Origin of the sequence: Thermoactinospora rubra (assembly GCF_002093975.1) — a bacterium.
Taxonomy (GTDB): domain Bacteria; phylum Actinomycetota; class Actinomycetes; order Streptosporangiales; family Streptosporangiaceae; genus Nonomuraea; species Nonomuraea rubra_A.
Map to the genome: position 1 here is coordinate 1 of NZ_MSZZ01000068.1, position 42,720 is coordinate 42,720.

Genomic DNA, 42,720 nt, shown 5'->3' on the forward strand with positions numbered 1-42,720 from the left:
CCATTCTGCATAGGTGTGACGGTTGGAATCCCCCGCCTTCAGGCGAGGGAGGATGTCAAACCCGCTCCAGGATGGTGGCGTTGGCCAGGCCGCCCGCCTCGCACATGGTCTGCAGGGCGTAGCGGGCGCCGCGCTGCCGCATGGCGTTGACGAGGGTCGTCATGATCCGCGCCCCGCTCGCGCCCAGCGGGTGGCCGATGGCGATGGCGCCGCCGTTGACGTTGACCTTGGCCGGGTCGGCGCCGGTCTCCTGCAGCCAGGCCAGCACCACGCTGGCGAAGGCCTCGTTGACCTCGAACAGGTCGATGTCCTCCAGGCGCAGCCCGGCGCGGCGCAGCACCTTCTCGGTGGCGGGGATGACACCGGTCAGCATGAGCAGGGGGTCGGAGCCGGTGACGGCGAAGCTGTGCAGGCGGGCCAGCGGGCGCAGCTCCAGCCGGGCCGCCATCTCGCTCGTGGTGATCAGCACGGCCGCCGCGCCGTCGTTGGTGGGGCTGGAGTTGCCGGCGGTGACCGACCACTCGATCTGGGGGAAGCGCTCGGCGTAGCCGGGGTCGGCGAAGGCGGGCCTGAGGGCGGCGAGGGCCTCCATCGTGGTGCCGGGCCGTACGGACTCGTCCCTGTCGTGGGAGCCGACCGGCACCAGCTCGTCGGCGAACAGCCCGGCCTCGTGCGCGGCGGCCGCCTTGGCGTGGGAGGACAGGGCGAAGGCGTCCATCTGCTCGCGGCTGATGGACCACTTGGCGGCGATGAGCTCGGCGCTGATGCCCTGCGGGACCAGGCCCTCGGGAAAGCGGGCGGCGAGGGCGGGGCCGAAGGGGTCGGCGCCGGGCGGGACGTTGGACCACATGGGGACGCGGCTCATGGACTCCACGCCGCAGGCGATCACCAGGTCGTAGGCGCCGGACATGACGCCCTGGGCGGCGAAGTGGACGGCCTGCTGGGAGGAGCCGCACTGGCGGTCCACGGTGACGGCCGGGACGGTCTCGGGGAACCCGGCGGCCAGCCACGCCAGGCGGGTGGTGTTCATGGCCTGCTCGGCGACCTGGTCGACGCAGCCGCCGATCACGTCGTCGACGGCCTGCGGGTCCACGCCGCCGCGCTCGACCAGGGCGCGCAGGGTGTGGGCGAGCAGGTCCACCGGATGGACCGGGTGGAGCGCCCCGGTGGGCTTGCCCTTGCCGGTCGGCGTGCGCACGGCTTCCACGATGACCGCGTCTCGCATCGTGACCTCCAGTCAGTTGGAAAACTGGATGTAGTCTAGCTCTGTGGGTTTGGAAATCCAACGTAGGCTGGGGCCATGGCTCGCCCCTGCTCGATCGCCGAGGCCCTGACCGTGATCGGCGAGAAGTACTCGCTGCTCGTCCTGCGCGAGGTGTTCCTGGGCGTGCGCCGCTTCGAGGCGATGGCACGCAACATCGGCGCGCCCCGCGACATCCTGGCCGCCCGGCTGAAGCGCCTGGTGGAGGCCGGCATCCTGGAGAAGGTCCCCTACAGCGAGCGGCCGCCGCGCTACGAGTACCGGCCCACGAAGGCCGGGCTGGACCTGCAGCCGGTCCTGCACATGCTGCGCCAGTGGGGCGACCGCCACCTGGTGGACCGGCCCGCGATGGTGGTCGAGCACCGGTGTGGCGCGGTCCTGGAGGCGGTCGTGACGTGCGCGCACTGCGGCGAGCCGGTCGAGGCCGGCTCGTGTACGGCCCGCGTCGAGGCCCCCGGCTGGAGCCTCGCCGGGCCGACCGCGTAGGGCCTGTCAGGGCTTGTGGAGCACCACGACGCCGTCGCGCTCGAAGACCTTCCGGTAGCCCTCGGCGAGGAGCTGCTCGACCCGCTGCGCCTGCGCCTCCAGCGAGCCGAACGGGAACTCCCAGCGCTGGGTGTCGGCCACCACCCAGGGTGCGGGGTGGTTGGAGTGCGGCATCCACAGCAGCACCGTGGCGCGGCCGGTGAGCGCGGGCCCGGCGTAGTTGACCGCCTCGACGAGGGCCCCGTCGGGCACCTTGGCGACCGCCTCGCGGGCCGCGGCGACCTTGACCGGGTCGCCCCGGTAGAACTCGCGGTCGTAGAGCTGGTCGAAGGCGAAGCGCGGGACCAGCGTGAGCGCCACGGCCAGCACGCCGGTCGCCCATGCCAGTCGCAGCGCCGGGTCGTTCTCGCGGCCCAGCCACCGCAGCAGCCGGGCCAGGCCGTCGACCCCGGCGCAGAAGAGGATCACCACGGTGAAGGCGTTGTACTGGTAGTCGGCCTGCCACCACGGCTCCCGGTCGCTCAGCATGCGCTCCAGCACGTGCGGCAGGGCCATGAGCGACAGCGGCGACAGCAGGCACAGCAGCAGCGTCGGCCACACCAGCAGGACGATCGTGTCGACCTTCGCCTCGGCGCTGAAGGGCAGCAGCAGCGTGCCGAGGGGGTCCTTGAGCATGGCCACGATCGCGCTCCCGGCGTCGGGGCCGAGGTGGTGGTAGGCCCAGAAGTCCTCCTGGCTGCCGCCCGCGGCCGGGATGAGCACCGAGCGCACCAGGACCGTGTAGGCCAGGCCGACGCCGGTCACGCCGAGCCCCCGCCAGCGGTCGCCGGTGACCAGCAGGTACAGGCCGAAGCCCGCCACCATGAGCCCCATGTCCTCCTTGACCAGGAGGAGACCCACCATCGCCGCATATGTCGGTATATATCGCCCGGCGTGGTAGCGCTCGATCATGATCGCCGTCAGCACGGGGACGAACATCACCTCGTGCGCGTCGAAGTTGACCGCCTGGGCGACCGGCCACGACAGCGCGTAGGCCACCGAGACGAGGTAGGCGGGAGCCGTACCGAGGACCCTGCGGGTGTACATCCACAGGAACGGGATCGCGGCGGCGAACAGCAGTGCCTGGGCGACGATGAGCGAGGCCGGGCCGTCGTGGATCCAGTAGAACGGCGCGAGCAGCGCGTAGATGGGGGAGAAGTGGTCGGCGACCTGGAGGTAGTCCAGCCCCCTGTTGTGCCAGACGCCGATGGAGGGGGCGTGGGGGGCGCTGAACCTGGCGTAGTTGCGCACCGCCTGGTCGACGATGACCAGGTCGAAGGTCGTGGCGCGGAACGTCGCGAGCTTGACCAGACCCAGCAGGGAGTACAGCGCCGCGGCCAGCAGGGCGGTCAGGCCGACCCAGAGGCGGTGCGGGGCGGCTCCGGTCGTCGTCACGGAGATCAAGCGTAGGCGACCGCCGCACCCGGCTGCCCCCCCGACAGCCGGTGCGGCGGTCGCCTGGTCATCAGCTGCAGGCGCTAATGATCTTGGTCTGGAAGCTCTGCACCTTGGCCATGGCGTCGTTCATGCCGCTGGGGTTCGCGGCGTCGACCTTCATGCCGTCCATGGCGCCGGCCAGGTCGTTCACCGCGGCGGCGAGCTCCCCGTCGTGCTTGGCGGCCAGGGCCCTGAGCTTGTCGGCGGCCTCCTTGCCGCTCTTCTCCATGGCCTCGGCGGCCTTCTGCGGGTCGCTCATCGAGGCGGTCAGCGAGGTGCTGTAGGCGGACATGATCTCGGTGACCTCTTTGCTGACCGCGTTGCAGTCGACGGCCTGGCCGAAGGCTCCGCACCCGGTGGTGAGGCCGGCGAGAACGAGGGCGGCGGCCGCGAGGCCGATCTTGATCTTCATTGGGGGTGAGTCCTTCTTCACGAGATTTGCGATGAAGGGACATTATTGACCATCACTTGATCCACGCTTTCACTTCACCAACATCGGCATGGCGATCCTGGGTACGACAAGGACATGGTCCAGGGTCAGACGCAACAGCCGTCGTTGAAGCGCGTCATCGGCCGCAAGGTGCTCCTGCTCTTCGTGGTCGGCGACATCCTCGGGGCGGGCATCTACGCGCTGGTCGGCAAGGTCGCGGGGCACGTCGGCGGCGCTTTGTGGCTGCCGTTCCTCGTGGCGTTCGTGCTGGCGGCGCTCACCGCCACCTCCTACGCCGAGCTCGTCGGCAAGTACCCGCACGCGGCGGGCGCGGCGCTGTACACCAACAAGGCATTCAAGATCCCGTTCGTCACGTTCCTGGTGGCGTTCACCGTGATGATGAGCGGCATCACCTCGGCGAGCGCGGCGGCCCGCGCCTTCGGCGGACGCTACCTGGCCGAGTTCGTGACGCTGCCCGTGGTGGTGGGCGCGTTCATCTTCCTGGCGCTCGTCACGATCGTGAACTTCATCGGCATCTCGGAGTCGGTGAAGGTCAACGTCGCGCTGACCCTCATCGAGGCGTTCGGCCTGCTGGTGATCGTCGCGATCGGCCTCTACGCGCTGTTCACCGGCGACGGCGAGCCGGGCAGGGCGCTGGAGTTCCATCCGGCCACCGGCGCGGTGCTCGGCGTGCTGGGCGGCACGGCCCTGGCCTTCTACGCGCTGCTGGGCTTCGAGGACTCGGTCAACCTCGCCGAGGAGGCCAAAGACCCGCAGCGCGACTTCCCGCGGGCCCTCTTCGGCGGCCTCATCGTGGCCTCCCTCATCTACATGGCCGTGGCCTTCACCGCCACCATGCTGGTCGACACCCAGACCCTCATGGCCTCCTCCGGCCCGCTGCTGGAGGTCGTCAAGGTCGCGGGCCTGGCCTTCCCGCCCAAGCTGTTCGCCGCCATAGCGCTGCTGGCCGTCGGCAACACCGCCCTGATCAACATGATCATGGCGTCCCGGCTGGTGTACGGCATGGCGCGGCAGCGCATCATCCCGCCGGTCTTCGGCGTCGTGCACCCCACCCGGGCCACGCCGTGGGTGTCCATCGTCTTCACGGTGGCCATCGCGGCCGTCCTGGTCGTCACCGCGGCCGACATCACCCCGCTGGCCGACACCACCGTGCTGCTGCTCCTGCTGGTGTTCTCCCTGGTGAACGTCTGCGTGCTGGTGCTGCGCAGGGAGCGCGTCGAGCACGACCACTACCGGGCGCCGACCTGGGCGCCCGCCCTCGGCGCGGTGGTCTGCCTGTTCCTCGCCCTGCCGGTCACCGGCCGCTCGGGGGAGGTCTACCTGCGCGCGGCCATCCTGGTGGGCATCGGCGTGGCGCTGTGGGTGGTCAACCGGCTCATCGTCGGCAAGGTGACGGAGATCGACCCGGCGAAGATCACCGATTAGGCGCGAGGCGGTGGCGTAGCAGAGACCGTGAGCGTCAGGAAGGCCGGCGTCCTCGTCGCGGGCGCGGGCATCGCCGGGCTCGCCGTGGCGCGGGCGCTGCCGGGCCGCGACGTGCGGGTCTTCGAGGAGGCTCCTGAGCCGCGCACCTCCGGAGGGTCGGTGACGCTGTGGCCGGCGGGCGTGGCCATCCTGCGCGAGCTCGGCGTGGACCCCGCGGCCTCGGGCCGCCGCCTGACCGCCATGAGCTCCTACGGCGCGCGGGGCCGCAAGCTGTTCCGCATCGACCTGCGGCGGGCCGAGCGGGCCTACGGCCACCCGTCGGTGCACGTCGCCCGCAGCGAGCTGATCGAGCAGCTCACCGACGGCCTGCGGGTCGAGTACGGCGCGGCCGTCTCGGCCGTGGAGCCGGACCGGGCGCGGCTGCGGCTGGCCGACGGCCGCGCCGTGGACGGCGACGTGCTGGTGGGCGCGGACGGCCGCCGGTCCGTGGTGCGCGACGCCGTCTGGGGCGACGACCCGGCCCGGCTCAGCGGCTGGGTGACCTGGCAGGGCTACGTCGAGGGGGCCGACGGGGAGGAGGTCACGCTGATCGTCGGCCCGGAGGGGCTGTGCGGCCTGGCGCCCGCCGGCCGGGACCGGCTGCTGTGGTGGTTCGACGTCCGCTCGGCGCCGGGCGAGCCGCTCTGGGCCGGCGACCCCGACCCGGTCGGCGCCATCAGGGAGCGCTTCGCCGGGTACGCCGGCCCGGTCCCCGGCGTCCTCGCGGCGCTGGAGGAGGCCGAGTTCTTCCCCCACTACCGGCACGCCGTCCCCGGCGTGTGGGGCAGGGGGCCGACGACGCTGGCCGGGGACGCCGCGCACAGCATGCCGCCGGCCATGGCCCAGGGCGCCAACCAGGCCCTCGAGGACGCCTGGGCGCTCGCCCGGTCGCTGGAGGACCTGCGCTCCTACGAGCGGGCGCGGGCCCGCGTCGTCCGCAGGCCCGCCAGGCTGGCCGCGACGGAGCTCACCGGCCGGCTGCGGCTGCCCGCGCCCGACGCCCTCGTCACCGGCTGCTACGTGCGGTGGCTGCGGTACGCCAGCAGCTACCTGGCGGCGGCGCGCCAGCGCTGAGAGGCGGCCTCCGGGCCCCGGGTAAGTGCGCAGGTCAGGCCGGTTCACGAAGGACTGTCTCCCCCACCGGGGGGCAGGAGGGGTAACGTGGCGCTGATGATGGCCGAGCCGTTCGTGCATCCCGCGCTCTACTACAGGGGTGAGCGGGAGTACGCGGTTGCCACGACCGCGTTCATCCGCGAGGGGCTCGAGGCGGGGGAGCCGGTCGCGGTGGCGGTCCCGCGGCCCAACCTCAAGCTGATCCAGGCCGAGCTCGGCCCCGACGCCGAGCGCGTGCGGATGCTGGACATGTGGCAGGCCGGGCGCAACCCCGGGCGCATCATCCCGGCCGTGCTGCGCGACTTCGCCGACCGCCACCCCGGCAGGCGGGTGCGCATCATCGGCGAGCCCATCTGGCCCGGCCGCACCGCCGCCGAGCTGCCGGCCTGCGGGCAGCACGAGGCGCTGATCAACCTCGCCTTCGCCGGCCGCCAGGTGACCATCCTGTGCCCCTACGACGCCGACGGGCTCGATCCGGCCGTGCTGGAGGAGTCCGAGCGCACCCATCCCGAGCTGTGGGGGCGCGAGCGGACCGCGGGCTACGCGCCGCTGACCGTCGTCGACGGCCACAACCGCCCCCTTCCCGAGCCCGAGCGGGCCGACATGCTCCGCTTCGACCGATCCAACCTGGCCGACGCCCGCGAGCTGGCCGCCGGGCGGGCCGACAGGCTGGGGTTCGAGCGGACCAGGATCGACGACATCCGCCTGGTCATCGCCGAGCTGGGGGCCAACAGCCTCGACCACGGCGGCGGCTCAGGCACGCTGCGGGTGTGGGTCGAGGAGGACCGGCTGGTGTGCGAGGTGGCCGACAGCGGGCACATCACCGACCCGCTCGCCGGACGCCGGCCCGTCGACCCCCGCAAGGCCGGCTCGCGGGGGCTGCTGATCGTCAACCTGCTCAGCGACCTGGTCAGGATCCACACCCGCGAGGGGCTGACCGTGGTGCGGACCTACTTCGACGTGCCGGTGACAGACGTGCCGGTCATGGATGCGCAGGCATCGGGGGAACCCTGACCGACCCTGAGGGGGACAGCCCTACCAGGGTCGTCGTCTTCGCAGGTCAGGCCGGATGGCCGTCCGAAGGTCGTAAGGGATTCATAAGGCAGGATCAGGGACGATCTCCGATGTCCCGAGGTCGCCGGTTGGCGACCTTTGAGGCATGAAGGGATTGCTCGCCAGTGGGTTCGCCGCCATCGGCACCGGGACAGGCGCCATGCTCACGCTCCACACCGGCGCGGGGCTGGACCCGGTGCACACCTTGATCAGCGAGTACGCCTTCCACTCCATCGGCTGGCTGCTGCCCACCTCGCTCACCCTGTTCGCCGTCGGATCGGCGCTCATCGCCGCGGCGCTGGCGCGCGGCGGCGCCGACCGCAGGGTGGTGCTGCTGGTCGCGGCGTGGGGGGCGTGCATGTTCCTGATCGGCGCCTTCCCGACCGACCGGCCCGGCGTGCCGCTGTCGCTGTCGGGCGGCATCCACCGCTACGCCGCCTTCGCCGCGTTCCTCGCCATGCCGGTCGCCGGGCTGCTGCTCGCCCGCGCCCGTACCCGCTTCGCCAGGGGCCTGAAGGTGCTCAGCCTGGCCGCCCTGGCCGCCCTGCTGCTGGTGGTCGTGCCGTACGTGGTCAGGATGGCAGGCGTGCCGCTCAGCAACGCCGACATCCCGGCGGGCGTGACCCAGCGCGTGGTCGTCGTGACCGAGCTCGGGCTGCTGGCCCTGGTCGGCCTGTCCATGCTGCGCGTTCCCCGGTCGCGGGTGGCCCGCCGTACCGCCTGGGTAGAGGCGTGACATGACGATACTGATCGCTTACGACGGGTCCGACGACGCCAAGGCCGCCATCGGCTTCGCGGGCGGCCTGGCCAAGGGGCAGCGTGCCGTGGTGCTGACCGTGGGCGAGCGGCCCGCCCCCTCCGCGATGCTGGCCCCGGCGGGCCTGATGGTGCCGGTCGACACCACGGCCCAGGACGAGGCGGTACGGCAGGCGCTGACCCGGCTCGCCGAGCAGGGCGCCGAGCTGGCCAGGCAGGCCGGGCTGGAGGCGACCGCCCGCTACGAGGACAGCGTGTCCGCCGTGTGGTCGACCATCGTGGACGTCGCCGACGAGCTGGACGCCACGCTGATCGTGACCGGGACGCGCGGCCTGGGCGGCGTCCGGTCGCTGCTGCTGGGCAGCACCTCCGACCGGGTGCTGCACCACGCCAGGCGGCCGGTGCTCGTCGTGCCCGCTCCGGAGTGAGCCCGCCCGCCCGGGCGTGTGCGAGGATGACGCGGTGACCGAGTTCCGCATCGGCGAGGCCGCCTCCCTGCTGGGCGTGAGCCCCGACACGGTGCGCAGGTGGATCGACGCCGGGCGGCTGAGCGCCGGGCGCGACGAGCACGGCCACCGCGTCATCCCGGGCAAGGACCTGGCCGCCTTCGCCAGATCCCAGGTGGACACCGAGACCGGGTGGGGCCTGTCCTCGGCGCGCAACCGCTTCCGCGGCATCGTCACCGACGTGGTCAAGGACACCGTGATGGCGCAGGTCGAGATCGCCGCCGGGCCGTTCCGCGTGGTGTCGCTCATGAGCCGGCAGGCCTGCGACGAGCTGGGCCTGGAGCCAGGTGTCGTCGCCGTGGCCGTGGTGAAGTCCACCAACGTGGTGGTCGAGCTCGCCGGGTGATCGTTCACCCGGACGTCACCCGGGTGCGGCACAGTGGCGGCTGTCCGGAGTCCGGCGGTGAGGGGGGGAGCGGTGGCGGGCACGCTGGCCAGAAGGCTGGGAACGGGCGACGCGGTCTTCGTCGGGCTGTCGGCGATGATCGGGGCGGGCGTCTTCGCGGCCTACGGCCCGGCGGCCCGGTCGGCGGGGCCGTGGCTGCTCGCCTCGCTGGCGCTGGCCGCCGTGGTCGCCTACTGCAACGCGACCTCGTCCGCGCGGCTGGCGGCCCTGTATCCGGAGTCCGGCGGCACCTACGTGTACGGCACGCGGCGGCTGGGGCACTTCTGGGGGTATCTGGCGGGGTGGGGCTTCGTCGTCGGCAAGACGGCCTCGTGCGCGGCGATGGCGCTGACGTTCGGCGCCTACGTCGCACCGGAGCTGGCGCGGCCCCTCGCGGCCGGGGCCGTCGTCGCGCTCACGGCGCTCAACCTGCTCGGCGTCCAGCGCTCCGCCCTGGCGGCCCGCGTCATGGTGGTCTTCGTGCTGGCCGTCCTGGCGACCGTCGTGGCCGCCGCCGTCCTGAACCCCGGGCTCGAACCTGGGCTCCGGTACTCCGGCGGCGAGGTGGACGCCTGGGGCGTGCTCCAGGGCGCGGGCCTGCTGTTCTTCGCCTTCGCCGGCTACGCCCGCGTGGCCACCATGGGCGAGGAGGTGCGCGACCCCGCGCGGACCATCCCCCGGGCCATCACCATCGCCCTGTTCGTCACCCTGGCCGTCTACGCCCTCGTCGGCTACAGCGCGCTGACCGTCCTGGGCCCGCACCGCCTGGGGGCCTCGCAGGTCCCCCTCGCCGACCTCGCCCGCGAGACCGGGATCGGCTGGCTGCCGCTCCTGGTCACCGCCGGGGCGGCCGTCGCCTCCCTGGGCGCGCTGCTCGCGCTGATCCTCGGCGTCTCCCGCACCGTGCTGGCCATGGCCCGCCGCCGCGACCTGCCGGCCGTCCTCGACGCCGTCCACCCCGTCCGCAAGGTCCCGCATCGCGCCGAACTGGCCGTCGCCCTGGCCGTCGTCGCCCTCGTCCTGCTCGCCGACCTGCGCGGTGCGATCGGCTTCTCCTCCTTCGGCGTCCTGCTGTACTACGCGGTGGCCAACGCCTCGGCCTTCACGCTCACCCGCGAGGAGGGCGCCCCCGCCAAGGCCGTCCCGGTGCTCGGCGTCGTCCTGTGCGTCGGCCTGGCCTTCACCCTCCCTGTCGCCTCGGTGCTGGCCGGGCTGGCCGTCTTCGCCGTGGGCGTCCTGGCGTGGCTGCTCAAGCGCTAGCATGGAGATCTCCCCGTCGATGGTCCGGGCGCACCGCCAAGCGCCCTTCGCATGAAGACTCCAGCGGAAGGAATCCGCCCCCGCGCATGAGCGGGATCAGCGTCCGCACCCGCCGAGACCTGCGTGCCCAGCGGCGCCGCCGCCCGCCCTCCTGCCTCGGCCACCTCATCGCCGCACCCCTGTGGCCCATGCACGGCGCCAACCTCGGCACGCTGCTGCGCACCTGCGACGCCGTGGGCGCGTGCCTGGCCGTACCCCGGCTGCCCTGGGTGCCGGAGGCGCTGGCCAAGGGCAACACGCTGCGGCACCGGGCCTGCGTCCACTGGGTCCGGCCGCTGCCCTGGCTCGCCGAGTGCCGCGAGCGAGGCCACCACGTCCTCGGCGTCGAGCTGGCCGAGGAGGCGGTACGGCTGGCCGGCCTGCCCATGGCGCGGCGGCCGACGGTCGTGGTGCTCGGCCACGAGGCGCACGGCATCCCGGCCGAGGCGCTCGACCTGCTCGACGCCGCCGTGGAGATCCCCATGATCGGCACCGGGGCCAGCCTCAACGTCGCCGTCGCCGGCTCGCTCGTGCTGTACAAGCTCGCCGGCTTCGCCTGAGGCGCTATCCTTGATCCCATGACGACGGCCCAGAAGACCCACCTGGTGATGATGGCCCCGTAGGGGCCCTTCGCCGTCGTCGTCGAGCACAAGAGGCCCTGCGAGCCGGGGCCTCTCCTCGTGCGCGGGGCCCCGTGGGAGGCACCCGATGTACATCACCACGACCATCCCCTACGTCAACGCGCGCCCGCACCTCGGCTTCGCCCTGGAGATCGTCCAGGCCGACGTCCTGGCCCGGCACCACCGGCGGCGCGGCGAGCCGGTGCGCTTCCAGACCGGCACCGACGACAACTCCCTCAAGAACGTCCTGGCCGCCGAGGCCGCCGGGATCGGTGTCCGCGAGCTGGTCGACCGCAACGCCCGGGCCTTCGAGGACCTGCGCGGCGTGCTCGACCTCAGCTTCGACTCCTTCATCAGGACCAGCGCCGACCCGCGCCACCGCGAGGGCGTCCACCGCCTCTGGAAGGCCACCGAGCACGACCTGTACACCAGGCACTACGAGGGCCTGTACTGCGTGGGCTGCGAGCAGTTCTACCCCGCCGGGCCCTGCCCCGACGGGCACGAGGCGCCGCTCCAGCACGTCTCGGAGCGCAACTGGTTCTTCCGGCTCTCCCGCTACCGGGACGCCCTGCTGGACCTCGTCGAGACCGGCAAGCTGCGGATCGAGCCGGCCGTGCGGCGCAACGAGGTGCTGGCCTTCCTGCGGTCCGGGATCGAGGACATCAGCATCTCGCGCAGCGCCGAACGCGCACGCGGCTGGGGCATCCCGGTACCCGGCGACCCGTCCCAGGTGATCTACGTCTGGTGGGACGCCCTGGCCAACTACGTGACCGGCCTGGAGGACTACGAGCGGTGGTGGGTGCGCGAGCCGCGCAAGACGCACCTGGTCGGCAAGGGCGTCATCCGCTTCCACGCCGTCTACTGGCCCGCGCTGCTGCTGTCGGCGGGCCTGCCGCTGCCCACCGAGATCGTCGTGCACGACTACCTGACGATCGGCGGGCGCAAGATCAGCAAGTCGGGCGGGGCGAGCGCGGATCCGGCGGCCCTGGTCGCCGCCCACGGCTCCGACGCGGTCCGCTGGTGGCTGCTGCGGGAGCCGCCGAAGGTGGGAGATGTGGACTTCACCGAGGAACGGCTGATCGCCCGGCACGACGAGGACCTGGCCAACGGCGTCGGCAACCTGGTCAACCGCGTCGTCACGCTGGTGCGCCGCCGTCTGGACGGCCTGGTCCCCGAGCCGGGGGAGACGCTGCCCGCCTGCGCGGAGGCCGGGGAGCGGGTCCACGAGGCGCTGGAGGACTTCGACTTCCGGCGCGCCACGGCGGCGGTGTGGGCGATCGTGACCGAGGCCAACGCCTTCGCCGAGCGCGCCCAGCCGTGGAAGCAGCCCGACCCCTCGGCCTCGCTCGGCACGCTCGTCGCGGCCTGCCGTACGCTCGCCGTCCAGCTCGAACCCTTCCTGCCGCGTGCGGCGGCGCGCGTGCACGCGCAGGTGGACGGGGTACGGCTGCCGCGCCCCGAGTCGCTGTTTCCGCGCCTGGGGCGTTGACTCGGCCGGTACGGCGGGCCTACCGTACGCCAAACCGACCAGCCGGTATGGAGGCCAGCATGCCGACCGTCAACACCGTCCGCGGACCCGTCGACGTCGACGCCCTGGGACAGACGCTCATGCACGAGCACGTCTTCGTCCTGGCGACCGAGCACCTGGACAACTACGGCAAGGGCGCGTGGTGGGACGAGGAGGCCCGGGTCGCCGACGCCGTCGAGAAGCTGAGGGCGCTCGCCGCCAAGGGCGTGACGACGATCGCCGACCCGACGGTCTGGGGCCTGGGCCGGTACATCCCGCGCATCCAGCGGATCAACGAGCAGGTGCCGGAGCTGAACATCATCCCGGCCACCGGCCTGTACAGCTACGACGAGGTCCCGCACCAGTACGAGCATCGCGGGCCCGGGCTGCTGGTCGACATGCCCGAGCCGATGGTCGACGACTTCGTGCGCGACCTGACCGAAGGCATCGCCGACACCGGGGTCAAGGCCGCCTTCCTCAAGTGCGTGGTCGAGCAGAAGGGCCTGACCCCGGGCGTCGAGCGGATCTGCCGCGCCGTCGCCCAGGCCCACCTGCGCACCGGCGCGCCCATCACCGTCCACACCAACTCCTTCACCCAGAGCGGCCTGCTCGCCCTGGACTTCTTCGCAAAGGAGGGCGTCGACCTCACCAAGGTCGTCGTGGGCCACGCGGGCGACTCCAACGACCTGGACTACCTCATGCGGATGGCCGACACCGGCGCGATCCTCGGCATGGACCGCTTCGGGCTCGACCTGTACAACCCCACGCCGCAGCGGGTGGCGACGATCGCGGCGCTGTGCGAGCGCGGCTACGCCGACCGGATCGTGCTGAGCCACGACGCCGCCTGCTTCATGGACTACTTCGGCGGAGCGTGGGAGGAGACCCGCCAGACGGCCGCACCCAACTGGCGCTACGATCACATACACGACGACGTGCTCCCCGCACTGCGCGCCTCGGGTGTGAGCGACGAGCAGATCGACCAGATGCTGGTGGTCACTCCGAGGCGATACTTCTCGTAGCCGTCGGGCCTGGAGGAGTCCGTGACCTCGGAACAACAGACCATGTCGATCAGCCTCGGGCTCCAGGGGCCCTGCATAGTGGCCCGCCTGTCTGGAGACTTCGACTTCGCCTCCTCCGCCGAGGTGCGCGAGCGGGTCACCAAGGCGCTCGACCTCAGCCAGCCGCCCATGCTGGTGGTCGACCTGCAGGCGGTCGAGGTCTGCGACTCCTCCGGGCTGTCGGTGCTGGTCTACCTGCACAAGGCGGTCACCGCCTCGGGCGGGCGCATGCTGCTGTCGGGGCTGCAGGGCCGGGTCAAGCACCTGTTCGAGATCACCTCGCTGGACCGCTTCTTCGACATCCGCCCCACCGCCGAGCTGGCCATCGCCGAACTCGGCGATCCCCAGGAGCATTCGCCGCCGCCTGCGGGGTAGACGCGATGCATGTCCGACGCGCTGGGCGACTACCTGAGGGAGATCGGCAGGACCCGCCTGCTGACCGCCGCCGAGGAGGTCGACCTGGCCCGGCGGATCGAGGCCGGCCTGTACGCCGACCACCTGCTGCGCCACGGACCCCACTCCGCCGAGCTGGAGCGCGTGCGCCGGGACGGCCTGGCCGCCAAGGACCGGCTGATCCGGGCCAACCTCCGGCTCGTCGTGGCCGCCGCCAAGCGCTACGCCCACCGCGGGCTGCCCCTGCTCGACGTCATCCAGGAAGGCAACCTCGGCCTCATCCGCGCCGTGGAGAAGTTCGACTACGCGCGCGGGTACAAGTTCTCCACCTACGCGATGTGGTGGATCCGCCAGGCCATCGAGCGGGGGCTGAACGACAAGAGCCGCACCGTGCGGCTGCCGGTCCACGTCGCGGAGACCGTCTCGCGGCTCACCAGGGTCGAACGCCGGCTGCTGACCGACCTGGGGCGGGAGCCGCGTGACGACGAGCTGGCCGCCGCGGTCGGCCGCAGTCCGGACGAGATCGCGTGGCTGCGCCGGCTGGCGCAGGAGACCCTCAGCCTCGACCTGCCGGTCGGGGAGCACGGGGAGAGCCGGATCGGCGACCTCATCGTCGACGACGACGGGCCGCACGTGCCGGAGCTGATGGAGCAGCAGGCGCTGGGGTCGCAGGTGCGCCGGCTGGTACGGCTGCTGCCGCCCCGGGAGGCGTACATCGTCACGGCGAGGTACGGCCTGGCGGGCGGCCCGGCGCAGACGTATCGGGAGATCGCGGACACGATGGGGCTCACGCGGGAGCGCATCCGGCAGCTGGAGAAGCAGGCTTTGAAGCGGTTGCGCGAGCGCCGGGACCTGACGGCTTGGGCGTCGTGAGCGTCACCGGCGCATGGCGCGCATGGCGGATGGCCGCTGACGCGGTCGAACGGTCACCGGCGCACGATGGACGGCCACCGATGCACGTCGCACGGTCACCAACGCCGTTGTCGGCCGTCGTCGGCCTGGCCGGTCGCCTGGACCGGCTGCCTTCGTGCCGGTGCGGTCACAGCGTGAAGGCGTCCACGCTCGTCGGAGAAGTCAGCCAGCGATGATCATCAGCCGGCGGTGATCATCAGCGCCAGGCCAATGAGAACCACCACCGGGACGAGCCAGACCACGACCTCGGCGGCGAATTCCTTGTACATCGTCTTCGGTCTCCTTCGGGTGCCACGTGGATGTCCCCGAGCAGCATACCGGCCGCCGCGTGCCGTCCCTGCCTTGGGCTACGCGATACCCCTGGTCAGAACCACGGCACACCACCCACTGTGGGACAAATCACCCACCATCGGTAGGTGAACGCCCGTCGGTGACCGTGCGGGAAGCGGGCGCCACGCCGCCGCGGCGGCCAGCGTGACGGAAGGCTCCCGCCTCAGCAGGTCGGGGACAGGGCGTGGCCGGAGCCGCAAGCCTGTGCCCCGGCTCTCCCGCCTCGGGAAGCCAGGTCCCCGAGACACGCCCAGTGCTTCTTCTCCCAGTCCTCTCCCCGGGAAGCCGGTTACCGGTTGCCGTCGCCCGTCAGCCCGGCGCGGCGGAGTGCTTCGGCCATGGCGCCCGTGGGGGCGGGGCGGTCCTGGCGGCGCTGGTCGCCGCGGCGCTGCCCGCTGCCGCGCTCACCACGCTGGGAGCGGTCGGCACGCGCGCCCCCGCGCTCGCCCTGACGCCCGTTGCCGCCGCGGTCGGAGCGGGAGCCGTTGCGCTGGTCGCCCGCGCGGGGACGGTCTCCTCCACCCTGGACGTCGTCCTCCAACCGCAACGTCAGCGAGATCCGCTTGCGCGGGATGTCGACGTCGAGCACCTTGACGCGGACGATGTCGCCCGGCTTGACGACGTCGCGGGGATCCCTGACGAAGTGGTTGGACATCGCCGAGACGTGGACGAGGCCGTCCTGGTGGACGCCGACGTCGACGAAGGCGCCGAAGGCCGCCACGTTGGTGACCACGCCCTCGAGGACCATGCCCGGCTCCAGGTCGGAGATCTTCTCGACCCCCTCCTTGAACGAGGCCGTCCGGAACGCCGGACGAGGGTCGCGCCCCGGCTTCTCGAGCTCGCGGAGGATGTCGGTGACGGTCGGCAGGCCGAACTGGTCGTCGACGAAGTCGGCCGGCTTGAGGCTGCGCAGCACCGCCGTGTTGCCGATCAGCGACTTGAGGTCGGTCTTGGCCGAGGCCAGGATGCGGCGCACCACGGGGTAGGCCTCCGGGTGGACGGCCGAGGAGTCGAGCGGGTCGTCGCCGCCCTGGATGCGCAGGAAGCCCGCGCACTGCTCGAACGCCTTGGGGCCGAGCCGGGGGACCTCCTTGAGCGCGGCGCGGGTGCGGAAGGGGCCGTGCGCCTCGCGGTGCTGGACGATGTTGTCGGCCAGCATCGCCCCGATGCCGGACACGCGGGTGAGCAGCGGCGCGGAGGCCGTGTTGACGTCGACGCCGACGGCGTTGACCGCGTCCTCGACCACCGCGTCGAGCGAGCGCGACAGCTTGGTCTCCGAGACGTCGTGCTGATACTGCCCCACGCCGATCGACTTGGGGTCGATCTTGACCAGCTCGGCCAGCGGGTCCTGCAGCCGCCGCGCGATCGACACCGCGCCGCGCAGGGAGACGTCGAGGTCGGGCAGCTCCTGCGAGGCATACGGCGAAGCGGAGTACACCGACGCGCCCGCCTCGGACACCACGACCTTGGTGAGGTGCGGCATGTGCTTGACCAGCTCCCCGGCGAGCTTGTCGGTCTCGCGGGAGGCCGTGCCGTTGCCGATGGCGACGAGCTCCACGCCGTGCCTCTGCGCCAGCGCCCCCAGCACGGCCAGCGACTGGTCCCACTGGCGCTTGGGCTCGTGGGGGTAGATCGTGGCGGTCTCCAGGACCTTGCCGGTGGCGTCGACGACCGCCACCTTCACGCCCGTGCGCAGGCCCGGGTCGAGCCCCATCGTCACGCGGGCCCCGGCGGGGGCGGCGAGCAGCAGGTCTTTGAGGTTGGCGGCGAAGACGCGGACCGCCTCGTCCTCGGCCCCCTGCCACAGCCGCATCCGCAGGTCGATCCCGAGGTGGACCAGGATGCGGGTGCGCCAGGCCCACCGCACCGTGTCGGCCAGCCAGCGGTCGGCGGGCCGCCCCCGGTCGGAGATCCCGAAGCGGGCCGCGATGCGCGTCTCGTAGACCTCGCCGTCCTCCGGCTCCAGCGTGACGGAGAGGACCTCCTCCTTCTCCCCGCGGAAGATGGCCAGGATGCGGTGCGAGGGCAGCTTGGTGAACGGCTCGGCGAAGTCGAAGTAGTCGCTGAACTTGGCGCCCGCCTCCTCCTTGCCCTCGCGGACCTTCGAGACCAGCCGCCCGTGCGCCCACATGTGCTCGCGCAGCTCGCCGATCAGGTCGGCGTCTTCGGCGAAGCGCTCGATGAGGATCGCGCGGGCGCCCTCCAGCGCCGCCGCCGCGTCGGCCAGGCCCTCCACGACGTACGGCTCGGCCGCGGCCACGGGGTCCAGGCCAGGATCGGTCAGCAGGGCGTCGGCCAGCGGCTCCAGCCCCAGCTCCCGGGCGATCTGCGCCTTGGTGCGGCGCTTGGGCTTGTAGGGCAGGTAGATGTCCTCGAGCCTGGCCTTGGTGTCGGCGGCGAGGATCTGCTCCCGCAGCTCGTCGGTGAGCTTGCCCTGGGACTCGATGGACTCCAGGATGGCGGCGCGCCGCTCGTCCAGCTCCCGCAGGTAGCGCAGGCGCTCTTCCAGCGTGCGCAGCTGCGCGTCGTCCAGGCCGCCCGTGGCCTCCTTGCGGTAGCGGGCGATGAACGGCACGGTCGCCCCGCCGTCGAGCAGGTCGACGGCCGCCGCCACCTGCCCCTCGCGCACGCCGAGCTCGTCCGCGATCCGCTGCTGGATTGAGAGCACCATTCCGCCTTTCGAAGGTCCTTCCCCAAGGTCCTGCGCGGTCAATTGTGCAGGACACGGCGGCCCCTCACGACCGGAGTCCCCAAGCCTGTGGACAACCGGCCCGGCGCTCAGCCGTCCTGCACGACCCCGCCGAGCATGACCAGCGTGCGCGGCGGATGGGTCACCACCGCCTCGGCCGCGCTCCCGGCGGGCACGACGACCAGGTCCGCCCGGTCGCCCTCGGCCAGGCCGTACCCCGGCAGCCCCAGTGCCCGGGCCCCGCCGTAGGTCGCCGCCTCCAGGGCCAGCTCGATGTCCTCGTCCCTGCGGAACGTGCTGCGGTAGGCCACATGCATCGCCCGCTCCAGCATGTCGCCGCTGCCGTACGGTCCCCACAGGTCGCGGATCCCGTCATGGCCGCAGGCGACGACCACGCCCGCCGCCCGCAGCTTCTTGATCGGCGGCACCGGGAAGCTGTAGACCGCCGCGGTCGCCACCGCCACCCCGGCCTCGGCCATGCCCTCGGCGAGGCGGTCCTGCGTGCTCGCGTCGATCTGGCCGAAGGCGTAGGCGTGGCTCACCGTCACCCGGCCGCCCAGCCCGAGCGCCTTCGTCCGCTCGATGATCAGCTCCAGCTCCCAGGCGCCCAGCGTCCCGCCGTCGTGCAGGTGGATGTCCACGGAGGCGCCGTACCGCGAGGCCAGATCGAAGACGAGGTCCAGGTGCCGCAAGGGGTCGCGGTCGACGCCCGCCGGGTCCAGGCCGCCGATCGCCGCCACCCCGCTCTTCAGCGCCTCCTCCAGCAGCTCGGCGGTCCCCGGGTTGGTCAGGATCCCGTGCTGCGGGAAGGCGACCTGCTGGACGTCCATGCCGGTCGCCTCGGCCGCCTCCATGACGGCTTCGACGCCGCGCAACCCCACGCCGGGGTCGACGTCGGTGTGGGTCCTGACGTGGGCGGTGCCGTACGACCTCATGGTCCGCAGCAGCGCCGAGACGCGCTCGACGCTGGGCACGCCGAGCTCGCCGCGCCTGGCCAGGTCGTTGGCGATGCGCCCGGCGAGGGTGTCGTCGGCGGAGTGCGGCACCCACGGCCCGCCGTACAGCGTCTTGTCGAGGTGGCAGTGCGCCTCGACCAGCCCGGGCAGGACGAGCCGCCCCTCGATGTCGACGACCCGGCCGGCGGTCAGGCCGGGGCCGATCCCGGCGATGCGGCCGTCGCGGACCAGGATGTCGGCGGGCGAGTCCAGGCCCCAGGGCCGGCCGCCGCGCAGGAGCACGTCCGTCATGGACGCACCCTAGACGGCGCCCTCCACGGCCGGAAGCCCTCCGATCGGCGCGGCGGCGTGGCCCCTGCGGCAGACCCACGAGCCGCGCTCGGCGTGCAGGCCCAGGCCGTGCTCCGGGCAGACCGGCCACGCCGTCCACAGCTCCTCGGCGACCATGTCCTGCGCCGCGTCGGCGACCTCGGTCACGGGATCCGCGCCGTGGAAGGCGAGCGTCCAGGACGCCGTGCGATCGCCGTACGCCACGCGCGGCTCCCCGTCCTCGAACGCCTTCAGCCGCAACCCGCCGGGTACGCCCGTGGCCCGCATGTCGCGTTCGACGACCTCCATGGCGGCCAGCCAGGCCCGGTAGCCGCCGGTCAGCTCCCCGCCGAGCCGCTCGACGTCCGCGGCCGACAGCTCCGCCGTCCGCCGCTCCATGGCCTCCCGTACGGCGGGGCCGTCCCACCCCAGCTCGGCGAGCGCGCACGCCAGCTCGACCACGGTCTCCGCGCTCGCCTCGCCGGCCGCCACCTCGCGGGCGAGCTCGAGGTAGGAACGCACGCCCCGTCACGCCCTCCGCGCCGCGAACAGCTCCAGATGGTGGCAGCTCGGGCAGCGGTAGGCCTCGATCTCCCACTTGGGGCGGCCCATCAGCCGCGCCCCGCCGAAGATCCCCCGCTCCAGCGCCCCCTGGACCCAGCGGGCGAAACCCCGCGACGCCTCGCCGAAGTCGCCGACGAATCCCGGCTCCAGCCCGCCCTCACCGCAGTGCGTGCACCTCATGTCCGGCATCTCGTGATCGTAGAACGGCGGTTCAGGAGGCCGCCAGCTTCAGCCCGAAGCCGATAAGCACCACGCCGGTGGCGCGCTCGATCCACCGGCGCCTGGCGAGCAGGGCCTTCATGCCGCCGACCGTCCAGGCGACCAGCGACAGCCACGCGACGCTGAGGGCGGCGTGGAGGGTGGCGTAGAGGAGGGTCAGGCGAAGACGGGGGCGCCGTCCGGGACGAACTGGGGGAGCAGGCTCAGGTAGAAGACCAGGAGCTTGGGGTTGAGGAGGTTGGTGGACAGGCCGGTCGTCACGGCGCGCCGGGCGGACCGGGGCGTGGTGGTCTCCTCTGGCGCGTCGTGCGTCCTGCGGGCCGGCCACAGGGCCTTGACGCCCATGACGACCAGCCAGGCCGCCCCGGCGACGCGCAGGACGTCGTAGGCGACGGGGGAGGCGGCCACCAGGGCGGAGACGCCCGCCGCGGTGAGTACTCCCCACACGAGCAGGCCGGCGCCGATGCCGAGGCTGGTCAGCACGGCGAGGCGCCGGTTCGCGCCGTTGACGGCCGTGCGCATGACCAGGGCGGTGTCGGGGCCGGGAGTGATCGTCAGGATGATCGCGGCGGCGAGGAAGGCGAGGATCACGATCGCCAGGCTAGCCATCGGGGTGTGGCGCGACCAACCTGTTTGTCCGGATTCGGGCAAGCCTCGCCGCCGTTCCTTCCCACCGGCCTGCACGTGAAGGCCCGTCGGGGTGCAGGAAGGTGCGGGGAGGGGTGGAGGCCGGTTGGGTGCAGGAGGAGGGCCAGAGGTAAGGTCCGTCAGACCGCAGGGAGAGGGCGGGGTGGGCACGGGGCGTAGCCGGAGGAAACGGGGCGGAATCCGGGATTCAGACCGTGTTGGTGAGGCGGGGTGATCCCTCTAGCGCGGCACGATCAAATGTGCTTGGTTTTGACGGGACATGGAACTCACAGAGGCTGACATCCCGGCACTGGCACGAGGCTGCGCCGTGCTGGGGACGGGTGGCGGAGGCGACGTGCGCACCGGGTCGCTGGCGGCCGTCAGGGCGATACGCGACCACGGCCCGGTGCCCCTGGTCGCCCTGGCCGACCTGCCCGGCGACACGCTGATCGTCCCCCTGTCCGGCATCGGCGCCCCCACGGTGAGCCACGAGATGCCCCACGGCGAGCACGAGCCCAAGCGCATCGCCGAGGAGGTCGAACGGCTCTTCGGCCGCCCGCCGGGAGCCGTCATGTCCTCCGAGATCGGCGGGTCCAACGGCGTCGCGCCGGTCGCCTGGGCCGCCCAGCTGGGCCTGCCGCTGCTCGACGCCGACGCCATGGGCCGTGCCTTCCCCGAGGTCCAGATGGTGTCCATGTACGTCGCAGGCCTGCCCGCCGACCTGGTCGTCATGGCCGACGTGGTCGGCAACGTAGTCACGATCCGCCCCGTCGACGGCCTGTGGTCCGAGCGCCTGGCCCGCGCGGCCTGCGTGGCCTCCGGGTCGAGCGCGCTCATGGCCGACTACGTGCTCACCGCCGCACGGGCCCGCGGCGTGGTCATCGAGGGCACCGTCACACGCGCCCTGTCCATCGGCCGGGCCACGCAGGACACGGCGGACCCGCTGGGCGCCCTGCGTGACACCCTCGGCGCCGTCCGCCTGATCACCGGCAAGCTCGTCGACGTCGACCGGCGCACCACCGGCGGGTTCGTCAGGGGCTCGGCCACGATCGAGGGCACCGGCGCCGACCGGGGCCGCCGCCTGGTCGTCGAGCTCCAGAACGAGAACCTCGTCGCCGTCGAGGACGGCCGGGTCAGGGCGATGGTCCCCGACCTGATCGCCGTCGTGGACACCCAGACGGCCACCGCGATCCAGACCGAGGCCCTGCGGTACGGCCAGCGCGTCGCGGTGCTCGCCTGGCCCTGCGACCCCCTGTGGCGCACCCCGCGCGGCCTGGAGGTCGCCGGTCCCCGCGCCTTCGGCTACGACCTGGAGTACCAGCCGATATGAGCGGTCTGCGCATCGGCATCGACGTCGGCGGCACCAACACCGACGCCGTGGTCCTCGACGCGGGCGACCGGCTGCTCGCCAAGGCCAAGCGGCCGACCACGCCCGAGGTGACCGGCGGCCTGCGCGCCGCGCTCGACGCCGTGCTGGCCGAGCTGGACGACAGGCGCAGGGCCGAGGTCTCCCGCGTCATGCTCGGCACGACCCACGCCACCAACGCCATCCTGGAGCGCGAGAACCTGGGCCGCGTGGCCGTCGTCCGGCTGGGCGCGCCGGCCACGACGTCGGTGCCGCCGCTGTCGGACTGGCCGGAGGACCTGCGCAAGGCCGTCAGCGCCGGTGAGGCCGTCCTGCCGGGTGGGTTCTTCGTCGACGGCCGCCCGATCACGCCGCTGGACTCCGGCGCCGTGCGCCGCTTCCTGGACGGCGTGCGGGCCGACGCCGTCGCGGTCACCGGCGTGTTCAGCCCCGCGGGCGCCGAGCAGGAGGCCGAGGTCGGCGAGCTGGTCGCGCGGGAGTACGGCCTGCCGGTCAGCCTCAGCCACGAGCTGGGCTGGCTCGGCCTGCTGGAGCGCGAGAACGCGACCGTGCTCAACGCCTGCCTGTACGGCGTGGCCGCCCGGGTGACGGCGGCCCTGACCGAGGCGCTGCGCGAGCGCGGGCTGGCGGCCCGGCCGTACCTGGCGCAGAACGACGGGACGCTGATGACGCTGGAGCACGCCGCGCGGCTGCCGGTGTCGACGATCGGGTCGGGACCGGCCAACTCCCTGCGCGGGGCCGCGTTCCTGTCCGGGGTGGCCGACGCGGTCGTGGCGGACGTGGGCGGCACGTCCACCGACCTCGGGGTGCTCGTGGGCGGGTTCCCGCGCGAGTCGTCGGCCGCGACGGAGATCGGCGGCGTGCTGACCAACTTCCGCATGCCGGACATCCTGTCCATCGCGCTCGGCGGCGGCAGCGTGGTCCGCGACGGGTCGGTGGGGCCGGACTCGGTCGGCTACCGCATCACCGAGGAGGCGCTGGTGTGCGGGGGCGGCACCATGACGCTCACCGACGCCGCCGTCCACGCGGGACGCACCGCCGGGGTGCCGCCCGCCTGGCCGGAACGCCTGGCCGGCCTGCCCCTGCGGCACGAGACCCTGCGCGCCGCCCTCGCGCTGGCCGACGAGATGGTCGAGGACGCCGTCGACCGCATGACGCTGGGCCGCGCCGACCGGCCGCTGGTGGCCGTGGGCGGCGGCGCGTTCCTGCTGCCCGACCGGATCCTCGGCGTGAGCAGGGTGGTCAGGCCCCCGCACGCCGAGGTGGCCAACGCGGTCGGCGCGGCGATCGCCCTCGCGAGCGGCCGAGTCGATACGATCTTGCCTGCGGGCGAAAGCCGGGCGAAGGCCATCGAATCGGCCAAGGAGCAGGCGGCCGCGAAAGCCGTACGCGCCGGGGCGGATCCCGCCCAGGTCGAGATCGTCGACCTGCAGGAGATCCCGCTCAGCTACCTGTCGGAGCCCGCGGTGCGGTTGCACGTCAAGGCAGCCGGGCCCCTGGCCCGGTGACAAGTGAAAGGACCCCCATGCGCTGGCTGAAGGGATTAGCCGTAGCCGGCGCCGTCGCGCTGGCCGCGTCCGCGTGCGCGGGCGGTCAGGTGCGCGGCGCCGACCGGACGGCGACGCCGGCCTCCACGACCACTCCGGGCGCGACGCAGCAGGCCACGGAGAACGCCTCCACCTTCGTCTACGCCCCCAACCTCGAGGTGGTCACCGACTGGGACCCCGCGACCTCGTACTCCAACGAGATCATGGCGATGGCCAACATCTACGAGGGGCTCACCAGGTACAACGCGCAGACGCAGAAGCCCGAGCCGCGCCTGGCCACCGAGTGGACCTCGGCCGACGACGGCAAGGAGTGGACCTTCAAGCTGCGCGAGGGCGTGAAGTTCCACACCGGCGCGACCCTCACCTCGCAGATCGCCAAGCAGGCCATCGAGCGGACCATCAAGGCGGGCGGCGGGGCCGCCTACATCTGGGGCGCGGTCGACAAGATCGAGACGCCGGACCCGCTGACGCTGAAGTTCACGCTCAAGTACGCCTCGCCGCTGGACCTGATCGCCTCCTCCGGCTACGCCGCCTACATCTACGACCCCGCCGGGGTGGACAAGGACGGCAAGAAGGACGGCGGCACCGGCCCCTACACCATCGACCAGTGGCAGAAGGGCAAGGAGACCGAGCTCACGCTCAAGGCGTTCGAGGACTACTGGGGCGGCTGGAAGCCCCAGCAGTACAAGAAGATCGCCTTCCGCGTCACCCCGGAGATCAACACGGCCTGGCAGCTGCTGCAGAGCGGCGAGGTGACGTTCGTCCCGCGGCTGAACCCGCAGCTGTTCGAGAAGGCCGCGACGACCCCGGCCGTCCAGACCTCCAAGGCGTCTTCGTTCCAGAACCTGCTCGTGCTGTTCAACACCGAGACCCTGCCCCTGGAGGTACGGCAGGCGCTGCAGTACGCGATCGACTACGACGGCCTGGTGGCGGCGCTGAAGGGCGCGGGCGTCAAGGCCAGCGGGCTGGTGCCGCAGGGCCTGCTGGGCCACGTGCCGGGCCGCGAGCCCAGGCAGGACCTGGCCAAGGCCCAGGAGCTGCTGGAGCGGGCCGGCTTCGGCCCCGACAAGCCCGAGCTGGTCCTCGACCTCACCTACGCCCAGGGCGACGAGGACCAGAAGCTGCTGGTCACCCTGCTGAGCGCGGCGCTGAAGAAGCTGAACGTGACGTTGCGCGCCAAGCCCATGCAGTGGAACGCGCAGTGGGACCAGGCCAAGGCCAAGGACCCGGCCAAGCGCCAGGACGTCTTCGTCATGTACTGGTACCCGGACTATCCGGACCCGTACTCCTGGTTCGTCAACGTCTTCAGGAGCAAGGAGACGCCGGACTTCAACCTCTCCTACCTGAAGGACGCCGAGATCGACAAGATGATCGACGCGCTCCCCGCGCTGACCGCGACCGATCCCGCCGCGGCGCAGGCCTCCTACGCCGAGCTGCAGAAGAAGATCATCGACGAGCGGGCCGCGGTGGCGGTGCCGTACGTGCAGACCTACCAGCGGGCGCTCGCCGCGGGCGTGCAGGGGTACGTCGACAACCCGGCCTACCCGAACGTGGTGTTCTTCTACGATCTGGCCCCCAGTCCCTGATGACGCGGTACCTGACCCGCCGGCTCGGCCAGGCGCTCCTGGTCGTGGCCGGCGTGGTCGCGCTCACCTTCGTGATCATGCGGCTGGTGCCCGGCGATCCGGCGGTCGCCTACGCCGGGCCCCGGGCGTCGGAGGAGCAGCTGGCCGAGGCGCGGCGGCGGTTCGGGCTGGACGAGCCGGTGTACGTCCAGCTGTGGACCTACCTGCGGGACCTGCTGTCCGGCGACTGGGGGACCAGCCTGCACACTCGCCGACCGGTGCTGGACGATCTGTACCTGGCCTTCCCGGCGTCGCTGGAGCTGGTCGGGGCCGCGCTGGCGGTGGCCGTCGTGGCAGGCGTGCCGGCGGGCGTGCTCGCCGCCCGCTACAAGACGAAATTTCCAGACTTTTCGGTCAGGGTGACGTCGATGCTGGCCGTCTCCGTCCCCGTGTTCTGGCTGGCGCTCGCCCTCCAGACCGTGCTCGCCAGCGGCCTGGGCTGGTTCCCGGTCGCGGGGGAGTACGACTCCCGCCTCGACGTCACCAGCCCGCTCACGCTGTGGACCAACATCACCGTCGTGGACGCGCTCATCACCGGCAACTGGCCCATCCTCACCAGCACGCTGCACCACCTCGTGCTGCCCGCCCTGGTCGTGGCCGCCTACCCGGCCGGGGTGATCGCCCAGCTCACGCGCGCCACGCTCATCGAGGAGGCGAGCCAGGACCACGCCCGCCTCGAACGCGCCCTCGGCTTCGGCGAGACCGCGATCCTCACGCGCTTCGCCCTGCGGCCCGCCCTCGGCCCGGTGCTGTCGCTCATCGCCCTCGTCTTCGCCTACTCGCTCGTCAACGCCTTCCTCGTCGAGGCCGTCTTCAACTGGCCGGGGCTGGGCCGCTACGCCGCCGAGTCGATCCGCTCGCTGGACACCCCCGCCATCGCGGGCGTCACGCTGCTGGTGGCCGTGGTGTACGTGCTGGCCAACCTCGTCGTCGACCTCCTGCAGGCCGTCGTGGACCCCCGGGTGAGGGCCCGATGAGCCGGCCGATCTCGCCCAGGTCCGCGCCGCCCGAGCCCGGACCGCCCGAGCAGGCGCCGCTGCGCCGTACCCTGCCCAGGGTCCCGGACCGCTTCGCCGTGGCGGGGGTCGTGCTGCTCGCGCTCATCACGCTGGCCGCCCTGCTGGCCCCCTGGCTCGCGCCGTACCCGGAGGACCACCTCGACCCCGTCAACGCCCTCCGGCCGCCGAGCGCCGAGCACTGGCTCGGCACCGACGAGGTCGGCCGCGACGTGCTCAGCAGGATCCTGTACGGCGCGCAGACGTCCCTGCTGATCGCGGCGGCCGTGCTGGGCGCCTCCTCGGTCGTGGGCGTGACGCTGGGCGTCGTCGCCGGGTACGCCGGAGGCTGGCTGCGGGACGTGATCATGCGGATCACCGACGTGTTCCTGGCCTTCCCCGCCCTGCTGCTGTCGGTGGCGCTCGCGGTGGTGCTGCATCCCAGCGTCGCCACGGTCATCGTGGCGATCGCCGTCACCTGGTGGCCCTGGTACACCCGCCTGGCGGCCTCGACGGCCGCCTCCGTCGCCACCCGCCCCTACGTCGACGCTGCCCGCTGCCTGGGGGTGCCCGCTCCGCTGATCGTCCTGCGGCACGTCCTGCCCAACTCGCTCACCCCCGTCCTGGTCCAGCTGTCGCTGGACGCGGGCGGGGTGATCCTCACCGCCGCCGCCCTGTCCTACCTCGGGCTGGGCGCCCAGGACCCGACGGCGGAATGGGGGCTGATGGTCCAGCTGGGCCAGTCCCGCTTCACCACCAACTGGTGGCTGGCCGCCTTCCCCGGCCTGGCGATCCTGCTGACCGCCTTCGCCTGCAACGTGCTGGGCGAGGGCCTGCGCAACGCGCTCGACCCCCGGAGGACGGTCCGATGATCCACGCGCGTGGCCTGGAGGTCCGGTACGGCACGCGGACCGTCGCCAGCGTTCCCGAGCTGGACGTCGGCGCCGGGGAGTGCGTGGCGATCGTGGGGGAGAGCGGGTCGGGCAAGTCCAGCACGCTCATGGCCCTGCTCGGCCTCGCCGAGGGCGCGCAGGTCTCCGGCGAGGTCTACGTCTGCGGCGTGGACGTGCTGAACGCCACCCCGCGGCGGCTGCGCGAGCTCAGGGGCGCCAAGGCCGCGCTGGTCATGCAGTCGCCCCAGGCGGCGCTGTGCCCGACCACCAGGCTCGGCACGCTGATGCTGCGGGCGCTGCGGCTGCACGGCATCGGACGGGACGAGAGCCCCGGACGCTGGCAGGCCTGGCCGAGCGCAGAACAGGCCGGGCAGCGGACCGGGCAGCGGGCCCGGCAGTGGGCCTGGCCGAGCGCCGGGCGGATGCGCCACCGCATGGCCGAGGCGATGCGGGCGGTGCTGCTGGACCCCGTGCTGCTGTCGCGCTACCCGCACGAGGTCTCCGGCGGCCAGGCCCAGCGCTTCGCCATCGCGCTGGCGATCGCGCTAGGCGCCAAGGTCATCCTGGCCGACGAGCCGACCAGCGCCCTGGACGTGACCGTGCAGGCCGAGGTGATCGGCGTGCTGCGCCGCCTGCGCGAGACGCGGGGCCTGGGCCTGCTGCTCGTCTCGCACGACCTGGCCCTGGTCTCGACGATCGCCGACCGCGTGGTGGTGATGAAAGACGGGCGGGTCGTGGACAGCGCCCCCTTCGCCGAGCTGAGCCATCCCTACAGCCGCGAGCTGCTGGAGGCCGTCCTGTGAGCGCCGGGCCGCCGATCCTCGGCGCCGAGCGGCTCACCCTGGGGTACGGCGGGGCGGCTGTGGTCCACGACGTCACCTTCGGCGTGACCGAGGGCGGGGTCGGCCTCATCGGGGAGAGCGGCTCGGGCAAGACCACCATCGCCCGCGCCCTGCTGGGGCTGCTGACCCCGCTCGGGGGCGAGGTGCGGTACGGCGGGCAGAACCTGAAATATGCAGATAAGAGGGCGTTCCGGAGGGATGTCCAGCCGGTCTTCCAGGCCGAGTCGCTCGACCCCCGGATGCGGGTCGGCCGGTCCATCGCCGAGGGGCTGCCCAGGAGCGAGCGGTCCCGCGTGCCCGAGCTGATGGAGCAGGTCGGCCTCGACCCCTCGCTGGCCCGCCGCCGGCCGCACGAGCTGTCCGGGGGCCAGCGCCAGCGCGTCGTCATCGCCCGTGCCCTGGCGGTCCGCCCCCGGCTCCTCATCCTGGACGAGCCGACCAGCGCCCTGGACGTGACCGTGCAGGCGAAGATCCTCGACCTGCTCGCGGGCCTTGCCACCGAACGGCTGCTGATCAGCCACAACCTCGCCGTCGTCGCGCGGCTGTGCCGTACCTCCCACGTGCTGTTCGCGGGGCGCGTCGTCGAGTCGGGGCCGACGCGGGAGCTGCTGGAGCGGCCCGCGCACCCCTACACCAGGGCGTTGCGCGACGCCGTGCCCAAGATCGGCGGCCGGCCGCCGGTCGCGACCGGCGTCGAGGCGCGCCCGGCCGAGACCGGCTGCCCCTACCGGCTGCGCTGCCCGCTGACCGTGCCCGAGTGCGCCGAGCGGCCTCCGCTGCGGGACCTGGAGGGACCGGGGGGACGGCAGGTCGCCTGCCACCGGGCGGAGGACCAGCTCAGTCTGTGAGCTTGCGGATGGTGTCGGCCATGTCGGCGGAGAAGCGGGCCAGCAGCTCCGACAGCTGGGCGCGGTCCTCCTCCGACCAGTTCGCCAGCGCCTCGCCGAACCAGCCGGAGGTGACCTCCCGGCACCGCCGCGTGACCTCGTAGCCCTCGGGGGTGAGGGCGATCAGCCAGGCGCGGCCGTCGGCGGGGTCCTGCACCCGGCTGACCAGGCCCCGGCGCTCCAGGGCCGCGACGTTCCTGGTCACGTGGGGACCCTCCACCTGCATCCCTTCGGCGATCGCGCCGATCCTGCGCGGCTCACCCGCCTCGAACAGGTACGTGAGGATGTGGAGGGACGGCTTGTCCAGCGGCTGCCCGACCGCCTCGGCGAGCCGCCGCGAGGCCTTGCCCCGGTCGAGCGCGCGGATGAGCAGGCGCATCGACTCCACGGTGCGCGCGAGATCGGCGTCCATGTTGATTACCTAACTTAGGTATGTATATTGTCGTCCCTGTTACTTACCTAAGTTACCTAAAGGAGTCGTGATGGCGGTATCCGCTGTCCTGCCCGAGGTTCCCCGGAAGACCCGCGGCCCCTGGCCCATGGTGGTGACGCTGGCCTTCTCGGCCTCGACCGCCGCCCTGCAGACCTCGGCCGTGCTGCCCATGCTGGGCATCCTCCAGCATGACCTGCGCGTGTCGATCCTGGCGGCCAGCTGGACGCTGACCATCAGCCTGCTGGTGGGCGCGGTGGCGACGCCCTTGCTATCCCGGTTCGGCGACATGTACGGCAGGCGCCGCGTGATCCTGGCCGCCCTGCTCCTGCTGGTCGCCGGCTCGGTGATGGGGGCGCTGGCCGGCTCCCTGGCATGGCTCATCGCGGCCCGCGTCCTGCAGGGGTTCTCGGCCGCGCTCGTGCCGCTGTCCATCGGCGTCGCCCGCGAGGTGCTGCCGCGCAACCAGCTGCCCACCGGCATCGGCGTGCTGAGCGCCACCATGGGCATCGGGTCCGGCGCCGGCATGATCCTGGCCGGGCTGGTGGGCGGCGACTTCCGCGCGGTGTTCTGGACCATCGGGGCCGTCGGGCTGATCGCCACCGTGCTGGTCGCGGTCCTGGTGGACTCCTCCGTGCCGGAGGTCAAGGGCCGTCCCGACCTCCTGGGCGCGGCGCTGCTGACCACGGCGCTGATCGCCCTGTTGCTGGCCGTCACCCAGGGCAGGGCGTGGGGGTGGACCTCGCCCGCCGTGCTGTCGCTGGTCGCGGTCGCGGCCGCGGGGCTGGCGACCTGGACGGCCGTCGAGCGCCGGGCGCCCGAGCCGCTGGTGGAGCTGCCGATGCTGACCCACCGCGGCACTGTCGGCGCGTCGATCTCCTCGGCGCTGCTGGGCTTCGCCTTCTTCGGCTTCTTCACCGGGCTGGCCTCCTACGCCCGCGCCCGTTTCGCCGCCTCCACCCTGGAGGTCGGGCTCTACCTGGTGCCCGCGACCGTGTTCATGCTCGTCCTGTCGCTGTACGCCGGGCGGCTGACGCGGCGGTTCTCGGCCTCCTCCCTGGTCGGCACGGGGTCGGCGGTGGTGGCCCTGGGCCTGGTGTGGCTCATCGTCTCCCACGACCACCCGGCGGACCTCTACGTGGCCAGCTCGCTGCTGGGCCTGGGCCTGGGGATCGGCTACGCCGCCCTGGGCACGATGGCGGTCGAGCACGTCGACCCGGCCAAGACCGCGGTGGCCGCCGGGGTGAACGCCCTGGTCCGCGTGGTGGGCGGCGCGGTCGCCGGAGCCGTGGTGGCCGCGATCCTGGCGGCCCGGCCCGACGTGGCCGGCTACGAGTGGACCTTCGCGGTCTGCGCGGTGGCGGGACTGGTGGGCGCCGTGGTGGCCTTCGCCTTCGGCCGGCTCAACCGGCGCCCCGCTACAGCGCCCGCAGGCCGCTGATGACGTCGAGCAGCACCTCAGGAGCCGGCACGGGCGGCGGCACCTCGACCTTGACCAGCTCCTTGGCGTGCAGGTCGCCGACCAGGACCCGCACCACGCCGATGGGCAGGCCCAGCTCCGCCGCCACGTCGACCAGGCGGGTGGGCTTGATGCACTTCTGCAGGATGATCAGGTGCTCCGGGCCCAGCCCGCCGGGCGGGGAGAAGCCGCCCAGGGTGGTGATGACGGCGATGAGGTCGATGGCCTCGCTCGCGGGCACGGTGCGGCCGCGGGTCAGCAGGTAGGCCGGGACGATGGGACCGGCGTCCTCGTCCAGCCAGCGCTCGTCAGTCATTGACCCCGTCCAGCTCTCGCACCTTCACCGGATCGGCCGGGGTCGGGGTGATCACGTGTTCAGCGGGGATCAACACGATCGCGGTGGTCCCTCCATATGGTGAACCGCGCAACGTCACGCGGATGTGGTGCCTGGCCGCCAGCCGCGCCACGACGAACAGGCCCAGCCGGTCGCTGTTGAGCGCGTCGAACTCCGGCATGCTGGCCAGGCGGTCGTTGAATTCGGACAACTCGGCCTCGCTCATCCCGAGCCCGCGGTCCTCCACGACCACCGCGAACCCGCGGGCGGCCTGCTCGCCGCGCACCGTGACCATGGTATGCGGCGGGGAGAACACGGTGGCGTTCTCGATGAGTTCGGCGATCAGGTGGATGACGTCGGCGACCACGGGACCCTTGAGGCTGAGGCCGGGCATCGGCTCCACGCTCACCCGCGTGTAGTCCTCGACCTCGGCCGCCGCGCCCCGCACGACGTCGATGAGCGGCACCGGCTTGCTCCAGGCGCGGCCGGGCGCCGCTCCGGACAGGATGATCAGGCCCTCGGCGTGCCTGCGCATCCTGGTCGTCAGGTGGTCCAGGCGGAACAGGTCGTCCAGCGTGCCGGGCTCGGTGGCCCGGTGCTGCATGCTCTCCAGCTGGATGCGCTGGCGGTGCAGCAGCGACTGGCTGCGCCTGGCCAGGTTGCGGAAGACCTGGCGGAACCCCTCGCGCAGCTGCGCCTGGCCGACCGCGGCCTCCACGGCGGTGCTCTGCACGGCGGCGAAGGCCCGGCCCACGTCCTCGATCTCGACGGTGCTGCTGCGCACCTCGATGTCGGGCACCTCGACCTCGGCGCCCACCTCGGCGCCGTCGCGCAGCCTGGCCACGACCTGCGGCAGCCGTTCCCTGGCCACCTCCAGCGCCGCCTGCCTGAGCTCGGCCAGCTCCCGCGACAGGCGGGCCGCCTGCCGCAGCGAGATGACGATCGAGACGATGACCAGCACCAGCGCCAGGCCGCCGAGGACCGCCGCGCGCACGATCACGGCGTCGGCCACCGGCTCGGCCTGCTCGGCGAGCATGGCGCTGGCGTCCATCTCCGCCTCGTCGAACTGCCTGACCAGCTCCTGGCTCGTGGCCGCCCAGCCCGCCGGGGTACGGCCCGCGGCGATCTGCTCCTCCATGATGCGCAGCCGCTGGTAGGCGGGGGAGGAGATGATCCCCACCTGGATGGCACGCAGCCGCGGGTCCAGGTCGCCGAGGGACATGTCGATCAGGTAGCGGCGGTTGCCCACGATCTGGGTGAAGGCCGTGCGCTCGGCCTCGGTTGTGGCCCCGGCGGCGATCGCCTGCTCCCTGGTCAGCAGCTCCTTGGCGTACCCGAGGTTGATGACCAGGCGGGACTGCTCGTAGATGGGGATGTCGTCGATCAGGGCGACCCTGCGGTGCAGGCCGAACAGGGCGTCGGCGATGGCGTCGTAGTGCTCGATGGTGGCGAACCTGTCCACCACCCGCGCGTCGACCTCGGCCCTGATGGCCTCCAGCCGCGCCAGCTGCGTGTGCACGGCCCTCACCTGCTCCTGGATGGCCGGCGAGGCGTCGGCGGAGCGCGCCGACAGCCGCAGGAAGCCCTCACGGGCCTTGTCGGTCTGCAGCCGCTGGGACAGGAAGGCGGTGACCTGCGGCTGACGGCCGCCGCGCAGCAGCCGCACCGCCGCCAGGCGCTCGCGTTGCAGCTCGTCCAGCAGCTCGTAGGCGGGCAGGCGCAGGTTCGTCCACAAGATCTTGTACTGCCGCAGCTCCAGGCTGTCGTTGGCCATCACCGCGGCGATGACGCCCCACAGGATGAGCATGGACATGATCGGGACGAGGAGCAGCCCAATGATCTTCGCGCGGATCGTTCGGCTGCGGCCCATGGCACCTCGCTCCGGGTCCGGATCCTCCCCCGGATGGCCCTGAAAACAACGCGAAGAGAATAGCAAAACGGATCTTCCGAAGTCCCTACTTTTCCGGCTTTTTCCGGGCTTCTCCGGGGATCCTGCGATAGGTTGCCGCTCACGATGAACCCCTTCGTCAAGCGCCTCGCCGCCCTCTCGATCGGGCTCGTGCTCGCGCTCGGCCCGACCGGGTGCGCCGGCGCGCCCGCCCCCGGCACGGCCACGCTCACCGCCTCGCCCAGGCCCGCCGAGTTCGTGTACGGCAGGACGCTCGAAGTGGTCACCGAATGGGATCCCGCCCGCGCCTACTCCAGCGAGGTCGTCGCCCTCCACAACATCTACGAGACGCTCACCGTCTGGAACCCCGTGGCCAGGAAGGTCGCCCCGCGCCTGGCCACCTCCTGGCACTCCTCGGCCGACGGCCGGACCTGGACGTTCACGCTGCGGCGGGGCGTGCGCTTCCACACCGGCCGCCTGATGGACGCCGCCGCGGTCAAGCAGGCCATCGAGCGGACCATCGCCTCCAAGAGCGCGCCCTCCTACATCTGGGACGCCGTGGAGACCATCCGGGCCGACAACCCCTCCACGGTCACCTTCACCCTGAAGTACGCCGCCCCGCTCGACCGCATCGCCTCCGCCACCTACGCGGCGTTCGTCTACGACCCCGCCGGGGTGGACCAGGCGGGCAGGAGGGACGGCGGCACCGGCCCCTACACCATCGAGCTGTGGCGCAAAGGGGCGGCCGACGAGCTGACGCTCAAGGCGTTCCCCGGCTACTGGGGCGGCTGGGACCGCCCCCACTACACCAAGGTCCGCTTCCACGTCAGCGCCAGCCACCGGGAACACTGGCGGCGGCTGCTGCGCGGCGAGACCACGTTCGTCTGGCGCTTCGGCAGGAGCCTGCAGGCCAGGGCCGCCGCCACCGGGGGGCTGCGCACCACCCGCAGGCCGTCGTACGCCACCCTGATGATGCTGTTCAACACCGCGAGCGGCCCGATGGCCGACGTCCGGGTGCGCAAGGCCGTCCAGCACGCCGTCGACTACGAAGGCGTCCTCAGGGCGCTGCACGAGAACGTCTCACCGGCCAGCGGGATCATCCCCGAGGGGCTGCCCGGCCACCAGCGGGGCAGGACCCCGCGCCAGGACCTCCAGCGCGCCGCCGAGCTGCTGGCCCGCGCCGGGTACGGCCCGCAGGGCAGGCCGCTGCGGCTCACCCTCACCTACGCCGCCGGCGACGCCGACCAGCGGCTGCTGGCCGAACGGCTGGCCGCCACCCTGAGCACGCTCAACGTCACGCTGGTGGCCAGGGCCATGCCGTGGCTCAAGCAGTGGGAGCGGGGCAAGCGGCGCGGCCAGGACATCTTCGTCATGTACTGGTGGCCCGACTACGCCGACGCCTACTCCTACTTCGCCTCGATGTTCCGCAGCGCCGACCCGCCCTCCTTCAACCTGACCTACCTGAAGGACCAGGGGGTCGACGCCGTCATCGACTCCCTGCCGCGGCTCAGCGTCACCGACCCCAAAGCGGCCGAACGGGCCTACGCCCAGCTCACCAGCACACTGCTGGACGTGCGGGCGGTCGCCGCGGTGCCGTGGGTGGTCACCTACCGCCGTGCCTACGCGGCGGGGGTCCAGGGCTACCACGACAACCCGGCCTACCCCGACGTCGTCTTCGTCTACGAGCTGCGGCCCTCGGCCTGAGCCCGCTCGACCCGCTCGCGCAGCCGTACCCTGACCTCCTCGGGGGTGTAGGCGCGGCGCCGCCGCTCCGCCCGGGCGATCGCCACGCCCGTGGCCGCCACCCCCGCGACCCCGGCCAGGCCGAGGATCTTCCACCAACGCACACGCATGCGCCTACGCTAGCGATGTGCTGACCCTTGACGAAGCCGTCGACCTGACACGGACCGGCGATCTGTGGGTGTTCAGAGGCCGCTCGGTGCCCGACCGGGCCATCCAGACCGTGACCAACAGCCCCGTCAACCACGTGGGCATGGCCATCGTGGCGGAGGACCTGCCGTCCATGATGTGGCACGCCGAGCTGGGCAAGTCGCTGCCCGACCTGTGGTCGGGCACGCACCACAGGGGCGTGCAGCTGCACGACCTGCGGGCCGCGGTGCTGGTCTGGGGCCGCAGGTACGGCCAGCGGGCCTGGCTGCGCCAGCTCGACCCGGTGGCCACGCGCGAGATGGAGGACGCCGCGCTGCGCACCGTCGCCCGGCTCGACGGCACGCCCTTCCCGTCCACCGCCCGGCTGGCCGCGCGCTGGGCCCGCGGCCGGCTGCCGCAGCTGCGCCGCCCGCCCCGCGAGCGCGTGCTGGAGAGCGCCTACTGCGCCGAGGTCGTGGGCATCACCTACGAGGCGATGGGGCTGCTGCCGGCCGGGCGGCGCTCGGCCTGGTACGACCCCGGACGCTTCTGGAGCGGCGACGACCTGGAGCTGCTGGACGGCTACAAGCTCGGCAACGAGATCACGGTCCGGCTGCCCTAAAGCGACTTCAGCAGCTCGCCCAGCGCGGTGCGGTCGTTCACCCCCGTCTTCTCGTAGACCGCGGCGAGCGTGTTGGCCACCGTGCGGACCGACAGGAACAGCCGCGCGGCGATGTCGCGGTTGGTGAGCCCCTGCGCCGCCAGCAGGGCGATCTCGCGCTGACGCGGCGTCAGGTCGGGCATGTCGAGGTCCACCAGCGCGATCGTCCTGGCCCCCTGGCACCGCCTGGCCAGCCGCCAGGCCCTCGTCTCGGCGGCCCGGGCGGCGCGCTGCCGTCCCTCCCGCCGGTGGGCGGCCGCGGCCTGCGCGCCGGCCTCCGCCGCGTAGAGGAGGAAGCCCAGGCGCTCGAAGTCACGGGACACGGCGTCGAGCGCGGCACCGTCGCGGGCGTGCGCGTGCCGTACCAGAACCGGGATCAGATCGCCCTCGGCGGGCAGCGCGGCGAGGCGGCCGGCCACCAGGTCGGGGCGACCCAGCCGGACCACGTCGTGCAGCGTCGGCGGCAGGTCGCAGGGCAGGCCCTCCTCGGCGAGCTCCAGCGCCGCGCGGACCGCGCCCGCGATGTCACCGCGCGCCGCGAGCGTCCAGATCCTCGCCCGGCGCAGCGGCACCACCACCGGCGGGCCGACGGGCATGCCGACCGTCTCCGCCCTGGCCAGGGCCGCCTCGGCGGCGTCGGCCTCGCCGAGCAGGGCGTGCGCGTGGGCCAGCTCGCCCAGGCACAGCCCCGCGAACACGCTGCGGCCCCGCAGCCGGGAGACGGCGTGGCGGGCGCGGTCCAGCGAGTCCGCCACGCGGCCGCGGAGCCTGAGCGCCTGCGCCTCGATCGAGCCGAACATGATGGTCACGCGGGGCCAGGAGCCGAAGTCCTCATCCAGCCGGTACCCGGTGGCGATGTAGCGGTCGGCGGCGTCCAGGTCGCCGGCCAGCAGGTACGCCTGGGCCGCCGCCTCGTAGACGGCCGAGCTCATGCTGGGCAGCCGGTGCGGCTCCTTGGCCAGCTCGGCTGTCGCGGCGTCCACCGCGGCGAGGCACTCGGCCAGCCGCGCCTCGGTGTAGCGGAGGCGGGTCAGGATCGAGGCGCCCGCCAGGACCGCGCGGCGGTCGGCGAACTCGCCCAGGCTCTCCCACCGGGCCCGTGCCGCCTCCAGGTCGCCGGCGAAGAGGTCCAGCGCGGCCCGGGTGCCGCGGACCCCTTGCAGGGCCGGCGCTCCGGCGGCGGCGCGCTGGACCTCGTCCATGACGGCGAACGCGGCCTCGACCCGGCCCAGGCCCCAGAACAGGTTGAACGCGCGGTGCGCGCCGCAGTGCGTCCGCTGCTCCTCGTCCATGTCCATGGCCCACGCGCGGGCGAAGGCCTCCTCGGCCTCGTCGTGGCGGTCGGCGTAGAACAGCACGGCACCCAACGAGGTCAGGGCGGGCGCCCCGCCGCCGGCCTCGACGGCGGCGCGCGCCAGCCGGGCCGCCAGGTCCAGGTCCCGCACCACCCTCGCCCGGTCGGAGGCGGCCAGCAACAGGCCGGGATCGGCCGGCACGCCGCTGTCGAGCCGCCACACCGCCACCCGCAGCACGTCCTCGCGGCGGCGCAGCCCGGTCTCGGTGACCGCGTCGGCCAGCCTGCGCATCAGCGCGCGCGCGAGCGCAGGACGCCGCAGCCCGACCGGATCACCTCGCCGTAGAGCGGGTGCGCCAGCCGTACCCGCAGCCGCCTGCCGTCCTGCTCCACGGCCACCAGCTGGCGGTCCTCCAGCCGCTCCACCGCCTCCTCCGCCGACAGCCGCGCCAGCAGGTCGGCGCCCAGCGGCTCGCCGTACGCCAGGAACTCCAGCACTTCCCGCTCGTCGCCGGTCACCCGGCCGATGCGCGAGGCGATCGTGTCGCGCAGCGAGGGCGTCATGGACCACGTGCCGCGCCACCGCCACACCTCGCCCGCCCGCTCCATGGCGCCCGACAGCACCAGTTCGCGGACGTAGAGGGCGTTGCCGCCGCTCACCCGCCACATCCTGGCCGTCGCCGCCGGGTCGACGCTGCCGCCCAGCGCGCGGGCGAGCAGCTCGCCCGTCTCCGTCTCGGTGAGCGGCCCGAGGTCGAGGCGGGGCAGCAGGTCGTCCTTCCACAGGGCCCGCACCGCGTCCGGCGCGTCGGTCTGGGTGCGGACCGTCGCGACCACCGTGGTACGGCGGTGCGTCACGAGGTGGTGCAGCAGGGCGGCGGAGGCGGAGTCGAGCAGGTGGGCGTCGTCGACGACGAGCAGGGGAGCGGTGATCGCGGCGGCCGCCCAGCCCAGCGGGTTGCCCTCCGGGGGCTCCTCGGGCAGGAGCGGCGCGAACGCGCCCAACGGGAGCTCGGCCGCGGCCTCGGTGGCGCGCACCCACGCGGGCTGCCGTGCGTCCGCCTGCCCGTTCACCGCCTCGGCGACCAGGCGGCTCTTGCCGGCTCCCGGCGGTCCCGCGACGACGATCCCGCGCTCAGCCGACCTGATCGCCGCCAGCTCGCTGACGCGCCCGGAGAAAGGCCACACACTTGAGTATGGCGTACTCATGCGATCTTGTCCCGCGAAACGGCATCGTCAGGGCATGGACACGCAGACTGCCGGGAGCGCTGGCATGCAGATCACGGGAAGCCTGAGCATGCGGGAGGCCGTGCGGGCATGCGTCGGCGACCCGCGGGCCGACATCGCCTCCTACCGGGTCGAGTCCATGGCCTTCCAGGCGCTGGCGACGGACTCGCTCGACCGGGTCAGCGGGGAGACCACGGACGGGACGCCCTGGTCGATGGTCGTCAAGCGCCTGCGGTCCATGCGGCACTGGCCGGACGTGCACCTCGTGCCGGAAGCCGTCCGGGACAGGACGATCGAGCGCTTCCCCTGGCGCGCCGAGGCCGACCTCTACCTCGATCCGCCCGCCCTGCCCGAGGGCCTGCGGCTGCCGCGCGTGTACCTCGTGGAGGACCTGGGCGACGACCGCCTCGCGCTGTGGCTGGAGGACGTGCGCGAGGTCGCGGACTGCTGGGACCTCGGCCGCTACCGGCGCGCCGCCCGCCTGCTCGGCGAGCTCGCCGCCTCGCGCCCCGGCGACGGCCTCGACGAGGGCCTGCACGCCTACCTCGACGGGCCGGTCACCGGCGTCTTCATCCCCACGCTGCGCGACCCGGGATTCTGGCGCCACCCCCTGGTCGCCGCCGTCGCCGACCCGCTGCTGCAGTGCGACCTGCTCGCGCTGGCCGACCGGGTGGCGGAGTTCGTGGCCGTCGTCGAAGAGCTGCCTCGTTTCCGCGGGCACGGCGACGCCAGCCCCTCCAACCTGCTCGTGCCCGCCGACGGGTCGGCCGAGTTCGTCGCCATCGACTGGAGCTGGCCGTACCCCACCGCCCTCGGCTTCGACCTCGGGCAGCTGCTGTGCGGGCGCGCCCACGCGGGTGTCCTGGACCCGGCCGACCTGCCGGTCGTGCACGAGGCGATCCTGGCCGCCTACGCCGAGGCGTTCCCCGGCCTGGCGGTCCAGGACGTGTGGACCGGCTACGTGGCCTCGCTCGTGCTGCGCAGCGCCTGGACGGCGCTGCCGTTCGAGATGCTGGGCCAGGAGGACACGCCGGCGCTGCGCGAGCTGTTCGCCAAGCGGGCCGGTCTCGCGCGGTTCATCGTCGACCTGGGGCGGAGCCTCTCCACTCGCGGATGACCTCCTCCACGTCGAACGGCACCAGCGCCACGGGCGGGCCGTCGACGCCCTTCCTGATCGCCTCGCGGATCCTGGCGTTGATGTCCTCGACGATCCGCCGCGCCTCGGCCTCCGTCCTGGCCCCGCGCGCCTCCCGCAGGGCCTCCTCGGCGTCCTTGCGCAGCTGGAGCGACGGCGGGAGGGGGAAGGACAGGCCCTCGGCCTCGAGCTTCTGCTTGATCCACCAGTTCTCGTCGTAGGGGCGGTCCGCGCCGGGGATCGGCTTGCCCGCGCCAGGCAGGTTGTCGAACTCGCCGCGTTCGGCGGCCTCGCGGATCTGCCTGTCGATCCAGGACTCGAAGGGCATGCCGGGCGGCTTGCGTTCCGTCATGTGATCTCCTCTGCGACGGGCTTACCAGCGTAATCGGCGGGTGGTGGGGGCGGCGGGGTGGGTCAGGACCGCCGGCAGAGCAGTGCCGCTGTCGTGATCGCGGTCGCCGCGGCGGCCAGCGACACCTTCCGCGCCAGCCGTACGGCACGCCTGATGTCCCGCACCTCGGGTTTCGGGCCGTCGCCCATCTCCGGGCGATGCTCCACCCGCGTGCCGTACACGTTGGCGCCGCCCAGGGTGAGGCCCAGCGCCCCGGCGAACGCGGCCTCGCACCGGCCGGCGTTCGGGCTGGGGTGGCGGTGGCCGTCCCTCAGCAGTACGGCGAGCGCGCCCCCGCGGTCGGGGCCCACCAGGACGGTCAGCAGGCCGGTGAGCCTGGCCGGGAGGTAGTTGGCCGCGTCGTCGAGCCTCGCCGCGGCCCAGCCGAAGCGCTCGTAGCGGGGGGAGCGGTGGCCGACCATGGCGTCCAGCGTGTTGATCGCGCGGTAGGCGAGCAGGCCGGGGACGCCGGCGAGCGCGCCCCAGAACAGGGGCGCGACCACGGCGTCGGAGGTGTTCTCGGCGAGGGACTCGATGGTCGCGCGGGCCAGCTCGGGGGCGTCGAGAGCGGACGGGTCGCGGCCGCACAGGTGGGGCAGGCGCTTCCTGGCGGCGTCGAGGTCCCCGGCCTCCAGGCGGTCCGCCATGGCGGCGCCTTCGCGGGCCAGCGTCGTGCCGCCGAGGACGGCCCAGGTCGCGGCGGCGGTGAGCAGCGTTCGGGCGACGGCCGCCTTGGTGGTCTGGGGGTGGCGCCTGGCGAGTGCCCGTTCGGTGGCCGCGCCGAGGGCGGCGGATCCTGCGACGAGGATGGCCACGTGGGCGACGCCCCGGGGGCGGGCGTCGCCGTACAGCCTGCGCTCCAGGGCGGCGGCGGCTCGGCCGAAGAGCGCGACGGGGTGGCCGCGGCGGGGGTCGGCGAAGACGGCGTCGAGGACGACGCCGAGGGCGAGACCGGCGGCACGGGACAGGTGGGGCACGGGGCTCATCTTGGTACACGGCGTGGGGAGGGCGTGTCGCGGGTCGCGCCTCGCGTGATCTGGGTGGCGGGTCGGCCGGATGGCCGAGCCGGTCAGGTGACGGATCCGGTCAGATCAGGGCGGTGCGCAGGTCGTCCTCGTGCGCGTCGAGCCAGGCGGCGGCGCGGCGGATGCGCTGGCCCGCGCCGTTCGCCCACATGCGGGCCCAGCTGCCGCCCTCGCTCGCCCTGGCGCGCATGACCGTGTAGGAGCGGTGCAGGCGCAGCCGCGCCACGTCGAGGAGGCGGCGGCGGTCGCGGGGGGCCAGGCCGTACGCCTCGCAGAAGAGCCGCAGCCGGGCGCCGACGTCGACCTGGCGGAGGAGGGGGTCGCGGTCGACCGGGTCGGCGATGGGGGCCCAGTGGCGGAGCGTGGTGGCGATGTCGAACAGCCTGGTGGTCGGGCGGGCGAGGTCGAAGTCGATCAAGGCGACGGGGGTGCGGTCGCGAAAAATCGTGTTTTCGGGGGTGATGTCGCAATGCCCGATGACGTCGGCCGGCGCGTCGTCGTTGGAGCCGATCGCCCAGCCGTCCGGGTCGAGGGGGAACCCCCTGGTCGCCTCGTGGAACTCGCGGACCAGCGCGGCCAGCCGTACCAAAGCCTCGTCGGTGGCCGACGCGGCCGTCAGCCCCGCCGTACCGGGAATGAAGGTCAGGATCTCGCGGCCCTGGGCGTCCGTGCCGACCACCCGCGGGGCGCCCTGGAAGCCGGCGTGCTCCAGGTGGCGGAGGAGGGCGTGGACCTTGGCGGTGTGGGGGCCGGTCGGGCGGCGTACCGTGTCGCCGATGCGCACGACGCCCTCGGTCGCGTGCCCGCCCGGCAGCGGGACCTCGGGGGCGAGCGTCGTGACCATGACAGAGGAGCTTAGACGGCAGGCCGGTGCTCTCGCCTGGTGTTTTTGAGGGATATGGCGGAAGTTTTGTGGCGGTCGGATGGGGTGGGCCGTTGATCGGCCGGGTCCGGTGGCTCTCGGCGGGGCATCCTCCGGCCGTCGCTTCGGCGCCTCATAGCTGGTGATTCGGATCGTGAGGCAGTCCGGCGGCGATCCGCCGGTGCCAGTCCCGCCACGTCTCAAGCCCCTCGAACGAGCCGTCGCGGATGTCCTCGATCAGGCGGGCCACCCACTCGCGCTCGGCTCGGCGCAGCATGGTCACATACTCGGACTCGATGAGCAGCAGCCTGGTCAACCCCCTCTTGGCGGCCAGTTCGCGCATGGCCTCCGAGGCGTGCAGGAACTCGTCGAGCCGTGCCCTGCGCTCCTCCAGGAGCCTGACCGCCTCCTCCGGCTCGAGCACGCCCAGCAGGGACAGTCCCGCCTCGAAGCCGGTGTACTCCCTGGCCGGGGCCGCGATCAGCTCGCTCAGCCAGTCCTCGAGCTCGAGCTTGCCCGCGCCGGTGATCTCGTAGATCGTGCGCTCCGGTCGGCGCCCGTCCCTGACGACCTCCTTGACCTGAATGAGCCCGCGCTTCTCCAGGCTCTGGACGACCGAGTACAGCGTGCCGTAGTTGAGCTTGATGCTGTCCTCTTTGTGCCGCTCGCGCATGGTGGCGGCCATGTCGTAGGGGTGGGTCGGGCGCTCGTACAGCAGGGCGAGGACGGCCAGCGCGAGGGGGTTGCTGCGGGCTCGGGTGGACATGGGCGACCTCCATTACTCGATGTCGAGTATTACGGTGGAGGACATTCACCGCAAACCTGGGCTGGTCGCGGGCCTCCGGGTAGAAGGAACCCTCACCGGGAGGGACAAACCCTCACCCGAGGCGGGCGGGAGCGGGTGAGGGTGGGCTTACATTCGCAAGCGCGCAGGTGCGCGACCGTGCGACCTGCGCAGGCGAGGGATGCGGCGCCGCACGGCCCGGCGGCTGACCGGTTCTTCCGGGATGCTCCGGCCGTGCGGCACGTTTCGCGGCGCGGCACGTTTCGCGCGCCTGCGACACGCAGAGGCCCTCACCCGGGCACGCCTCGCCACGGCTCGCAAACGAGCGCAAAATGGAAGACAGCGAGGGATTTGTCGGGCGAGGGGCCTTTTGTGAACGTGGGAACCCCGGCCATGCCCTCCACCGCACGCGACGACCTCGCCGCCATGCTCGACGTGCTCGTCTACGAGAACGTCCTGCTGCTGTGGAGCCATGGACCTCACGACACGTACGTCCTCGTCTCCCACGACGGCGACACGATGAACCTCACCGAGGACCAGGCGGGCATGTGGGCGCTGGGCGCCTTCGCCGTCTTCCTGGCCTTCGTGGACCAGGGGCGCATCACGCCGCGCATGCCCGGCCGATGAGGTGTGCGGCCGTGTTGGTGGATCGGCGGCGGTCCGGTTCGTGAGCGGTCGCGGGATCATGCACAATGGGGCGGGAGCGCCCTTAGCTCAGCTGGATAGAGCATCGGACTTCTAATCCGACGGTCGGGGGTTCGAATCCCTCAGG

43 protein-coding genes are annotated in these 42,720 nt (G+C 72.9%); 25 read left to right on the plus strand and 18 right to left on the minus strand.

Annotated features, from left to right (window positions below; translation table 11 throughout):
- Window positions 1-55: 55 nt before the first annotated feature.
- Window positions 56-1,225 carry a thiolase family protein gene (locus BSB02_RS35730; protein WP_084965429.1) on the minus strand — a complete coding sequence of 390 codons (1,170 nt, stop codon included), beginning with the start codon at window positions 1,223-1,225 and terminating at the stop codon, window positions 56-58.
- A 75-nt stretch (window positions 1,226-1,300) separates the two neighbouring features.
- On the opposite strand from BSB02_RS35730, the gene BSB02_RS35735 reads away from it, so the two are divergent.
- The gene (locus tag BSB02_RS35735) at window positions 1,301-1,747 is read left to right on the plus strand and encodes a winged helix-turn-helix transcriptional regulator (RefSeq protein WP_084965430.1); all 447 of its coding nucleotides are present in this window, start codon (window positions 1,301-1,303) and stop codon (window positions 1,745-1,747) included.
- Window positions 1,748-1,753: 6 nt separating this feature from the next.
- Here the strand turns inward: BSB02_RS35735 and BSB02_RS35740 are convergent, their stop codons facing one another.
- Both BSB02_RS35740 and BSB02_RS35745 read right to left on the minus strand, forming a co-directional pair.
- Window positions 1,754-3,181: a DUF2079 domain-containing protein gene (locus tag BSB02_RS35740; protein WP_084965431.1), complete on the minus strand. Its 1,428-nt coding sequence runs from the start codon at window positions 3,179-3,181 to the stop codon at window positions 1,754-1,756.
- A 70-nt stretch (window positions 3,182-3,251) separates the two neighbouring features.
- Window positions 3,252-3,635 (minus strand): hypothetical protein, encoded by a 384-nt coding sequence (locus tag BSB02_RS35745; RefSeq protein ID WP_084965432.1) that lies wholly within the window; start codon window positions 3,633-3,635, stop codon window positions 3,252-3,254.
- 114 nt (window positions 3,636-3,749) lie between these two features.
- On the opposite strand from BSB02_RS35745, the gene BSB02_RS35750 reads away from it, so the two are divergent.
- The 12 genes from BSB02_RS35750 to BSB02_RS35805 all read left to right on the plus strand — a co-directional run bounded on the left by BSB02_RS35750 (window position 3,750) and on the right by BSB02_RS35805 (window position 14,701).
- A complete protein-coding gene (locus tag BSB02_RS35750) occupies window positions 3,750-5,099 on the plus strand; it encodes an APC family permease (protein ID WP_084965433.1) in 1,350 nt (449 codons plus the stop codon).
- 27 nt (window positions 5,100-5,126) lie between these two features.
- On the plus strand, window positions 5,127-6,212 hold the full coding sequence (locus tag BSB02_RS35755) for an FAD-dependent oxidoreductase (protein WP_084965434.1): 1,086 nt from the start codon (window positions 5,127-5,129) through the stop codon (window positions 6,210-6,212).
- 96 nt (window positions 6,213-6,308) lie between these two features.
- A complete protein-coding gene (locus tag BSB02_RS35760; protein ID WP_084965469.1) occupies window positions 6,309-7,265 on the plus strand; it encodes an anti-sigma factor RsbA family regulatory protein in 957 nt (318 codons plus the stop codon).
- Window positions 7,266-7,410: 145 nt separating this feature from the next.
- Entirely contained in the window at window positions 7,411-8,040 is a 630-nt protein-coding gene (locus BSB02_RS35765; protein ID WP_084965435.1) for a DUF998 domain-containing protein, read from the plus strand.
- A gap of 1 nt (window position 8,041) precedes the next feature.
- Window positions 8,042-8,488, plus strand: a complete 447-nt coding sequence (locus BSB02_RS35770; protein WP_084965436.1) for a universal stress protein — start codon at window positions 8,042-8,044, stop codon at window positions 8,486-8,488.
- A gap of 34 nt (window positions 8,489-8,522) precedes the next feature.
- Complete coding sequence (locus tag BSB02_RS35775) at window positions 8,523-8,912, plus strand: TOBE domain-containing protein (RefSeq protein ID WP_084965437.1); 390 nt, start codon at window positions 8,523-8,525, stop codon at window positions 8,910-8,912.
- Between the two features lie 57 nt (window positions 8,913-8,969).
- Window positions 8,970-10,211, plus strand: a complete 1,242-nt coding sequence (locus tag BSB02_RS35780; RefSeq protein ID WP_276206388.1) for an APC family permease — start codon at window positions 8,970-8,972, stop codon at window positions 10,209-10,211.
- An 86-nt stretch (window positions 10,212-10,297) separates the two neighbouring features.
- The gene (locus BSB02_RS35785) at window positions 10,298-10,810 is read left to right on the plus strand and encodes a TrmH family RNA methyltransferase (RefSeq protein WP_084965438.1); all 513 of its coding nucleotides are present in this window, start codon (window positions 10,298-10,300) and stop codon (window positions 10,808-10,810) included.
- Between the two features lie 148 nt (window positions 10,811-10,958).
- On the plus strand, window positions 10,959-12,359 hold the full coding sequence (metG, locus tag BSB02_RS35790; protein WP_084965439.1) for a methionine--tRNA ligase: 1,401 nt from the start codon (window positions 10,959-10,961) through the stop codon (window positions 12,357-12,359).
- A gap of 59 nt (window positions 12,360-12,418) precedes the next feature.
- On the plus strand, window positions 12,419-13,396 hold the full coding sequence (locus BSB02_RS35795) for a phosphotriesterase family protein (RefSeq protein WP_084965440.1): 978 nt from the start codon (window positions 12,419-12,421) through the stop codon (window positions 13,394-13,396).
- Window positions 13,397-13,417: 21 nt separating this feature from the next.
- The gene (locus tag BSB02_RS35800) at window positions 13,418-13,810 is read left to right on the plus strand and encodes an STAS domain-containing protein (RefSeq protein ID WP_143591613.1); all 393 of its coding nucleotides are present in this window, start codon (window positions 13,418-13,420) and stop codon (window positions 13,808-13,810) included.
- Between the two features lie 9 nt (window positions 13,811-13,819).
- Window positions 13,820-14,701 carry a sigma-70 family RNA polymerase sigma factor gene (locus BSB02_RS35805; RefSeq protein WP_084965442.1) on the plus strand — a complete coding sequence of 294 codons (882 nt, stop codon included), beginning with the start codon at window positions 13,820-13,822 and terminating at the stop codon, window positions 14,699-14,701.
- 658 nt (window positions 14,702-15,359) lie between these two features.
- On the opposite strand, the gene BSB02_RS35810 is transcribed toward BSB02_RS35805, so the two are convergent.
- The 5 genes from BSB02_RS35810 to BSB02_RS35830 form a co-directional block, all read right to left on the minus strand.
- Window positions 15,360-17,741, minus strand: a complete 2,382-nt coding sequence (locus BSB02_RS35810) for a Tex family protein (RefSeq protein WP_084965443.1) — start codon at window positions 17,739-17,741, stop codon at window positions 15,360-15,362.
- A gap of 107 nt (window positions 17,742-17,848) precedes the next feature.
- Entirely contained in the window at window positions 17,849-19,006 is a 1,158-nt protein-coding gene (locus tag BSB02_RS35815) for an amidohydrolase (RefSeq protein WP_084965444.1), read from the minus strand.
- 9 nt (window positions 19,007-19,015) lie between these two features.
- Entirely contained in the window at window positions 19,016-19,546 is a 531-nt protein-coding gene (locus tag BSB02_RS35820; RefSeq protein WP_084965445.1) for a hypothetical protein, read from the minus strand.
- 6 nt (window positions 19,547-19,552) lie between these two features.
- Complete coding sequence (locus tag BSB02_RS35825; protein WP_084965446.1) at window positions 19,553-19,777, minus strand: hypothetical protein; 225 nt, start codon at window positions 19,775-19,777, stop codon at window positions 19,553-19,555.
- 186 nt (window positions 19,778-19,963) lie between these two features.
- Window positions 19,964-20,398, minus strand: coding sequence for a LysE family translocator (locus BSB02_RS35830; protein ID WP_206185072.1), 435 nt, complete (start codon window positions 20,396-20,398; stop codon window positions 19,964-19,966).
- A gap of 316 nt (window positions 20,399-20,714) precedes the next feature.
- On the opposite strand from BSB02_RS35830, the gene BSB02_RS35835 reads away from it, so the two are divergent.
- From BSB02_RS35835 to BSB02_RS35865, 7 genes are read left to right on the plus strand one after another with little or no spacing between them, the layout of a single operon-like run.
- Window positions 20,715-21,764, plus strand: coding sequence for an S-methyl thiohydantoin desulfurase domain-containing protein (locus tag BSB02_RS35835; protein ID WP_084965448.1), 1,050 nt, complete (start codon window positions 20,715-20,717; stop codon window positions 21,762-21,764).
- The gene (locus BSB02_RS35840; RefSeq protein WP_084965449.1) at window positions 21,761-23,308 is read left to right on the plus strand and encodes a hydantoinase/oxoprolinase N-terminal domain-containing protein; all 1,548 of its coding nucleotides are present in this window, start codon (window positions 21,761-21,763) and stop codon (window positions 23,306-23,308) included. The genes BSB02_RS35835 and BSB02_RS35840 overlap by 4 nt, the downstream gene beginning before the upstream one ends.
- Window positions 23,309-23,325: 17 nt before the next feature.
- Window positions 23,326-24,933 carry an ABC transporter substrate-binding protein gene (locus BSB02_RS35845; RefSeq protein ID WP_084965450.1) on the plus strand — a complete coding sequence of 536 codons (1,608 nt, stop codon included), beginning with the start codon at window positions 23,326-23,328 and terminating at the stop codon, window positions 24,931-24,933.
- Window positions 24,933-25,949, plus strand: coding sequence for an ABC transporter permease (locus tag BSB02_RS35850; protein ID WP_084965451.1), 1,017 nt, complete (start codon window positions 24,933-24,935; stop codon window positions 25,947-25,949). The genes BSB02_RS35845 and BSB02_RS35850 overlap by 1 nt, the downstream gene beginning before the upstream one ends.
- Entirely contained in the window at window positions 25,946-26,839 is an 894-nt protein-coding gene (locus BSB02_RS35855; protein WP_084965452.1) for an ABC transporter permease, read from the plus strand. Before BSB02_RS35850 ends, BSB02_RS35855 begins: the two co-directional genes overlap by 4 nt.
- Window positions 26,836-27,663, plus strand: coding sequence for an ATP-binding cassette domain-containing protein (locus tag BSB02_RS43235; RefSeq protein ID WP_084965453.1), 828 nt, complete (start codon window positions 26,836-26,838; stop codon window positions 27,661-27,663). Before BSB02_RS35855 ends, BSB02_RS43235 begins: the two co-directional genes overlap by 4 nt.
- The gene (locus BSB02_RS35865; protein WP_084965454.1) at window positions 27,660-28,550 is read left to right on the plus strand and encodes an ABC transporter ATP-binding protein; all 891 of its coding nucleotides are present in this window, start codon (window positions 27,660-27,662) and stop codon (window positions 28,548-28,550) included. The genes BSB02_RS43235 and BSB02_RS35865 overlap by 4 nt, the downstream gene beginning before the upstream one ends.
- On the opposite strand, the gene BSB02_RS35870 is transcribed toward BSB02_RS35865, so the two are convergent.
- Entirely contained in the window at window positions 28,540-29,001 is a 462-nt protein-coding gene (locus tag BSB02_RS35870; RefSeq protein WP_084965455.1) for a MarR family winged helix-turn-helix transcriptional regulator, read from the minus strand. The two genes, BSB02_RS35865 and BSB02_RS35870, sit on opposite strands and share 11 nt — an antisense overlap.
- A gap of 70 nt (window positions 29,002-29,071) precedes the next feature.
- Here BSB02_RS35870 and BSB02_RS35875 point away from each other — a divergent pair, with 70 nt between their 5' ends.
- Entirely contained in the window at window positions 29,072-30,460 is a 1,389-nt protein-coding gene (locus BSB02_RS35875; protein WP_084965456.1) for an MFS transporter, read from the plus strand.
- On the opposite strand, the gene BSB02_RS35880 is transcribed toward BSB02_RS35875, so the two are convergent.
- Window positions 30,438-30,794 carry a DUF742 domain-containing protein gene (locus BSB02_RS35880; protein WP_084965457.1) on the minus strand — a complete coding sequence of 119 codons (357 nt, stop codon included), beginning with the start codon at window positions 30,792-30,794 and terminating at the stop codon, window positions 30,438-30,440. The two genes, BSB02_RS35875 and BSB02_RS35880, sit on opposite strands and share 23 nt — an antisense overlap.
- A complete protein-coding gene (locus BSB02_RS35885; protein ID WP_084965458.1) occupies window positions 30,787-32,682 on the minus strand; it encodes a sensor histidine kinase in 1,896 nt (631 codons plus the stop codon). Before BSB02_RS35885 ends, BSB02_RS35880 begins: the two co-directional genes overlap by 8 nt.
- 144 nt (window positions 32,683-32,826) lie before the next feature.
- On the opposite strand from BSB02_RS35885, the gene BSB02_RS35890 reads away from it, so the two are divergent.
- Window positions 32,827-34,404 carry an ABC transporter substrate-binding protein gene (locus tag BSB02_RS35890; protein ID WP_084965459.1) on the plus strand — a complete coding sequence of 526 codons (1,578 nt, stop codon included), beginning with the start codon at window positions 32,827-32,829 and terminating at the stop codon, window positions 34,402-34,404.
- Here BSB02_RS35890 and BSB02_RS41190 read toward each other — a convergent pair.
- Complete coding sequence (locus tag BSB02_RS41190) at window positions 34,380-34,553, minus strand: hypothetical protein (RefSeq protein ID WP_169729472.1); 174 nt, start codon at window positions 34,551-34,553, stop codon at window positions 34,380-34,382. The two genes, BSB02_RS35890 and BSB02_RS41190, sit on opposite strands and share 25 nt — an antisense overlap.
- Before the next feature lie 20 nt (window positions 34,554-34,573).
- Between BSB02_RS41190 and BSB02_RS35895 the strand changes: the two genes are divergently transcribed.
- The gene (locus BSB02_RS35895; RefSeq protein ID WP_206185076.1) at window positions 34,574-35,191 is read left to right on the plus strand and encodes a hypothetical protein; all 618 of its coding nucleotides are present in this window, start codon (window positions 34,574-34,576) and stop codon (window positions 35,189-35,191) included.
- Here the strand turns inward: BSB02_RS35895 and BSB02_RS35900 are convergent.
- Both BSB02_RS35900 and BSB02_RS35905 read right to left on the minus strand, forming a co-directional pair.
- Window positions 35,188-36,816: a helix-turn-helix domain-containing protein gene (locus BSB02_RS35900; protein ID WP_084965461.1), complete on the minus strand. Its 1,629-nt coding sequence runs from the start codon at window positions 36,814-36,816 to the stop codon at window positions 35,188-35,190. The two genes, BSB02_RS35895 and BSB02_RS35900, sit on opposite strands and share 4 nt — an antisense overlap.
- Window positions 36,816-37,712: a P-loop NTPase family protein gene (locus tag BSB02_RS35905; protein ID WP_084965462.1), complete on the minus strand. Its 897-nt coding sequence runs from the start codon at window positions 37,710-37,712 to the stop codon at window positions 36,816-36,818. Before BSB02_RS35905 ends, BSB02_RS35900 begins: the two co-directional genes overlap by 1 nt.
- A 55-nt stretch (window positions 37,713-37,767) precedes the next feature.
- Between BSB02_RS35905 and BSB02_RS35910 the strand changes: the two genes are divergently transcribed.
- Window positions 37,768-38,868 carry an aminoglycoside phosphotransferase/kinase family protein gene (locus BSB02_RS35910; protein ID WP_143591615.1) on the plus strand — a complete coding sequence of 367 codons (1,101 nt, stop codon included), beginning with the start codon at window positions 37,768-37,770 and terminating at the stop codon, window positions 38,866-38,868.
- On the opposite strand, the gene BSB02_RS35915 is transcribed toward BSB02_RS35910, so the two are convergent.
- The 4 genes from BSB02_RS35915 to BSB02_RS35930 form a co-directional block, all read right to left on the minus strand.
- A complete protein-coding gene (locus BSB02_RS35915) occupies window positions 38,828-39,238 on the minus strand; it encodes a DnaJ family domain-containing protein (RefSeq protein ID WP_084965464.1) in 411 nt (136 codons plus the stop codon). The genes BSB02_RS35910 and BSB02_RS35915 overlap by 41 nt on opposite strands.
- Before the next feature lie 62 nt (window positions 39,239-39,300).
- On the minus strand, window positions 39,301-40,263 hold the full coding sequence (locus BSB02_RS35920) for a cobalamin biosynthesis protein (protein ID WP_084965465.1): 963 nt from the start codon (window positions 40,261-40,263) through the stop codon (window positions 39,301-39,303).
- Window positions 40,264-40,363: 100 nt separating this feature from the next.
- On the minus strand, window positions 40,364-41,146 hold the full coding sequence (locus tag BSB02_RS35925) for a phosphotransferase (protein WP_084965466.1): 783 nt from the start codon (window positions 41,144-41,146) through the stop codon (window positions 40,364-40,366).
- A gap of 151 nt (window positions 41,147-41,297) precedes the next feature.
- The gene (locus BSB02_RS35930; protein WP_084965467.1) at window positions 41,298-41,930 is read right to left on the minus strand and encodes a PadR family transcriptional regulator; all 633 of its coding nucleotides are present in this window, start codon (window positions 41,928-41,930) and stop codon (window positions 41,298-41,300) included.
- Window positions 41,931-42,320: 390 nt separating this feature from the next.
- On the opposite strand from BSB02_RS35930, the gene BSB02_RS35935 reads away from it, so the two are divergent.
- The gene (locus tag BSB02_RS35935) at window positions 42,321-42,575 is read left to right on the plus strand and encodes a hypothetical protein (RefSeq protein WP_143591617.1); all 255 of its coding nucleotides are present in this window, start codon (window positions 42,321-42,323) and stop codon (window positions 42,573-42,575) included.
- Window positions 42,576-42,720: the final 145 nt, after the last annotated feature.

Coding starts and splice junctions, on each gene's coding strand:
- BSB02_RS35930 (WP_084965467.1), bottom strand. CDS start 41,930: ATGTCCACCCGAGCCCGCAGCAACCCCCTCGCGCTGGCCGTCCTCGCC.
- BSB02_RS35815 (WP_084965444.1), bottom strand. CDS start 19,006: ATGACGGACGTGCTCCTGCGCGGCGGCCGGCCCTGGGGCCTGGACTCG.
- BSB02_RS35900 (WP_084965461.1), bottom strand. CDS start 36,816: ATGCGCAGGCTGGCCGACGCGGTCACCGAGACCGGGCTGCGCCGCCGC.
- BSB02_RS35735 (WP_084965430.1), top strand. CDS start 1,301: ATGGCTCGCCCCTGCTCGATCGCCGAGGCCCTGACCGTGATCGGCGAG.
- BSB02_RS41190 (WP_169729472.1), bottom strand. CDS start 34,553: ATGCGTGTGCGTTGGTGGAAGATCCTCGGCCTGGCCGGGGTCGCGGGG.
- BSB02_RS35890 (WP_084965459.1), top strand. CDS start 32,827: ATGAACCCCTTCGTCAAGCGCCTCGCCGCCCTCTCGATCGGGCTCGTG.
- BSB02_RS35920 (WP_084965465.1), bottom strand. CDS start 40,263: ATGAGCCCCGTGCCCCACCTGTCCCGTGCCGCCGGTCTCGCCCTCGGC.
- BSB02_RS35750 (WP_084965433.1), top strand. CDS start 3,750: ATGGTCCAGGGTCAGACGCAACAGCCGTCGTTGAAGCGCGTCATCGGC.
- BSB02_RS35845 (WP_084965450.1), top strand. CDS start 23,326: ATGCGCTGGCTGAAGGGATTAGCCGTAGCCGGCGCCGTCGCGCTGGCC.
- BSB02_RS35875 (WP_084965456.1), top strand. CDS start 29,072: ATGGCGGTATCCGCTGTCCTGCCCGAGGTTCCCCGGAAGACCCGCGGC.
- BSB02_RS35745 (WP_084965432.1), bottom strand. CDS start 3,635: ATGAAGATCAAGATCGGCCTCGCGGCCGCCGCCCTCGTTCTCGCCGGC.
- BSB02_RS35760 (WP_084965469.1), top strand. CDS start 6,309: ATGATGGCCGAGCCGTTCGTGCATCCCGCGCTCTACTACAGGGGTGAG.
- metG (WP_084965439.1), top strand. CDS start 10,959: ATGTACATCACCACGACCATCCCCTACGTCAACGCGCGCCCGCACCTC.
- BSB02_RS35730 (WP_084965429.1), bottom strand. CDS start 1,225: ATGCGAGACGCGGTCATCGTGGAAGCCGTGCGCACGCCGACCGGCAAG.
- BSB02_RS35805 (WP_084965442.1), top strand. CDS start 13,820: ATGTCCGACGCGCTGGGCGACTACCTGAGGGAGATCGGCAGGACCCGC.
- BSB02_RS35825 (WP_084965446.1), bottom strand. CDS start 19,777: ATGCCGGACATGAGGTGCACGCACTGCGGTGAGGGCGGGCTGGAGCCG.
- BSB02_RS35785 (WP_084965438.1), top strand. CDS start 10,298: ATGAGCGGGATCAGCGTCCGCACCCGCCGAGACCTGCGTGCCCAGCGG.
- BSB02_RS35795 (WP_084965440.1), top strand. CDS start 12,419: ATGCCGACCGTCAACACCGTCCGCGGACCCGTCGACGTCGACGCCCTG.
- BSB02_RS35915 (WP_084965464.1), bottom strand. CDS start 39,238: ATGACGGAACGCAAGCCGCCCGGCATGCCCTTCGAGTCCTGGATCGAC.
- BSB02_RS43235 (WP_084965453.1), top strand. CDS start 26,836: ATGATCCACGCGCGTGGCCTGGAGGTCCGGTACGGCACGCGGACCGTC.
- BSB02_RS35910 (WP_143591615.1), top strand. CDS start 37,768: ATGGACACGCAGACTGCCGGGAGCGCTGGCATGCAGATCACGGGAAGC.
- BSB02_RS35835 (WP_084965448.1), top strand. CDS start 20,715: ATGGAACTCACAGAGGCTGACATCCCGGCACTGGCACGAGGCTGCGCC.
- BSB02_RS35855 (WP_084965452.1), top strand. CDS start 25,946: ATGAGCCGGCCGATCTCGCCCAGGTCCGCGCCGCCCGAGCCCGGACCG.
- BSB02_RS35885 (WP_084965458.1), bottom strand. CDS start 32,682: ATGGGCCGCAGCCGAACGATCCGCGCGAAGATCATTGGGCTGCTCCTC.
- BSB02_RS35870 (WP_084965455.1), bottom strand. CDS start 29,001: ATGGACGCCGATCTCGCGCGCACCGTGGAGTCGATGCGCCTGCTCATC.
- BSB02_RS35925 (WP_084965466.1), bottom strand. CDS start 41,146: ATGGTCACGACGCTCGCCCCCGAGGTCCCGCTGCCGGGCGGGCACGCG.
- BSB02_RS35770 (WP_084965436.1), top strand. CDS start 8,042: ATGACGATACTGATCGCTTACGACGGGTCCGACGACGCCAAGGCCGCC.
- BSB02_RS35880 (WP_084965457.1), bottom strand. CDS start 30,794: ATGACTGACGAGCGCTGGCTGGACGAGGACGCCGGTCCCATCGTCCCG.
- BSB02_RS35850 (WP_084965451.1), top strand. CDS start 24,933: ATGACGCGGTACCTGACCCGCCGGCTCGGCCAGGCGCTCCTGGTCGTG.
- BSB02_RS35840 (WP_084965449.1), top strand. CDS start 21,761: ATGAGCGGTCTGCGCATCGGCATCGACGTCGGCGGCACCAACACCGAC.
- BSB02_RS35765 (WP_084965435.1), top strand. CDS start 7,411: ATGAAGGGATTGCTCGCCAGTGGGTTCGCCGCCATCGGCACCGGGACA.
- BSB02_RS35810 (WP_084965443.1), bottom strand. CDS start 17,741: ATGGTGCTCTCAATCCAGCAGCGGATCGCGGACGAGCTCGGCGTGCGC.